Below are 57,671 nucleotides of genomic sequence, written 5' to 3' on the forward strand. Positions count from 1 at the left end.
CCGGCGGGGTCACCCCCGCCTGGCGCTTATGCGTATTTCGCCTGGATCTCTTCCGAGATGTTCGACGGAACCGGATCGTAGTGGTCGAACTGCATCGTGAACTGCGCGCGGCCCGAGGACATGGAGCGCAGGTTGTTGATGTAGCCGAACATGTTCGCCAGCGGCACGAAGGCCTGGATCGCAACGGCGTTGCCGCGCGGTTCCTGGCCGGAGACCTGGCCACGACGGGACGTCAGGTCGCCGATGATCGAACCGGTGTATTCTTCCGGGGTGATCACTTCGACCTTCATCATCGGCTCGAGCAGCTTGGCGCCTGCCTTGCGGAGGCCTTCACGCATGCACATACGAGCAGCGATTTCGAACGCGAGGACCGAGGAGTCGACGTCGTGGAACTTACCGTCCAGCAGCGCGACCTTGAAGTCGATCACCGGGAAGCCTGCCAGCGGACCGGAGTCCATGACCGACTTGATGCCTTTTTCGACACCCGGGATGTATTCCTTCGGAACCGCACCACCGACGATCTTGCTCTCGAACGAGTAGCCTTCGCCCGCTTCGGTCGGGCTGATGACCAGCTTGACCTCTGCGAACTGACCCGAACCACCCGACTGTTTCTTGTGGGTGTAGGAGTGCTCGACCTCGTGACCGATGGTCTCGCGGTAGGCCACCTGCGGCGCACCGATGTTCGCCTCGACCTTGAATTCGCGCTTCAGACGATCAACGAGGATGTCGAGGTGAAGTTCGCCCATGCCCTTCATGATGGTCTGACCGGACTCGAGGTCGGTCTCCACGCGGAAGGAGGGGTCTTCAGCCGCCAGACGCTGCAGGCCTGCAGACATCTTTTCCTGGTCGTTCTTGGTCTTCGGCTCGATCGCGATCTCGATCACCGGATCCGGGAAGGTCATGGTTTCCAGCACGACCGGGGCGTTCTGCGCGCAGAGCGTGTCACCGGTGGTGGTTTCCTTCAGACCTGCCAGGGCGATGATGTCGCCGGCGAATGCCTCTTCGATCTCTTCACGATCGTTCGAGTGCATCATCATCATACGACCAACGCGTTCTTTCTTGCCTTTGGTCGAGTTGAGGATGCTGTCGCCCTTCTTCATCACGCCGGAGTAGATCCGGGTGAAGGTCAGGGAGCCGACGAACGGGTCGTTCATGATCTTGAACGCGAGGCCCGAGAGGGGCTCTTCGTCCGAAGCGTGACGGGCGATGTTGCGCTCTTCGGTCTCGTCGTCCGGGCTGAAGCCCATGTACGGCGGAACGTCGAGCGGACCCGGCAGGAAGTCGATCACGGCGTTCAGGAGGGGCTGGACGCCCTTGTTCTTGAACGCGGAGCCGGCCAGGACGGGAACGAAGGTCAGCGTCAGGCAGCCCTGGCGGATCAGTTTCCGCAGGGTGTCGACGTCGGGCTCGTTGCCTTCCAGGTACGCTTCCATCGCGTCGTCGTCCATTTCGACGGCGTTCTCGATCATGGTCGCGCGCCATTCTTCGGCGAGGTCCTGCAGATCTTCACGGATCGGCTGACGCACCCAGGCAGCGCCCAGGTCTTCACCCTTCCAGACCCACTCTTCCATCATGATCAGGTCGATGATGCCTTCCAGCTGATCCTCGGCACCGATGGGCAGAGCCACGGGAACGGGGGTCGCGCCGGTACGGTCCTTGATCATCTTCACGCAGTTGAAGAAGTCGGCACCGATCTTGTCCATCTTGTTGACGAACACGATCCGCGGAACCTTGTAACGGTCGGCCTGGCGCCAGACGGTTTCCGTCTGGGGCTCAACGCCGGCGTTACCGTCAAGAAGGCAGACCGCGCCGTCGAGAACGGCGAGCGAACGCTCGACTTCGATGGTGAAGTCGACGTGTCCGGGGGTGTCGATGATGTTGAAGCGGAACTTCGTGTCATCGGTACCTTCGAGCGTCGGATCTTCCTGGCGCTGCCAGAAAGTGGTCGTGGCAGCCGAAGTGATCGTGATGCCGCGTTCCTGTTCCTGCTCCATCCAGTCCATGGTGGCGGCGCCGTCGTGGACTTCGCCGATCTTGTGGGACTTGCCGGTGTAGTAGAGGATACGCTCGGTGGTCGTGGTCTTGCCGGCATCGATGTGGGCCATGATGCCGAAGTTACGATACCGGGTCAGCGGATATGCGCGTGCCATGGGGCCTGCCTTCCTGAAAGATTACCAGCGGTAATGGCTGAACGCTTTGTTCGCGTCGGCCATCTTGTGGGTGTCTTCACGCTTCTTGACGGCGGAACCACGGGAGTTCACGGCGTCGAGCAGCTCGCCTGCGAGGCGCTCTTCCATCGTGTTCTCGTTGCGGCCGCGCGAAGCGGTGATCAGCCAGCGGATTGCCAGGGCTTCACGACGCTCGGGACGGACTTCGACCGGCACCTGGTAGGTGGCACCACCGACGCGGCGCGAACGCACTTCGACGGACGGCTTGATGTTGTCCAGCGCCTCGTGGAAGATTTCCACGGGGGCGCGCTTGACCTTGGCTTCGATGCGGTCGAGCGCGTTGTAGACGATCTTTTCTGCGACCGACTTTTTGCCGTCGATCATCAGGTTGTTCATGAACTTGGTCAGCACGCGATCGCCATACTTGGCGTCGGGCAGAACTTCGCGCTTTTCGGCAGCGTGACGGCGAGACATCTGTGTATCCTCTTACTTCGGACGCTTCGCGCCGTATTTGGAGCGGCGCTGCTTACGATCTTTGACGCCATGGGTATCCAGCACACCGCGCAGGATGTGGTAACGGACACCCGGAAGGTCTTTCACACGGCCGCCGCGGATCAGGACAACAGAGTGCTCCTGAAGGTTGTGCGATTCACCGGGGATGTAGGAGATGACCTCGAAGCCGTTGGTCAGGCGAACCTTCGCAACTTTCCGCATTGCGGAGTTCGGTTTCTTCGGGGTCGTCGTGTAAACGCGAGTGCAAACGCCACGCTTCTGGGGGCATTGCTCCAGGTGCATCGACTTCGAGCGTTTCACTTTGGGCTGCCGCGGCTTGCGGATCAGCTGCTGGATCGTAGGCATAGGGTTATATTCCCGTCTCTAACACTAGTGTTGCATGAGGGGCCGTGTCCCCATGCGTTTTCCTTCCAAATGGTCCTCGGCGCGTCCGCCGGGTCCGGTTGCTCCCCGCACCTTGCGGCGCGGATCTCGTGTGGGGACCGAGGTCCCCAAATGGTCCGTCACACTTGCGCGCAACGTAAAAAACCGCATCCGACCCCACGCTCACGGGGATCGACGCGGTGGGTTTTCCAGAGGATCGGGGCGGTGGACCCGGATCTTGACCACTTCATTCTGGAAGGCCAAGGGGCGGCCCCCTCGCCTGATTGGAGGCGCGTATAGGGGGAGTCGGAAGGGTTGTCAACAAGCGCTGAACGCAGCGTCCGCGTCATCGCCCTTCCCTGCTTGCCCCGATACGCCTTTTTCAGCGCATGTCCCGGGCGTTCCAAGCCTTTTCCAGCAGTTGCCGGTCAAGCCCGAAGCGGCGCTGCAACAGGGCAGCGGACGTCTCGTGTCCGGGCGGTTCGCGGGGGATCATCCCCGAGACCCGGCTGTCGTTCGCACCATGGACGCCGCGCAGGTACATCGGAGGGGCGGGCAAGGTCAATGTCGGAATCCGGCTCCAGACGCGACGGTGATTGAAATCCTGCACGCAGCGGCTGCTGCCGGGACGGCAGAACAGCGTCAGCCCGGCCGCCCATTGCGGCGCATGGACCGGATGCAGGCGGATGCCCTGCCCCGCCTCGACGATCAGCCCGGCGTTGTAATCCAGCGCCGCGCGCCCGGCTTCCCGCCAGAGCGGTGCCAGATGGGCGAAATCGGCACGGCTGCGGGCCACGTGATCGCAGGCCAGCCCGTCGTCGTCGTCCAGGGTGAATTCCCCGACCACCCGGGCGCCGGGATCGCGGGCCTGGCACAGGGCAGCCCGGCACAGTGCCCGGTGCCCCTGCCCCTCTGGCGCGGACCAGAGGCGGATCTGCGGCACGCAGGCACAGAGCGTCTCCAGGCGGGCCCTCCAGGGGGCAGGCAGCCCGTCGCCATGCACCAGGACCAGCGTGAAGTCCGGGTCGTCCTGGGCCCTCAGGGAGGGCAGGCAGAGCTGTTCGAAGAACCAGAAGCGCAACGCCAGCCGGGCCGGATCGTACAGCCGCGCCCGATTGGTCTGCAGATCCCGGTCGGCATGGGCGAAGCCATCGCCCAGCGTCGGGTAGGAAAACCGGCAGAGGCCCAGGATCTGGATCCCCGCCCGGCAGGTCACGGACGCATCTCCGGGCCGACCGCGGCTGCCACCGGGCGCCGGCGTCCGGCGCGGGCCTCCCGATAAAGGGTGAACAGCCCCGAGGCGACGATCACCGCCGCCCCGGCCAGGGTCATCAGGCGCGGCCATTCGCCGAACAGCATCAACCCGGCGATCAGCGCCCAGATCAGGCTGGTGTAGCGGAACGGCGACACGAAGGAGATCTCTCCGCGCCGCATCGCCTCGATGATCGCCAGGTAGGACAGCAGCACCAGGCCCGCCGTCAGCGCCACGAGGGTCAGCAGGCCGGGGCTCGCAGGTTGCCAGGGGTCCGCCCCGCTGGTCACCGCGAAGACCGCCATCACCGCCGCCGCCGAGATCGTCGTCACCGTAAGCGAGGACACCCCCGCAGAGAGCCGCCGCGTGCACAGGTCGCGCAGCGCCACGAACAGCACCGAGATCAGCACGTAGATCGCCGAGACGTCGAAGGCATCGGTGCCCGGGCGCACGATCATCAGCACCCCCAGGAACCCCGCCAGGATCGCCAGCAGGCGCCGCCAGCCCACCGCCTCCCCGAGGAAGAGCGCAGCGCCCAGCGTCACCACCAGCGGCGTCGATTGCAGCACCGCCACCACGTTGGCGAAGGGCATCCGCACCAAAGCGTAAAGATAGAACCAGGCGGCGCCGATTTCCCCCACCGCGCGCAGCAGCACCAGCGACCAGTCGCGCCGGCTCATCTGCCAGGCGGCGCGGCGGCGGGCCAGCACGGCCAGCAGCGCCAGCACGATCAGCCCATTGCGCAGGACGATGATCTGGCTCAGCGGCAGGCTGACCGAGATGAGCTTGATGATCGCGTCGCTGATCGTCAGCAGCAGCAGCGCCACCGTCATCATCCCGGCCGCGCGCAGATTGTCCGTCATGAAACCTCCGGCGGGTCCGAAACGGACCCCTGCCCCGTTCATGCCCGCAGGACCGCGGCTTGCCCAGCCCCTTTTCCGGATCCCGGAACGCAAAAGGGGCCCCCGTTGCCGGGAGCCCCCTGTTCTCAGTCCCTTTCGGGAAACGCTCAGTCGCGGTTCTCGGGCGTCTCGACCAGGTTGTCGAAGGCGTCCCCGCCGAAGTCGCTGGCCGAGGGCGCTGCCAGGGCGGCATTGGCCTCGTCGCGGCGGGCTTCCAGCACCACGTTGTCGCGATCGCCGGCGATCCGACGGACGCGGGCGGTCGCGCCACCCGTACCGGCGGGGATCAGGCGACCCACGATGACGTTTTCCTTCAGGCCGATCAGCTTGTCGCGCTTGCCCTGGACCGAAGCCTCGGTGAGCACGCGGGTCGTCTCCTGGAAGGAGGCGGCCGAGATGAACGAACGCGTTTGCAGCGAGGCCTTGGTGATCCCGAGCAGGATCGGCTGGCCGGTTGCCGGACGCTGACCCTTGGATTCCGCCTTCTCGTTGGCCTGGTCGAACTCGATCTTGTCGACATGTTCGCCCTTCAGCAGCGTGGTCTGGCCGCTGTCGAGGATCTCCCACTTCTGCAGCATCTGGCGAACGATCACCTCGATGTGCTTGTCGTTGATCTTCACGCCCTGCAGTCGGTACACGTCCTGGACTTCGTCGATCATGTAGTTCGCCAGCGCTTCGACACCCATGATGGCAAGGATGTCATGCGGCGCGGGGTTGCCGTCCATGATGTAGTCGCCCTTCTGCACGAAGTCGCCTTCCTGCACCGGGATGTGCTTGCCCTTCGGCACCATGTATTCCACGGGCTCCAGGCTCTCGTCCGCCGGCTCGATCGTGATGCGACGCTTGTTCTTGTAGTCGCGACCGAAGCGCACGTAACCGTCGATCTCTGCGATGATCGCGTGGTCCTTCGGACGACGCGCTTCGAAGAGTTCGGCCACACGCGGCAGACCACCGGTGATGTCCTTGGTCTTGGCGCCTTCACGCGGGATACGCGCAACGACGTCACCGGCCTGGATATCCTGGTCGTGGTCGACCGAGAGGATCGCATCCACCGACATCGGGTAGCTGACCGGGTTGCCCGCATCGTTGCGGACCGGCTCACCATCCTCGTCGACGATGAAGATCTCGGGCTTCAGCTCGTTGCCCTTGGGCGCGGTGCGCCAGTCGGACACGATCTTCTGGGTCATGCCGGTGGCATCGTCGGTGTCCTCGCGGACCGAGATCCCGGTGATCAGGTCGGCAAGGCGGGCCTTACCGGCTTTCTCGGCGATGATCGGCAGGGTGTAGGGGTCCCATTCGAACAGCTTGTCGCCACGCTTGATCTGCTGACCTTCCTTGACGAACAGCTTGGTGCCGTAGCCCAGCTTGTGGGAGGCGCGTTCCTCGCCGTGCTCGTCCATGATGCGCAGCTTCATGTTCCGGCCCATGACCAGAATTTCGCCTGCCGCATTTTCCAGCACGTTGGTCGCCTCGAAGACGATGACGCCATCGACCGAAGCTTCCAGGAAGGACTGCTGACCACCCTGGGCCACGCCGCCGATGTGGAAGGTCCGCATCGTCAGCTGGGTGCCGGGTTCACCGATCGACTGGGCCGCGATGATGCCGACGGCCTCGCCGATGTTCACCTGGGTACCGCGCGCCAGGTCACGACCGTAGCAGGCCGCGCAGACGCCGTCGTCGGCTTCACAGGTCAGCGGCGAGCGGATGCGCATCGACTGCACGCTGGCGTCCTGGATGGAATCCGCCATGCGTTCGTCGATGAGCTGGCCGCGTTTGACCAGGATCTCGTCGGTGCCGGGGCGCAGCACGTCATCGGCCGCGACACGGCCCAGGATACGCTCGCCGATGGTGGCAACGACTTCGCCGTCGTTGACGGCGTTGCCGACGGTGATCGCACGTTCGGTGCCGCAATCGGGCTCGCGCACGATGCAGTCCTGGGCGACGTCCACCAGACGACGGGTCAGGTAACCCGAGTTTGCCGTCTTCAGTGCGGTATCCGACAGACCCTTACGGGCGCCGTGGGTCGAGTTGAAGTATTCAAGAACGGTCAGACCTTCCTTGAAGTTCGAGATGATCGGCGTCTCGATGATGTCGCCGTTCGGCTTCGCCATCAGGCCGCGCATCCCGCCCAGCTGCTTCATCTGCGTGACCGAGCCACGGGCACCGGAGTGCGCCATCATGTAGACCGAGTTGATCTCGCCTTCCGAACCGTCCGCGTTGCGCGGCACGGCCGAGATGGTCGACATCATCGCCTCGGTCACCTTGTCGTTGCACTTCGACCAGGCGTCCACGACCTTGTTGTACTTTTCGCCCTGGGTGATCAGGCCGTCCATGTACTGCTGTTCAAAGTCCTTCACCTGCTCCTTGGTCTCGTCGACGATGGTCCACTTGTTATCGGGGATCACCATGTCGTCCTTGCCGAACGAGATGCCTGCCTTGAAAGCTTCCTTGAAGCCCATCGACATGATCTGGTCGCAGAAGATGACGGACTCTTTCTGACCGCAGTAGCGGTAGACGGTGTCGATGACGCGCTGAACGTCCTTCTTCCGCAGCAGGGTGTTCACCAGCTCGAAGGGCGCCTTGGCGTTCATCGGCAGGAGCGAGCCCAGACGGACACGGCCGGGGGTGGTTTCGAAGCGCTTGTAGACTTCGTTGCCTTCCTCGTCGATCTGCAGGATCCGCGCGGTGATCTTGGCGTGCAGGTGCACGATCCCGGCGTCGAGCGCGTACTGGACCTCGTCGATCGAGGCAAAGCTCATGCCCTCGCCCTTCATGCCTTCGCGCTGGATCGAGGTGTAGTAGAGACCCAGAACCATATCCTGCGAAGGAACGATGATCGGCGCGCCGTTGGCGGGCGACAGAACGTTGTTCGTCGACATCATCAGGACGCGCGCTTCCAGCTGTGCCTCAAGGCTCAGCGGGACGTGCACGGCCATCTGGTCACCGTCGAAGTCGGCGTTGAACGCCGAGCAGACCAGCGGGTGCAGCTGGATGGCCTTGCCTTCGACCAGCTGCGGTTCGAACGCCTGGATGCCCAGACGGTGCAGCGTGGGGGCGCGGTTCAGCAGCACGGGGTGTTCGCGGATCACCTCGTCCAGGATGTCCCAGACCTCGGGACGCTCTTTTTCCACCAGCTTCTTCGCCTGCTTCACGGTGCTGGACAGGCCCTTGGCCTCCAGGCGCGAGTAGATGAAGGGCTTGAAGAGTTCGAGCGCCATCTTCTTGGGCAGGCCGCACTGGTGCAGCTTGAGTTCCGGCCCGGTCACGATGACCGAACGGCCCGAGAAGTCGACGCGCTTGCCCAGAAGGTTCTGACGGAAACGACCGTGCTTGCCCTTCAGCATGTCCGAGAGCGACTTCAGCGGACGCTTGTTGGCGCCGGTGATGACGCGGCCGCGACGGCCGTTGTCGAACAGGGCGTCCACGGATTCCTGAAGCATCCGCTTTTCGTTGCGCACGATGATGTCCGGTGCGCGAAGGTCGATCAGACGCTTCAGGCGGTTGTTCCGGTTGATCACGCGGCGATACAGGTCGTTCAGGTCGGAGGTCGCGAAGCGGCCACCGTCCAGCGGCACCAGCGGACGCAGTTCCGGCGGGATGACCGGGATCACGGTCATGATCATCCATTCCGGACGGTTGCCCGATTCCAGGAAGGATTCCACGACCTTCAGGCGCTTGATGATCTTCTTCGGCTTCAGTTCGCCAGTCGCCTCGGCCAGTTCGGCGCGCAGGTTCTCGGCTTCGGATTCCAGATCGATCTGCGCCAGCATCTCGCGGATGGCCTCGGCACCGATGTTCGCCGTGAAGGCGTCCATGCCGTAGGTGTCCTGGGCATCCATGAACTCTTCTTCGGTCATCATCTGGCCGTATTTCAGGTCGGTCAGACCCGGCTCGATGACAACGTAGTTTTCAAAGTACAGGACGCGTTCCAGATCGCGCAGCGTCATGTCCAGCATCAGGCCGATGCGGGAGGGCAGCGATTTCAGGAACCAGATGTGGGCGACGGGCGCCGCCAGTTCGATGTGGCCCATGCGCTCGCGGCGGACCTTCTGCAGCGTGACTTCGACGCCGCATTTCTCGCAGACGACGCCGCGATACTTCATCCGCTTGTACTTGCCGCAAAGGCACTCGTAGTCCTTGATCGGACCGAAGATGCGCGCGCAGAACAGGCCGTCCCGCTCGGGCTTGTAGGTCCGGTAGTTGATCGTCTCGGGCTTCTTGATCTCGCCGTAGGACCAAGACAGGATCCGCTCGGGCGAGGCGAGCGAGACCTTGATCTCGTCGAAGGCCTTCGCCGGGGTCAGCGGGTTGAACGGGTTGTTCGTCAGTTCCTGGTTCATGTCGTTTTCCTAGATAGACAGGTCGGGGAGTGAGGGTGGGGCGACATCACGCCGCCCCGGAGCAAGCGGTGGGGCTTACTCCTCCTCCTCCGCGTCCAGGAGTTCCATGTTCAGGCCGAGGCCGCGGACTTCCTTCACGAGCACGTTGAAGCTCTCGGGAACGCCCGCTTCGAAGTTGTCCTCGCCCTTGACGATGCTTTCGTAGACCTTGGTCCGGCCAGCCACGTCGTCCGACTTCACGGTCAGCATTTCCTGCAGGGTGTAGGCGGCGCCATAGGCTTCGAGGGCCCAGACTTCCATTTCCCCGAAACGCTGGCCGCCGAACTGCGCCTTACCACCCAGCGGCTGCTGCGTGACGAGGGAGTACGGGCCGGTCGAGCGCGCGTGGATCTTGTCGTCCACCAGGTGGTGCAGCTTCAGCATGTACTTGAAGCCAACCGTGACCTTGCGCGAGAACTGCTCGCCGGTGCGACCGTCGAAGAGGACCGACTGACCCGAGGTGTCGAAGCCCGCACGGCTGAGCGCCGCGTTGATGTCTTCTTCCTTGGCGCCGTCGAAGACCGGGGTCGCGATCGGCACGCCACGGGTGACGTTGCCGGCGGCCTCGATCAGGTGCTCTTCGTCCATCTCGGCAAAGCCTTCGTCGTAGACTTCGTCGCCATAGGCGATGCGCAGGGCCTCGCGAACCGGGGTCATGTCGCCGGTGCGGCGGTAGTCCTGAAGCGCCTCGTCGATCTTGAGACCCAGGCCGCGCGATGCCCAGCCCATGTGGGTTTCAAGGATCTGACCGACGTTCATGCGCGAGGGCACGCCCAGCGGGTTGAGGCAGAAGTCGACGGGCGTCCCATCGGCGAGGAACGGCATGTCTTCCATCGGGACGACGCGCGAAACCACACCCTTGTTGCCGTGACGGCCGGCCATCTTGTCGCCCGGCTGAAGCTTGCGCTTCACAGCGATGAAGACCTTGACCATCTTCATCACGCCCGGAGGCAGATCGTCGCCGCGACGGACCTTCTCGACCTTGTCCTCGAAACGGGCATCCAGGGCGCGCTTCTGCGCCTCGTACTGCTCGTTCAGGGCTTCGACGATCTGGGATTCCTTGTCGTCTTCCAGCGCAAGCTGCCACCACTGGCCGCGCGACAGCGTGCCCAGCAGGTCTTCGGTGATTTCCGAACCGGCCTTGATGCCCTTCGGACCCTTCACCGCGGTCTTGCCGAGGATCATGTCCTTCAGACGGGCGTAGATGTTGCGATCCAGGATCGCCAGCTCGTCGTCACGGTCACGCGACAGGCGCTCGACTTCTTCCCGCTCGATCTGGAGGGCACGTTCGTCCTTCTCCACGCCGTGACGGTTGAAGACGCGCACTTCCACGACGGTGCCGTAGTCACCGGGCTTCACACGCAGCGAGGTGTCGCGCACGTCCGAGGCCTTTTCGCCGAAGATGGCGCGCAGAAGCTTTTCTTCCGGCGTCATCGGGCTTTCGCCCTTCGGGGTGATCTTGCCGACCAGGATGTCGCCCGGCTCCACGTCCGCACCGATGTAGACGATGCCCGCTTCGTCGAGGTTGCGCAGGGCTTCCTCGCCGACGTTGGGGATGTCGCGGGTGATTTCTTCCGGGCCCAGCTTGGTGTCACGGGCGGCGACTTCGAATTCCTCGATGTGGATCGAGGTGAAGACGTCGTCACGCGCGATGCGCTCGGAGATCAGGATGGAGTCTTCGTAGTTGTAGCCGTTCCAGGGCATGAACGCGATGACGATGTTCTTGCCGAGCGCCAGTTCCCCCATGTCGGTGGACGGGCCGTCGGCGATCACTTCGCCCTTGCCAACCGTCTGACCCACCTTCACCAGCGGACGCTGGTTGATGCAGGTGTTCTGGTTGGAGCGCTGGAACTTGCGCATCCGGTAGATGTCGACGCCGGCATCGCCCAGCTCCAGATCGCCGGTGGCACGGATCACGATCCGCTGCGCGTCGACCTGGTCGATGATGCCTGCCCGACGGGCCTGGATGGCCGCACCGGAGTCGATGGCGACCTTGCCCTCGATGCCCGTGCCCACGACCGGCGCTTCCGCGCGCAGCAGGGGAACGGCCTGACGCTGCATGTTCGCACCCATCAGGGCGCGGTTTGCGTCGTCGTTTTCAAGGAACGGGATCAGCGAAGCGCCGACCGAAACCAGCTGCTTCGGCGACACGTCGATCAGGTCCACGGCCTCGGTCGGGGTCAGCGTGTATTCGCCGGCCTGACGGGTGTTGACCATCTCGTTGGTGAAGCGCCCCTCTTCGTCCAGCGACGCGTTGGCCTGGGCCACCACGTGACGCTGTTCCTCGGTCGCGGACATGTAGTGGACCTCGTCGGTCACCTGCTTGTCGCGCACCGTGCGGTAGGGGGTCTCGATGAAGCCGTACTTGTTCACGCGGGCGAAGGTCGCCAGCGAGTTGATCAGGCCGATGTTCGGACCTTCCGGCGTTTCAATCGGGCACATGCGGCCGTAGTGCGTGGCGTGAACGTCGCGCACTTCGAAGCCGGCACGTTCGCGGGTCAGACCGCCCGGGCCAAGCGCCGAGAGACGGCGTTTGTGCGTCACTTCGGACAGCGGGTTGGTCTGGTCCATGAACTGCGACAGCTGCGAGGAGCCGAAGAATTCACGCACGGCAGCCGCTGCGGGCTTCGCGTTGATCAGGTCCTGCGGCATGACCGTGTCGATCTCGACGGAGGACATGCGTTCCTTGATCGCGCGCTCCATGCGAAGCAGCCCGACGCGGTACTGGTTTTCCATCAGCTCGCCGACCGAACGCACACGACGGTTGCCGAGGTGGTCGATGTCGTCGATCTCGCCCTTGCCGTCGCGCAGCTCGACCAGGGCCTTGATGCACTTGACGATGTCGTCGCGATCCAGGGTCCGCTGGGTGTCCGGCTTTTCCAGATCCAGACGCATGTTCATCTTCACGCGGCCCACGGCCGAAAGGTCGTAGCGCTCGCTGTCGAAGAACAGGGTGTCGAACAGCGCCGAAGCGGCTTCGACGGTCGGCGGCTCGCCCGGACGCATGACGCGATAGATGTCCATGAGCGCGGTGTCGCGGTTCATGTTCTTGTCCATCGCCATCGTGTTCCGCATGTACGGACCGACGTTGATGTTGTCGATGTCGAGGACCGGGATATCGGTGATGCCGGCTTCCAGCAGCTCCTTCACGGTGCCGCCGATGATCTCGCCGCCCTTGTCGTATTCCAGGGTCAGCTCATCGCCTGCCTCGACGTAGATCGCACCGGTTTCCTCGTTGATGAGGTCGCGGGCGACATACTTGCCGACGATGCGCTCGAACGGCTCCAGCAGGCTTTTCACCGTGCCTTCGTCGATCAGCTTCTTGACGGCGCGCGGGGTCACCTTCTTGCCGGCTTCGGCGATGATCTCGCCGGAATCGGCATCGACCAGGTCGAAGGTTGGACGGGTGCCGCGCACACGCTCGGGGAAGAACTTGGTCACCCAGCCCTGACCACGACGGTAGGAGTAATCCACCGTGTTGTAGTAGGACTCCATGATGGTTTCCTGGTCCAGGCCCAGGGCGTAGAGCAGCGTCGTCACCGGCAGCTTGCGGCGACGGTCGATGCGCGCGAACACGATGTCCTTGGCGTCGAACTCGAAGTCCAGCCAGGAGCCACGGTACGGAATGATGCGGCAGGCGAAGAGCAGCTTGCCCGAGCTGTGCGTCTTGCCCTTGTCATGGTCGAAGAAGACACCCGGAGAGCGGTGCATCTGGGACACGATGACCCGCTCGGTGCCGTTGACGATGAAGGTGCCGTTCGGCGTCATCAGGGGCATGTCGCCCATGAAGACATCCTGCTCCTTGATGTCCTTGACGGACTTCGCGCCGGTATCCTCGTCGATATCGAAGACGATCAGACGCAGGGTGACCTTCAGCGGGGCGCTGTAGGTCATGTCGCGCTGCATGCACTCGTCGACGTCGTATTTCGGGCGTTCCAGCTCGTACTTGACGAACTCGAGAACCGCGGTCTCGTTGAAGTCCTTGATCGGGAAGACCGACTGGAAGACACCTTTGATGCCTTCGCCGTCGGTGGGATCCACCGCATCGCCGGATTTCAGGAACAGTTCGTAGGAGGACTTCTGAACCTCGATGAGGTTCGGCATTTCAAGGACTTCGCGAATCTTGCCGAAGTATTTGCGAAGACGTTTCTGACCAAGGTAGGTCTGAGCCATGACGGGTCTCACCTTTCGTTTCTCTACGGGTCGCGCGCCGTCGGGCCCCGGCGCAACGCCCAATCGAGACAGGGGGTTCGGATCCATGCCTGGCCACCGTCCCAATGGTGACCTCCCGATCCGCGAACCTCGCCTTAGGCAGGACTTTCAGAAAAGCCCTCTCTGAGACAGGTTCGGCTGAACGCGGGTATCCCCGCGTCCAGCCTTGGAAATCCTTGCATCCGGGACAGGCCCGGAAAGCCGGATTACTTGATTTCGATCTCGGCGCCAGCTGCTTCCAGCTTGCCCTTGATGTCTTCGGCTTCTTCTTTCGAAACGCCTTCTTTGACAGCCTTGCCGCCGGCTTCGACCAGCTCTTTGGCTTCTTTGAGGCCCAGGCCGGTGATGCCGCGGACTTCTTTGATGACGTTGATTTTGGAAGCGCCGGCCGACTTCAGGATGACGTCGAACTCGGTTTTCTCTTCTTCGGCTGCGCCAGCGTCGGCTGCCGGACCTGCGACCATGACGGCGCCGCCAGCTGCGGGCTCGATGCCGTACTCGTCCTTCAGGATGGTTTTCAGTTCTTGTGCTTCGAGAAGCGTCAGACCAACGATCTCTTCTGCCAGTTTCTTCAGATCAGCCATTTTGTGACTCTTTCCGTATCTCTAGATGTGTTCCAACGTTGGGGCTTAGGACCCTACGCCAGTCGCAAGGTTGCTTACGCCGCCTTGTCCTCGAACTTTTCTTCGATCGTGGACAGGATGGAGGCGATATTCGAAGCAGGAGCGCCAATGGCACCGGCGATGTTCGAGGCGGGTGCGCCGATGCACGACACGATCTGAGCAATGAGCTCTTCGCGCGAGGGCATCTTCGACACGGCTTCGACACCGGCACGGTCCAGTGCGGTTTCACCCATTGCGCCGCCGAGAATTTCGAACTTCTTGTTCTCTTTGGCGAAATCTTCCGCGACCTTCGCTGCTGCGACAGGGTCTTCGGAGTAGGTGAGCACCGTCATGCCCGTGAGAAGATCGGCCATGCTTGCGCAGGGCTTGCCTTCCAGGGCGATCTTGGCGAGCCTGTTCTTGGCGACACGCACGCTACCACCGGCCTCACGGGCCTTGGCGCGCAGCGACTGCATGTCTGCAACCGTGAGACCGGTGTAGTGGGCAACCACCACAACGCCAGAGCTTTCGAAGATCTGGCCGAGTTCGTCGACCACTTTCTCTTTCTGGGCTCTATCCACAGTTTCACTCCAAGTAGGGAGGTGTGACCCTCCGGCTCATTTCTGCCGGAACGAACGTCCCGGCATGCGGGTCCGTAAACGGGTCCGTCCAAGGTCGCCCCGGGGAGCCGCATGCGCGGGCCCGAAGAAATCTGGTTCTTTCCCGTCTCAGGCAGGAATTATGGCCCACATGCGCGAACCACCCGCCGTCTCGGACGAATCGTCGGGCCAACCGAATCCGGACGACCTGACCAGAGGGCTTCTAAGCCTTCCGGAAGCGGATGTGAAGAGCAAAATAAACGTGAACAGGCCGCACGTCGGAACGGCGGCACTTTTCGGCGGGCCAGTGCCGGTCCGGGGACCCGCTGGCACCATGATCCCGGATCTTATACGCTTGAAGGCGGCCCTGTGCCAGTGATCCCTTCAGATTGGAAGCGAAAGACCCACCCCATGAGCAAATCTGCCCGCGCCGCACTCGATTATCCCGCGCTGCGCCGCAAGCTGACGAAGGCCCGCGCCCGGGGGATGCCCGACTTCCTGGAGGACCGCGGTCGCCGCCTGCTGGATGCCTGGCTGGCCACCAGCGCGTCCGAGGCCCGCCCCCTGCCCCGCACCCTGGCGCGACTCGCCTCGGGCGATGCCGCCCGCGAGATCGGAGAGATCACCGGCGCGCAGATCCGCGCCGAGCAGCCCGAGGTGCTGACAAATGCCGCCTGTGCCGCCGGCTGCGCCTTCTGCTGCATCCTGCTGGAGGGCGACGGCGGCCTGATCGGCGAGGCCGAGGCCACCGCCCTGCACGGCGCCCTGGCGCCCTTCGCAGGGCAACCCGACGGCCGCGCCTGGCACGCCCATGCCTGCGCCGCGCTTGATCCCGAGACGCGCCAGTGCCGCGCCTACGAGGCCCGCCCCACGGTCTGCCGCAGCTTCCTCTCGGTCGATGCCGAGGCCTGCCGCGAGAATGCCGAGGGCGGTGACGAGGACGGATCGGGGATGCTGGGCAACCACCTCGATTACCTGACCGTGCTGGCGCTCTCGCGCGAGGTGATGCGGGGCACGGCGCTGCTGCACACCTACAGCCTGGAGGCGCTGGCGCAGGCGGCCTGCGACGGTGCGCCGCTGGATGCCGCGCTGAAGGCCGCGCGCCATCCGACCTCGGAACTGGAGGAGACCTGCGAGGACATCGGCAACTCGCCCTCCTGACGCCCCTGCCCTGCCCGGGTCCCGAGGGGCCCGGAAACGGGGCCCCGAAATGCGAAAGGGCGGACCGAAGCCCGCCCTTTCAGAATGTCACCGATCGGAACGATCAGTTGCCGGTTGCGCTTTCGACAGCGACCGAGACGCCCGGGCCCATGGTCGAGCTCAGCGAGATGCCCTTCATGTAGGTGCCTTTGGCGCCTGCGGGCTTCGCGCGGGAAACTGCTTCCACGAAAGCGCGGATGTTCTCGACCAGCTTGGCTTCGTCGAAGGAGACCTTGCCGACGCCGGCGTGCACGACGCCTGCTTTTTCGACCTTGAACTGCACTTCGCCGCCCTTGGCTGCTTCCACGGCCGCTTTCACGTCCATGGTCACGGTGCCGACCTTGGGGTTCGGCATCAGGTTGCGCGGGCCGAGGATCTTGCCCAGACGGCCGACGATCGGCATCATGTCCGGGGTCGCGATGCAACGGTCGAAGTCGATGGTGCCGCCCTGGATGGATTCCATCAGGTCTTCTGCACCGACGACGTCCGCACCGGCTTCCTTGGCTTCGTCAGCCTTGGCGCCACGGGCGAAGACGGCAACGCGCACGTCCTTGCCGGTGCCGTTGGGCAGGCCGACGACGCCGCGGACCATCTGGTCTGCGTGACGGGGATCGACGCCGAGGTTCACGGCGATCTCGACGGTCTCGTCGAACTTGGCCTTTGCGTTGGCCTTGATCAGCGTGACCGCTTCTTCGATCGAGATGTTTTCCTTGCCGGCGAAGGCTTCGCGGGCGGCGCGGGTACGTTTACCGAGCTTAGCCATCACTTCACCTCGATGCCCATGGAGCGGGCGGAGCCCAGGATGATCTGCATCGCCGCTTCGATATCGTTGGCATTCAGATCTTTCATCTTCGCTTCAGCGATTTCCTTGACCTGAGCAACGGTCACCGTACCTGCGGTGGCCTTGCCGGGGGTCTTGGAACCGGACTGCAGCTTGGCGGCCTTCTTCAGGTAATAAGACGCGGGGGGCGTCTTGATTTCCATCGTGAAGGACTTGTCCTGGTAGTAGGTGATGACGGTCGGGCAGGGTGCGCCAACTTCCATGTCCTGCGTCTTGGCGTTGAACGCCTTGCAGAATTCCATGATGTTGATGCCGCGCTGACCCAGTGCGGGGCCGACCGGCGGGGACGGGTTGGCTTTGCCAGCCGGGACTTGCAGCTTGAGGCTGCCGATCAGTTTCTTGGCCATTGGCCTTCTCCTTGGTTCACCGGCACATCCTTCGATGTGCCCTGGCGGATCACGACGCGTCGCGCCCGCCTGTCAGCGTGGTCTGGTCCGAAGCGCGCGCGCCCCTCGCCTCCCACGAATGAATGCCGGCCCTGCCCCGGCGGACGCGCCCGAAGGCGCGCGTGACCCGGGTCAGCCCTGCTTGGTGACCTGGGTGAATTCCAGCTCGACCGGGGTTTCCCGACCGAAGATCGAGACCGAGACCTTGAGGCGCTGGTTGTCCTCGTCGACCTCCTCGATCATGCCATCGAAGTCCTCGAACGGACCGTCGTTGACCTTGACCTTCTCGCCCACCTCGAAGTGGATGAGCGTGCGCGGCGCTTCTTCGCCTTCCTGGACGCGGCCCAGGATGCCCTGCACCTCCGCGTCACGCATCGGCATCGGACGGCCCTGCGGACCGAGGAAGCCGGTGACGCGGTTGATCGAGTTCACCAGGTGATAACCCTCGTCCGACATTTCCATGTGGACCAGCACGTAGCCGGGCATGAAACGGCGTTCGGTCGAGACCTTCTTGCCCCGACGGATCTCGATCACTTCCTCGGTCGGCACGAGCACCTCGTCGATCTGGTCCTGAAGACCCTTCTCTTCGACGCTCTGCCGGATCTGCTCGGCGATCTTCTTCTCGAAGTTCGAGAGGACCGAGACCGAGTACCACCGTTTCGCCATGTCGCAACGACCCTTGCTAGTTCCACTCAATGCCGCGGGGTGCCCTCGGGCACACACGACCGAAATTTCCGTCGGACCTTCGCGGCGTTCCCGGGGAACGCGAAAGGCCCTTCCCCCATAGAAAACCGGCGCGGGGCCGAATCGCCACGCGCCAGATCAGGGGGAACGGGGGCTGAGTACAAAACTCGGCCCCGATGTGCAAGTCCCGGGGTGCCCCGGGGCCCGGCTCAGCTGAAGAGGCTGAGGATGCCCTGCAGACCCGAGCGGATGCCGAGGTCGACGAGCGCGAAGAACACGGCGGTCAGGGCGGCCATGACCAGCACCATGACGGTGGTCAGCGCGACTTCGCGACGCGTGGGCCATGCGACCTTGCCGATCTCGGTACGGGTCTGCTGGATGAACTGGAGCGGGTTCGCCATGGCGGGATCCTCACCTGGATGTCTCTGGGCAGGGCCCGACGGGCCCCTGCGGGTGCTCTCCCTTACGCGGATGCGCAGGGATTATCAACCCGTTCGCATCACGCCGGAAGAGCCCGAAATGGGCTGGCGGACCGTGCTGGCGATGTCGTGATGGAAACTGGCAGGGGCAGCAGGACTCGAACCCGCGACCCTCGGTTTTGGAGACCGATGCTCTACCAACTGAGCTATACCCCTATGCCGTAGGGCGGTGATTATGGCAGGGCGCGCAGAAGATCAAGGGAGAGTTTCGGGCCGTGGAGAGATTTCCCGCCTGTCCTTGCGGCAGGGGGCGGGAGGGGGCGCTGCCCCCGTCGCCCCGAGGGGCGACTCCCCCGGGATATTTCCGACCAGATGACGGGGAGCGGCGCCTAGAGCCAGCGGAAACCGCGCAGGATGGCCAGGACGAGAGCCACCAGGGCGATCAGCAGGCCGGTGAAGACCCAGAAGGCATGCGGATCCCCTGCCCCGGGCATGCCGCCCACGTTTATGCCGAAAAGCCCGGTCAGGAAGCCCAGCGGCAGGAAGATGCCCGAGATGATCGCCAGCACGTACATGTGGCTGTTGAGCCGGTCCGCCAGCAGCCCGGCCAGTTCGTCGCGCAGGACGCCGAGATTGTCGCGCAGCTCGTCGAGGTTTTCCGAGACCCGGGTCAGCCGGTCGTGATTCTCCTGCAGCTCGCGCAGGTCATGCTCGGAAAAGAGGGGGGACTTCGAGCCTGCCAGCAGCTTCAGCGCGTCGCGCTGCGGCGGCATGTGGCGGCGCAGCTCCACCACGGAGAGCCGCAGCGCGACGATTCGGCGGCGCAGATCCTTGGAGGGGGACTGGATGATCTCGGTCTCCAGCCCGTCGACATCGCTGTCGAGCTCGGTCACGAAGGGTTCGATGCGGTCGGTCAGCCGGTCCGCCAGCATGGCGATGAATTCCCCGGCGGTGGCCGGTCCCGCGCCGGCGTCGATCTCCGCGGCGATGTCCTCCAGCGCGCGGACCCGCTGGCGCGACAGCGTCACGATGCGGTGGGCATCGGCCCAGAGCCGCACCGCCACCATGTCCTCCCGGTCCTTGCCGGGGTTGAGGTTGACTCCCCTGAGGATCACCAGGAGCCCCTCTCCGATCGCCGTGGCGCGGGGGCGGGTCTCGGTCTGGGTCAGGGCCTCGGTCACCGTGTCGTCGAGATAGGAGAGATGCGCCGCCACCCAGTCCTGGGCATCGTCATGGGTGGCATCGAGATGCGCCCAGGCCAGGGTCGGCGACAGCAGCATGTCCTGCACGTCGTGCCCCGCCAGGCGCTGGCAGCGCGCGGGACCGTCGAGGACATAGGCGAAATGGATCGGATGGGTCATGGCGGCGATGATAGGCGGGCGCCCCGAAAGGTCCAGCGCCGCGACATCGCCCTGCCGCAACGGGAAACGGCGGAGGAGATCCCCCGCCGTTTCGAAGTCTGGCATCAGCGGGTCACCCCGCGGAAGCGTCGATCACTCGATGATTTTCGAGACGACGCCGGAGCCGACGGTGCGGCCGCCTTCACGGATAGCGAAGCGCAGCTTCTCTTCCATTGCGATCGGCGCGATCAGCTCGACGGTGAACTTCAGGTTGTCGCCGGGCATGACCATCTCGGTGCCCTCGGGCAGTTCGACGGTGCCGGTGACGTCCGTGGTCCGGAAGTAGAACTGCGGGCGGTAGTTCGCGAAGAACGGCGTGTGACGGCCACCCTCTTCCTTGGTCAGGATGTAGGCTTCGGCTTCGAACTTGGTGTGCGGCTTGACCGAACCCGGCTTGCAGAGCACCTGGCCACGTTCCACGCCTTCACGGTCGATGCCGCGCAGCAGGGCGCCGATGTTGTCGCCGGCTTCCCCGCGATCCAGCAGCTTGCGGAACATTTCCACGCCGGTGCAGGTGGTTTTCTTGGTGGCCTTGATGCCGACGATTTCGAGTTCGTCGCCAACGTTGACCACACCACGCTCGACGCGGCCGGTGACCACGGTGCCGCGGCCCGAGATCGAGAACACGTCTTCGATCGGCATCAGGAACGGCTGGTCGACAGCGCGTGCCGGCTGCGGGATGTACGCGTCAACGGCGGCCATCAGTTCGCGGATCTTGTTCTCGCCGATCTCGGGATCACGGCCTTCCAGTGCGGCCAGAGCCGAACCTGCGATGACGGGGATGTCGTCGCCGGGGAAGTCGTAGGCGGACAGCAGTTCGCGCACTTCCATCTCGACGAGCTCCAGCAGCTCCTCGTCGTCGACCTGGTCGACCTTGTTCATGAACACGACCATGGCGGGGATACCCACCTGGCGGCCCAGCAGGATGTGCTCGCGGGTCTGCGGCATCGGGCCGTCAGCTGCGTTCACGACCAGGATCGCGCCGTCCATCTGGGCGGCACCGGTGATCATGTTCTTCACGTAGTCGGCGTGGCCGGGGCAGTCGACGTGCGCGTAGTGACGGGCTTCGGTCTCGTATTCCACGTGTGCGGTCGAGATCGTGATGCCACGGGCCTTCTCTTCGGGCGCGCCGTCGATCTGGTCGTAGGCCTTGAAGTCACCGAAGTACTTCGTGATCGCCGCCGTCAGCGTCGTCTTGCCGTGGTCAACGTGACCGATCGTGCCGATGTTGCAGTGCGGTTTGCCGCGCTCAAACTTTTCCTTTGCCATCGTCAGGCGCCTCTGTGGTTTGGGGGCCAACCCGGCCCGATTTCACTGGGGCCGCGATTTATTTTGTCCCGAAGGGAAAATCAAGCGCCACTTCGGCAACAGCGCCCTGCTGTCACATCGGCGAAACGCCCCCGGGATGCGCCCCGTCACGCGCCTGTCGCGAAAGCGTCACGCAGATGCCGCAACCCGCCCGCGACCCGGGGTCGCGGGACAGGGTCCGACGGTGGTCAGGCGGGCTCAGGAACCGGAGGGTTTCGCGGCCGGGGCGGTGCTGTCGTGCTTGGCGAACCAGGCCGGGTTGTCGGCCAGCCAGTCCTCGATCTTCTGGGCGGCGCGGTCGGCCAGCTGGTCGATCTGCTCTTCCCGGGTCATCGTGAACCCGGTGCCGATCAGGCTCTGGGCGCCGAATTTCTCCATCACCACGATCAGCTTCGGCTCCTCGTTGATCTTGCCGCCCTTGGCGTCGTCCCAGACCGTGACCTTGATCATCAGGATCGACTTCGGCGCGAAGATCAGCGGAATGCCGGGCGCGGCCAGCACGTACCCCTCGACCGAGATCCCCAGATGATAGAGCTGGTCGCCGTCATAGGGCCGCAGGCGCTTCTCGACCGAGGCCTTGATGGCATTCTGGAACTCTTCCGGCGAGGCCTCCCGCGACAGCGGGCCCTGGCGCATCTTCGAGGCCACCACGACATCCCAGCCCAGCTTGAAATGGCCGAGGTCGGGATGCTGGTCCGCCTTCTGGCTTGAGGCGCAACCGCCGAGCATCAGCAGCGCCGTCAGGCCCAGGGCGGGCACCAGGCGGCGTGAAAGGATCTGGGCGGTCATGCGGCCTCCTCGGGCAGATCTGGATCCTTTCCCCGATAGCGGATCGGCCCGGGCGTTTCAATTATCGCGGGACCGGGCGGGGTTCCGGCTGCCCGCCATAGTGATATGATCCCCACAATGCGGGCCCGGCACGGGGCCCGCCCGGCGGAGACCCCGATGCCCGACGACCAGAGCCCCCCTCCTGCCCTGCCGGTGCGCGTCCCGCTGGTGACCGCGCCGCTGGGGATGCTCGGCTCGCTGCGCGCGGCGCGGCGCAACGTCCTCGAGATCCTGCCGGAGCTTGCGGTGAAGCAGCCCATCGTCTCGGGCAGGATGGGGATCCGCTGGCACATGCTGATGGATCCCGCCGCGATCCGGCGGGTGCTGCTGGAACGGGTCGAGGATTACCCCAAGAGCGGGGTGACGAAGAACCTGCTGCGCCCGGTGATCGGGCATTCGCTGTTCATCGCCGAGGGGGCGCACTGGCGCTGGCAACGCCGCGCGGTGGCGCCGGTCTTCTCGCACCGCCACGTCACCGGCCTCGGCCCGGTGATGAGCGCAGCCGCAGATCACGCCTGCGCCCGCGTGGCCGCCGCCGGCCCCGGTGCGGTCGACATGGCCGACGAGATGGTCCGCGCCACCTTCGAGGTGATCTCCGAAATCACCTTCTCGGGCGGCAAGAGCTTCGATCGCGACGCGGTGCACCGCGCCATCGACGGCTACATCGCGGCGGCGGCCCGGGTCTCGATCCTCGACATGCTGGGCGCGCCCGACTGGATCCCGCGCCCGGCGCGGGCGCTCTCCGGTCCGGTGGTGAAGCGCATGAAGGCGGTGGCGGACGATGCCATCGCCTCGCGCCGGGCCAGCGGCCAGCGCGGCCCGGCCCCGGATCTGCTCGACCTTCTGCTGGCCGCCGAGGACCCCGAGGAGCACCGCCGCATGAGCGACGCGGAGCTGGCGGACAACCTGCTGACCTTCATCGTCGCCGGCCACGAGACAACGGCGCTGACGCTGGGCTGGGCGCTGTACCTCTGCGCCTTCGACCCCGCGGTCCAGGACCGCGCCCGCGCCGAGGCCCGCGCCGCCCTGGGCGAGCGGACCGCGACCGCCGCGGACCTGCCGCAGCTGCCCTACCTGCGGGCGATCATCGACGAGGCCCTCCGCCTCTACCCGCCCGCCGCGATCATCTCGCGGACCGCGCAGGTGCCCGACAGGCTGTGTGGAAGGGAGGTGCGCGCCGGCGATACGGTGATGCTGCCGATCTACGCGCTGCACCGCAACCGCCTGCTCTGGGACCGGCCCGACGCCTTCGATCCGGACCGTTTCACCGACCGCAAGGCGGTGCCCCGCTATGCCTACCTGCCGTTCGGGGACGGCCCGCGGGTCTGCATCGGCGCCAGCTTCGCCGTGCAGGAGGCGGTGATCATCCTGGCCACGTTACTGGCCCGTTTCCGGTTCACCCCGATCCCTGGCCGCAATCCGCGCCCGGTGATGATCCTGACACTGCGCCCCGAAGGTGGCATCTGGCTGCGGGCCGAAGCACTTTCCTGACCCATTTTCTTGTTCCAAATACCTTCGCCGAAGGCTTCGTTCCGCAGGAACGAAATCGCCCCGGACCTGTGGTCCGGGGCGACGCTCCGCGGGAGGTATTTGAGAACAAGAAAATGAGACAGGTCGCTCTCAGTTGAACTTGTTGTCGCGGGGGAAACCGCGCGGCGCCATGCGGCCCGTGGAGGCGCGCTTCGCGAGCCATTCCGCGAGATTGCTTTCGGTGCGGGTGCGCCCTGCCGGGTCGTGCCAGGACAGGCCATCGGCCAGCACGAAGGTGGTCAGATCCGAAAGACCGCCGTCCTTGAACTTCTGCAGGCGCACGCCCTTGCCTCGGGACATCTCGGGCAGTTCCTCGATCGGGAAGACCAGCACCTTGCGGTTCTCGCCCACCACGGCGACGTGATCGCCCCAGATCGGCTTGACCAGCAGCGCGCGGACATCGTCCTTGACGTTCAGTACCTGCTTGCCGCTTCGGGTCTGGGCCAGCACCTCGTCCTCGGGGACGATGAAACCATCGCCCGCCGTCGAGGCCACGATCAGCTTCTCGCCGGCGCGGTAGATGCGCATGTCGATGATCTCTGCCTCATTGGGCAGGTCGACCATCAGGCGCAGCGGTTCGCCCATGCCGCGCCCGCCGGGCAGGTTCGCCGCCTGCACCGTGTAGAAGCGTCCGTTGGAGCCGAAGATCAGGATCTTGTCCGTCGTCTCGGCATGGAAGGCGAAGCGGCCCTCGTCGCCATCCTTGAACTTCAGCTTGTCGCCCTGGCCGAGGTCGATATGGCCCTTCATCGCCCGGATCCAGCCCATCTTCGAGCAGACCACCGTGATCGGCTCGCGCTCGATCATGGCTTCCAGGGGAACCTCCTCGACCTCGCCCGCGGCCTCGATCAGCGTGCGGCGGGCGCCGCCCGCGTAATCCTTGCCGAAGGTCTTGCGGGTCTCGCGGATCTGGTCGGCGACACGGCTCCACTGCAGTTCGGGATGGGCCAGCAGATCCTCGAGACCGGCGCGCTCCTCCATCAGGGCGTCGCGCTCGCGCAGCAGCTCCATCTCTTCCAGGCGCCGCAAGCTGCGCAGGCGCATGTTCAGGATCGACTCGGCCTGAAGCTCGCTCAGCTCGCCCTCATCGCCCTGCGAAAGCGGCGAGACATAGGCGGCCTCGCTGGCCGCACGGGGACGCTTCTTCGACCAGTCCTCGGCCATCAGGGCGGCCTTGGGATCCTCGTCGTAGCGGATGATGTCGATCACGCGATCAAGGTTCAGGAAGGCGATCACCAGGCCTTCCAGCACTTCCAGCCGGTGGTCGATCTTTTCCAGGCGGAAGACCGAGCGGCGTTCGAGCACCTCGCGGCGGTGGTCGAGGAAGGCGCGCAGCACCTCCTTGAGCGAGCAGACCTTGGGCGTCACGCCGTCGATCAGCACGTTCATGTTCAGCGCGAAGCGCACCTCGAGGTCCGAGTTGCGGAACAGCATGTTCATCAGCACATCGGGATCGACGTTCTTCGAGCGCGGCTCCAGCACCATGCGGATGTCATCGGCGCTTTCGTCGCGGATGTCGGCCAGGATCGGGATCTTCTTGGTCTGGATCAGCTCGGCGATACGCTCGACCAGCTTGGATTTCTGCACCTGGTAGGGGATCTCGGTGACGACGATCTGCCAGGTGCCGCGGCCCAGATCCTCGACCGCCCACTTGGCGCGCAGGCGGAAGCCGCCGCGCCCGGTGGCATAGGCGCGGGCGATGTTTTCCGGGCTTTCCACCAGCACACCGCCGGTGGGGAAATCGGGCCCCGGGATGTATTTCAGCAGCGTGTCGTCATGGGCGTCGGGCGACTTGATCAGATGCAGGCAGGCATTGCACAGCTCGACGATGTTGTGCGGCGCGATATTGGTCGCCATGCCCACCGCGATCCCCGAAGAGCCATTGGCCAGCAGGTTGGGGAAGGCCGCCGGCAACACCACCGGTTCCTGCAGCGTGCCATCGTAGTTGTCGCGGAAATCGACGGCGTTCTCGTTCAGGCCTTCCATCATGGCCTCGGCCACGGCGGTCAGGCGCGCCTCGGTGTAGCGCGAGGCCGCCGGGTTGTCGCCGTCGATATTGCCGAAGTTGCCCTGGCCGTCGACCAGCGGGTAGCGGACGTTGAAGTCCTGCGCCAGGCGCGCCATGGCGTCGTAGATCGCCGTGTCGCCGTGCGGGTGGTAGTTGCCCATCACGTCGCCCGAGATCTTCGAGGACTTGCGGAACCGCGATGCCGGGCCCAGGCGCAGTTCGCGCATCGCGTAAAGGATGCGGCGGTGCACCGGCTTCAGCCCGTCGCGGGCATCCGGCAGGGCGCGGTTCATGATCGTGGAAAGCGCGTAGGTCAGGTATCGCTCACCTATCGCGCGGCGCAGCGGCTCGGCCAGCATGGTGCCGCCGGCCGGGAGATCTGGGGTATCTTCGGGCGTATCCGTCATGGATCAGGTGATAGCCGTCCCCCGCGTCCCGGTAAAGCGGCAGCTTGCGCGCCTCGCATCGGTTTTCGGCGGAAATCCGGGAACCCGGGCGGGGGTTCGCCTGTTCCATTGACAAGCCATCTGCCAGCGCCAGCACCGGGGGAAAGCACCATGTTCCGATTCCTGTTCATCGCCACGACCAGCTTCCTGCTGTTCCTCACCTTCTTCCAGATGAGCGGCGGCTTCGACTTCCAGCCCCTGAGCCCTCGCAAGGCGGACCAGGAGATTGCCCGGAATTCGGGCGCCCGGCTGGCCGAGATCGACCCCGACCTGGCGCCCGCCGACCAGACGCAGCGCCAGGCCGACCGCTCCGCGCAAGCCTCGGGCGGCACGGTGCAGCTGGCCTCGGCGGAGACCGAGAGCGACGCCGTGGACCCTGCCGCCGCCGATCTGTCGATCGCCACGATCAGCAAGGCCGCGCTGCCCGCCCCCGCCCCGACCGGCGCGCCGAAGACACCGGGCAGCCGCGCCTCGGCCAGCTCCGACCAGGTCGACGGGGTGCGCCAGGACGAGGCCCGCGCCATCGCGGCCGCCATGGCACCGCAGGGCACCACGCCCGGCGCCGACATCCGCGAGGTCTCGGGCAATGTCGTCAACATGCGCAGCGGCCCCGGCACCGGTTACGGCGTGGTCGACCAGCTGAACGAAGGCACCCGGGTCGAGGTGCTGGATCAGAAGGGCGGCTGGCTGAAGCTGCGCGCCACCAGCGGCAACAGCGCCACGGGCTGGATGTATTCGGGCCTGCTGACCGCCTCGAACTGAGGCCGCCCTGAAGCCGGGGCGCCCGATGCCGGCCACCGAAGCATGGCACCGGGGCTTGCGGCCCCGCCCGCGCTTCGCCACAGTCCCGGCATGATCCGAAACATCCTCATCACCGGCTGTTCCTCCGGCATCGGCTACGATGCCGCCCACGGGCTGAAGGCCCGGGGCTGGCGCGTCTTCGCCTCGGCCCGCAAGCCCGATGACGTGGCCCGCCTGCGCGACGAGGGGCTGGAGGCGCTGCATCTCGACTATGCCGACCAGGCCAGCATCGAGGCTGCGGTCGCCGCCATGCAGGCCGCCACCGGCGGACGGATCGACGCGATCTTCAACAACGGCGCCTTCGCCGTGCCCGGCCCCGTCGAGGACATTCCCCGCGACGCCCTGCGCGCCAATTTCGAGGCTAACCTCTTCGGCCCCCATGCCCTGACCCGCGCCGTGCTGCCGCAGATGCGCGCCCAGGGATTCGGGCGCATCGTCAACTGCTCCTCGGTGCTGGGGCTGGTCGCGGCGCCCTGGCGGGGCAGCTACAATGCCACGAAATTCGCTCTCGAAGGGCTGACCGACACCCTGCGCCTTGAGCTGAGGGGCAGCGGCATCGACGCCATCCTGATCGAACCCGGCCCGATCCGCACCGACTTCCGAAAGAACGCCATCAAGGCCTTCGAGACCTGGGTTGACTGGGAAAGCTCGGCTCGGATCGAGGAATACCGCAACGGGCTGCTCGACAAGCTCTACAAGCGCGGCACCCGCTCTGCCACCGAAGCCAGGTTCGAGCTGGGCCCGGAGGCGGTGACCGCCAGGCTGATCCGCGCGCTGGAGGATCCCCGCCCGAAACCGCGCTACTACGTGACAACCCCCACCTACATGGCGGCGGCGATGCGGCGGCTGCTGCCGTCCCGGGCCATCGACCGACTGATGCGCGACGCCTGACAGGGCAATCCGCAATGGCTTTTTTTGCGCCAGGGGCGTATCCAGAGCAAAAGCACATGGAGGAGAGATCATGGCCGGCAACCCGATGTTCTTCATCGCCACGGTGGCGGTGCTGATCGTGGCGGTGATCCTGGTGAAGGGCATCGCCAACTTCGCCCGCGCGGGCGATGCGCGCAAATCCAACAAGCTGATGCAATGGCGCATCATGGCCCAGCTGGTGGCCGTGCTGCTGATCGCGCTGGCTGCGATGATCACCAGGGGACACTGAGATGGTCGTGCTTTCGAAGATCTACACCCGCACAGGAGACGCGGGCGAAACCGCCCTGGGCGACGGAACGCGGGTGCCCAAACCCTCCCTCCGGGTCGAGGCCTACGGCACGGTGGACGAGACCAATGCCACCATCGGTCTCGCGCGCCTCTCTTCCGAGGGCGAGATGGACGCGGCCCTGGCCCGGATCCAGAACGATCTCTTCGATCTTGGGGCCGACCTGTGCCGCCCTCACATGGAGCGCGACGAAGAGGCCCCCTACGTGCCGCTGCGCATCCTCGCCGCGCAGGTGACGCGGCTGGAAACCGAAATCGATGCGATGAACGCGGACCTGGCGCCGCTGCGCAGCTTCGTGCTGCCCGGCGGCACGCCACTCGCCGCACATCTGCACCTCTGCCGCACCGTCTCGCGCCGGGCCGAACGCCTTGCCGTCGCGCTGATGGCCGAAGAAGGCTGCAATCCGGATGCCGTGCGCTACCTGAACCGGTTGTCGGACTGGTTCTTCGTGGCCTCCCGCACCGCCAACCGCAACGGCGCCGGAGACGTGCTCTGGGTCCCCGGAGCCACGCGCAACGACTGAGCGCGCAAGGGGGGCTCTGCCCCCGGCGGCTGCGCCGCCTCCCCCGGGATATTTCCAGCCAGATGATAAAAAGAGCCACCCAGGCTCTCTCATCTGGCCCCAAATATCCCCGCCGGAGGCCTGCGCCGCGGGCGCAGTTTCTAGAGCATGCCCGGGAGCACCAGATCCGGCGGGCGATGTCCATCAGCATAGGTCTTGATGTTGATGATCACCTTCTCGCCCATCTCGAGGCGCGCCTCGTAGGTGGCCGAGGCCATGTGCGGCAGCAGGATCACGTTGTCGAGTTCGCGCAGGCGGGGATTGCCCTCGGCCTCGGGCGTCACGACATCGAGGGCCGCACCGGCGATATCCCCGGCACGCAACAGGCGGGTCAGGGCGTTCTGGTCCACGACCTCGCCGCGCGAAGTGTTCACAATCACCGCCTCGGGCTTCATCAGTTTGAGGCGACGGGCATTCATCAGGTGGAAGGTCGCCGGCGTATGCGGACAGGTGACCGCCAGAACGTCGGAGCGCGCCACCATCTGGTCCAGGCTTTCCCAGTAGCGCGCCTTCAGATCCTCTTCGGTCTCGCTGCGCAGGCGGCGTCGGTTATGGTAGTTGATCTGCATGCCGAAGGCCGCCGCCCGGCGCGCCAGGGCCTGGCCGATCCGCCCCATGCCCAACACCCCCAGCCGCTTGCCGGCAATACGCGAGCCGCACATGCCGGTGGGGCTCCAGCCTTCCCAGGCCGCATCGCCCTTCATCAGTGCCATGCCCTCGGGCATGCGGCGCAGCAGCGCCAGGATCAGCGCCATGGTCATGTCGGCGGTGTCCTCGGTCAGCACGTCGGGCGTGTTGCTCACCAGGATGCCGCGATGGCGCGCGGTCGCCACGTCGATATGGTCCACCCCCATGCCGTAATTCGCGATCAGCCCCAGCCGATCCCCGGCCCGGGCCAAAAGCGCCTGGTCGATCCGGTCGCGCAGGTTCGGCACCAGCACATCCGCGCCCGGTAACAAGGACGCGATCTCATCGGCGGACATCGGCGCATCGGCGGGGCCGAAATGGCAGTCGAAAAGCTCTGCCATGCGGGCTTCGACCCGCTCCGGCAGCCGTCGCGTGACAACAACACTCAGACGACGTGGTGGCATGCGGATCCTCCTGCGGCTTCCCTTTCCGGGCGAACGGCGTCAGGGTGACGCAAAGCGATCTCCGGCACAAGAACCGGGGCGCTTTCCCGAGGCAGTATGAGGCACGAGCAGATGAGACTCCTGCATTGGCGCACGGGTGCCATTCTCCTTTTCCTGAGCGGTGTCGGCGGTGTCGCTGCCCAGGAGGCCGGCACCGCCGTCCAGTTCGACCTGGGCGGAGATGTCGCAGCCGCGACCCTGGCCGCGACCGGCACCGACACCAGCACGCTTCCGCCCCCGGCCCCGCCGGCGGCCACCCCGACCGAGCTTCCCGACACCGCGCCGGCCCATACGGTGGGGCCGGTGACCGGGCTGCCCCTGCCCCGCTTCGTCTCGATGAAATCGAGCCGGGCGAATGTCCGGCGCGGCCCCTCGACCACCAACAAGATCGACTGGGAATTCCTGCGCCGCGGCATGCCGGTGGAGGTGATTGCGGAATATGGTCACTGGCGGCAGATCCGCGACCATGACGGCGCCGGCGGCTGGGTGCACTACGCGCTGATCTCGGGCAACCGGACGGCGCTGATCGAACAGGACATGCTGGAGCTGCACGCCCGCGCCGACAGCGAGTCGCGCGTGGTCGCCAAGCTGCAGCAGGGCGTGATCGCGGACCTGGGTGACTGCACCCAGGACTGGTGCGAACTCTCGGTCAGCGGCTACAGCGGCTGGGCCCCGAAAACCACCTTCTGGGGCGCCGGCCCGGACGAAATCCGCAACTGATCCGCGCCGTCGGCGGGTGCCGTAGGGTTCCCTCCGGCGGACCGGTGCAGAGGTCGAAAATTCTCTTCGAAAGGGCTTGCGCCCCCCGAAGCATACCATTAGAGAACGCCTCACGGATGGGGCGTAGCCAAGTGGTAAGGCACCGGTTTTTGGTACCGCGCACCGTAGGTTCGAATCCTACCGCCCCAGCCATTCCCCCTTTCTTCCGATGTCAGAATGTGCTCTCGCCCTGCGGGTCACATTCCAGTCTGCCCGTTCGGCAGGGTTTTCCCAAGCCCTTCCTTTGGCCCCCCGCAGATCGTTGCAATGGAACACCAATGCCTTCAGCGCGCCAGCAAAGGGCGCGAAGACCCCGGAAGACAACGGAGGGGCCAGAAAATAAGGCTCTGAGGGGATCGGCGATGGCGTCGCGCAATGTCCTGCCTTGCCGCGAGAGTTGCCAGAGGATGCGGGAGGACCGCCCCGGACATGCCAGCTGGTCGACGCTTGTTCAGATCAGGAAAGACAATGGGTTAAGCCGTATCCGGGCCCTCAGCGCCTCCGACTGAGGGGATCGGAACATGCAACTTGGTGCGCACCTTGCCGGACCGGCCTGCATGTTGGGTAACTCTTTTATTTCCAAATACATGTCTCTCATCATGGCGCCGTGCCATCGCCTCCGGACATGCCCGCGTTTCCGTGACGGTGCGTTGTTCGACCCGTCCAGGTTCAGGGGCATGGCTTTCTTCAACCGGGGTCGTCCGGGGGCCGCCAGGCAGCCGGACCTGCGTTTCCAGGAACGAGCCCATTGCCGTGGATCCTCCCGGAGCCGTTGGGTGCCAGCGCTTCCTCATTGGCGAAGGGGCAGGTTTTGCCCGGGTGTCAGACCGGGAGCCCTCTGCCGCCCCCGGGGGGTCTTCCCCATTGATCGTCAGTCAATGCGGATTGCCGAACCTCCCTGTCGCCCGGCGCGCCCGGTGTCCGACGCACCCGATATGGCCGCAATCGCCAACACCGTGGCGCTCGGCCATGGGCGCGATGACCTTCCACCGCGGCGACGCCGGCGGCAGGGTTGATGCCCGCAGGATCGCCCCCCTTCCTGCACCTCGCCGACGGATAACCCTGCGCGGCGTGATCCCCGCTAAGGCCCGCGACCCCGGCACCTGCCTTGGCAACCCGGGCTGCGTGCATTCCGGCGCCACGGGCACCGGCTGGCGCGATCTGTCCTGATATCAGGACAGCCCCCCCCGGCGGCGGCGCAGCTGGCGGCGCTGGTGCAGCGGCTGAAGCGGCACGCGCGGGTCCAGAAGGGGCTGATCTGCCTGCTGGGGCGGCCCGAGGCGACCTCGAAGCTCGCGCACTGCGGCGTCCGGTGTCGCGCACCGACGCAATCGCCGCCCATGCCGCCGGAGGCCCGGTTTCGTGCCTGCCCCGGGACGGCCCGGCACCGGGTGCCTGCAGCGCAGCCTCCCCAATGTTGCCAGCTTCAGAGGCCGCCGGACGCCGGCGGGACCGGCGGCGCGGATACCGCGATGGCCGAGAAATCGAGCCGCGCCGTGGCCAGCCCTGCGGCGACATCGAACCCGGTCACGATGCCGTTCTGCCCGGCAATCGCCTCGACGATGCTGAGGCCCAGCCCGGTGCCGGAAGAGCCCGCGCCCTTCTCGAACCGGCCCGGGTGGAAGGCCGCCCCCCGCGCCACGGGATTGCGGATGCAGACCCGGGGGCCCGGGGCCAGGCCGATCTCGACCCGGCCGGTGCCATGGGTGCGCGCATTGCCGATCAGGTTGCCCAGCAGGATGCCCAGCAGGTCGCCATCCATTGCCACCCAGGCGCCCTCGATGTCGCCGTCGTCGAAGACCACCTGCCCCGCCCCGACCTCTGAAACCAGCAGCCGCAGCACGGTGACCAGATCGGCCCGCGCCCGGTCATCGCCAAGGCCCGCCTCGGCCCGGGCCAGCTGCAGCAGCCGTTCGACCGTGGCAGCCAGCCGCCCCAGAACCGGCTCCAGCCGCGCGGCCATTTCCGGCTGGCCGCTTTCCAGAGCCACCGCCTGCACCTCGGCGCGGGCGGCGGCAATCGGGGTGCGCAGCTCGTGGGCGGCATGGCCCACGAAGGCGCGTTCGGCGGCGATCAGCACCTCGATCCGGGCCAGGTACTGATTCAGCGCCTGCGGGATCGGCTGCAGCTCCCGCGGGAGGTCGGTATCCTCGATCCGCGACAGGTCACGGGCATCGCGCCCCGCCAGCCGGTCGGCAAAGCGGGTCGCCGGGGCCGCGCCCCGGGTCAGCGTCAGCCAGGAGACCAGCAGGACCAGCGCCAGGAAGGGCAGCATCAGCAGCGCGAAGGCGCGCGCGCTCTCGAACATCTCATTCCGGCGCATGGCGCTTGGCTGGCCGATCTCGATGCTGCGCTCGCCCTGGCTCAGCCGCAGCACGTGCCAGCCCTCGGCCTCGCGGTAGCCATCGGCGGCCAGCGGCGACCAGGGCGCATCGGTCAGGACCCTGTCGCCCAGCACGATCCGCGTCCGCTCGCCCTGTGCCAGCGGCAGGGAGGGCGCGTCCTCTCGGGTGGCCAGCAGCTCAAGCACCAGCTTGGCCTCGCCCTTCATTGCCGCGTTCAGCAGTTCGTTCATGTCATGGGCGATCACCAGCGCCCCGATGAAGACCACCGCCAGCCAGCCGCCGGTGATGCTCAGTGCCAGCCGCCGGGTCAGGCGACCGGTCAGCGACCAGCCCCGGCTCATGGCACCAGGTATCCAAGGCCGCGGCGGGTCTCGATCACGCCGGGGCCCAGCTTGGAGCGCAGCCGAGAGATGTAGACCTCGACCGCGTTGCCGGCGATCTCGGCGTTGAAATCGTAAAGCCGCTCCTCGAGCTGGGCACGAGAGAGCACGCGGCCGCGCGCCGCCAGCAGCGCATCGAACACCGCCCATTCGCGCGAGGTCAGCTGGATCTCGGCGCCGTCGCGGCGCACCCGGGCGCGGGCGCGGTCGATGCCCAGCCCTGCCAGCGCGATCTCGGAGGCGGGATCGCCGCCGGCGCGGCGGGCATGGGCGCGCAGCCTTGCCGCCAGTTCCAGCGTGTCGAAGGGCTTGACCACGTAATCGTCCGCCCCGGCATCCAGCCCTGCGATCCGGTCGCTGATCTGGTCCTGGGCCGTAGCCACCAGGACCGGCGTGCGATCACCACGCCGGCGCATCCCGCGCAGCAGGTCCAGCCCCGATCCGTCCGGCAGCCCGAGGTCCAGCACGATGGCGTCGTAACGGGCCACGGCCAGCGCGGTCTCGGCCAGCGCGCAGGTGGCGGCGGTATCGACGGCATGCCCCTCGGCACGCAGGGCCCGGGCCACGGCATCGGCAAGTTCGGCGGTATCTTCGATCAGCAGAAGGCGCATGTAGCGATCCTATAGGCGCTCTGCCGGGGCATCGCGACAAAAGTTTCCGGCATGCGGGGCGATCGTAAGCTTTTTGCAAGCTTGGTGCGCGAGGCCGGGGAAACCCCTGACCGTCCGAGGTGCCCATGCCCATCGACATGCCGATTCCCTATGTCCCGCAAAGCCGTCCGCGCGTGGTGCTGCGCGGCCTGGCCCGGCTGGCTGCCGCCGGCGGGATCGTCGTCTTCCTGCTGGCCGCCTGGGCCGGCTGGCTGCAACTGACCGGCAACGTCCACACCACCCTGCCCGGAGAGCTGTATCGTTCGGCCCAGCCCGACCGCGCCGCCCTGACCCGTGCGGTGGAAACCCACGGCATCCGCAGCGTGCTGAACCTGCGCGGCCCGAATCCCGGCAAGGACTGGTACGACAGAGAGATCGACGCCTCGAACGACCTTGGCCTTGTCCATGCCGATTTCGCCCTTTCGGCCCGGAGAGAGCCCGACGCCCAGAGGATGGCCGATCTGATCGCGCTGATGAAAAGCCTGCCGAAGCCGCTGCTGATCCATTGCCGCAGCGGCGCCGACCGCACCGGACTGGCCGCCGCGCTCTACCTCGCCGCGCTGAAGGACGTCCCCGAGGCGCAGGCGGCGGGGCAGCTGTCCTTCGCCTTCGGCCATGTCTCGGCCGCCTGGCTGTCGAAGGCCGCGGCCATGGACCGCGCCTTCGCCGACTGGACCGCAGAACGCCCGAGCTGACCGCCCGCGACGCTACAGCCAGCCCAGGGCCCGGGCCGACTGGATGGCATCGCTGCGCCGGCGCACGCCCAGCTTGGCGTAAAGCCTTGAAAGGTGGAACTTCACCGTCGGCTCGGCAATGTGCAGCGTCTGGGCGATCCGCTTGTTCGGATAGCCCCCCGCGATCAGCTGCAACAGCTGGGCCTCGCGCTCGGTCAAGCCGCCGGCCCGCGCCTTCGCCCGCGGAGACGAGATCGAGCCGGCATAGATCGACAGCGTGGCGCGAATGTCGGGCGCCGTTTCCAGGTACTGGCGCATCCGCTTTTCACGCAGCAGCGGCGCCAGGAACAGGCGCTGTTCCGACAGCACCCCGAAACAGCCCAGCCTTGAGACCGAGGTCAGCGCGGCCTCAAGGTGGCGCCGCGTCGCGCCGCTGTCGCGGCGCCGGTGCGCCAGATGGGCCCGCCAGATCTTCAGGGCGACCATCTCGCGCAGGGTGGTCCTGGCATTGCCTTCCAGCGCGGTGATCAGCCGGTCGATCGCGGGCCCCGGCGCGGGGTCCTCGACCATGCAGCGCAGCCGCGCCAGGGACAGCGCGATATCGTCGCGCAGCCGCAGCTGCGCCAGATGCTCCGGCGTCATCGCCAGGGCGGCGCCCTCCAGCCCCTGAAGCATCAGCTCCGCCTCGGAAATCCGCCCCTCGTTCTGGTAGGCGGTGGCGGTGCGGATCTGCACCGTTGCCAGCAGGTTCATCCGTTCCGCCAGATGCAGCCACAGCCCGTCGAGGAACCCGGGCCGAATGCTGGCGGGGTAGTGATCCATCACCGCCTGGGAACTGTACTGGATCGCGAAGTGGAACAGGCTGGGCCAGATCTCGGCGCGGGCGAAGGCATCGAACTCCTGTTGCACGAAGGTCACCAGCTTCTGAGGCTGGCCGTTTTCATAGGCCAGCGCGGCCTCGACCAGATGCAGCATCCGGTATTCCTGCACCACGGGATGGGTGACGCAGCCCAGCTTGTCGCGGGCGGTCTGCGCGGCGGTGCGAGCCAGGCGCGCATCGCCATTGGTCAGGTGCAGCACGGTCAGGTGCAGGTGGATGAAGAATTCCAGCAGGGGATGGCCGCCGATCTTGCGGAAATAGAGCAGCGCCCGGGCAGCGGCCGCCTCGGCCTCGCGGAAATTGCGGCGGCGGATCTCGAACTCCAGCAGGGCGTTGTAGAAGGCCGCCCATTTCTGCCCGTCGCCGACCGGGTAATCGGCCATGAACTCGCCCAGCCGCTGCAACATCGCATCCGAGGGGGTCATGTCCTCGCTGATCATCATGTTCAGCCGGAACCGCCGCGCCGCGAAGGAGAACCGCGTGCCCCGCGCCAGCACCTTCAGCGGATCGAGGTAGTCGGACCCCAGGTGCTTGGCGGTCAGCTGGCGCACCCTTTGCAGCTCTCCCTGCTTCATCAGCGTGCGGGTGATGGCGAACAGCACCGTCTCGTTGGTGGCGATGATGTCCTGGGAAAAGCGCAGGATGGTGCGGCTGAAATCCTCAAGGTCGGAATCGTAGATCAGCTCCAGCCCGCGCGACTGGCTGAGGACCTGGGCGGCATGGGCCTCGTGGCCGTGATCCAGCAGCAGCTCCATCGCCGCAAGGGGCCGGTGCGCGGCCTCAAGCGCCTGGGCGACCTCGGTCACGGCGCCGGTGTCGGAAAAGCCCCGCAGCCGCGCGCGCACCGCCTGATGCAGCGCCGAAAGCAGCGCCGTGGGCGCGCCGGGTTCGGTGCACAGGCAAGGCGGCAGGGCATCGCACCAGTCTTCCTGCGGATCGGGCACCGGCGCCTCCAGCCAGAGCGAGAGCCGCGTCGTCGGCCCCGGCGACATCTGGCTGAGGAAGGTTTCCCCGATATAGGCCGCCAGCAGATCGGGATCGGGGTCCCGGGCCATCGGCAGGAAGGCCGGCCAGCCGGCATAGTCCTGCAACAGGCGCCGTTTCACCGCCGCCGGCAGGGCCGTGCCGATCTCTTCGGCGTCAAAGGCGAGGGCCGCGGCATCGAAGGTGTGCGCCCCGCCATGCAGAAGGCGCCGGGCCAGCCCGGTGATCTTCTGCCCGGGCCGCTGGGCGATCACCAGATGGGTGACCGTCTCGGCCACATGGGCGGACAGCCGGGCGCTGCGCGCCGATCCCGGCACGTTCCAGAACAGCCAGCCCGCCTGCACATCGCTGAGCCGGGGATGCTGGAGATCGCAGACGCTCACCCCCATCCGGGCGGCGGCGGCACGCATCAGGCAGGTCTTTCCGGCCCCGGCGGGGGCGCGCAGGAACACCGTGCCGCCCGGCGCGCCAAGCAGGCGGTCAAGCAGCGCGGGACGGGGCAGAAGGGTCTGGGCAGAGGGCGGCAGGGACATCAAAAACCTATACCATTTTTTTCAAAACCCATACCATCCGGAAATTGTTTGGCGCCCGGCGCTGCAGAATAGTCTCCGGAACGTGACCAACCCGGAGGTTTCCGGCTGATGCAGCAAAATCCGTTCCTCGCGATTCTCACCCGGCTCGGCACCTTCGTGCTGGTCATGATCGTGCTTTCGATCATGATCTTCGTGCTGGCCCGGGTCGTGCCCGGCGACCCCGCGCGCATGGCGCTTGGCCCCACCGCCACCCCCGAGCAGGTCAGTGCCCTGCGCACCGAAATGGGCCTCGATCTGCCGCTGCCGGTGCAATACCTCAGCTACATGGGCCGCGCCCTGCACGGGGATCTGGGCATGTCGCTGCTCTCGCAGCGCCCGGTGACCGCCGATCTGGCCCAGACCGTGCCTGCCACGGTCGAGCTGGTGCTGGCCGCCGTCATCATCATGTTCGCCATCGCCATTCCGCTGGGCGTGATGACCGCGCATTTCCGCGACCTCTGGATCGACCACGTCGGCCGGCTGGTGTCGTTGGTGGGCGTGACCATCCCCAGCTTCCTCTTCGCGATCTCGCTTCAGCTGATCGCGGCGCGCTATTTCGGCGACTGGCCGATCATCGGGCGGATGGATCACGGGCTGGGCTTTACCGGCGGACCCACCGGGCTGATGCTGGTCGACAGCCTGCTGGCCGGGCGCCTTGATGTCTTCCTGAGCGCGCTTCAGCACCTCGCGCTGCCGGCGATCGCGCTGTCGATGGCGGGCATCGGCCAGATCACCCGCATCACCCGCTCTGCCATGCTGGAAAACCGCCGCAAGGACCATGTGCTGACCCTGCAAAGCTTCGGCGTGCCCGAGCGCGTGATCATCTTCCGCTACCTGCTCAAGCTGTCCTCCATTGCGCCGCTGACCATCATGGGGCTCGAGTTCGCCTCGCTGATCGGCAATGCCTTCGTGATCGAAATGGTCTTCTCCTGGGGCGGCTTCGCCTCCTACGGCCTGAACGCGATCCTCCAGAAGGACCTGAACGCGGTGACCGCCGTGGTGCTGGTCTCGGGGCTGTTCTTCATCGTCGCCAACCTGATCGTCGACATCCTGATCTCGATCATCGACCCCCGCATGCGCCGAAAGGAGGCCCGCTGATGGCCCAGATCAAGATGGCCCTGGACGGCGCCGACAAGGACCTGAGCGCGGGCTACATGATGTGGTACCGCTTCAGCCGGAACCCGGCGGCGGTGATTGGCACGCTGATCGTGCTGTCTGCGGTGATCTGCGCCCTGCTGGCGCCCTGGATCACGCCGCGCCCGCAGGACGTGGGCGCCGTGGTGAACTTCCGCGCCCGTCACCTGCCCCCCGATGCCCAGCACTGGTTCGGCACCGACAAGGTGGGCCGCGACATCTTCTCGCGCGCGATCTTCGGGCTGCGGATCTCACTGCTGCTGGTGATCGGCGTGCTGGGGATCTCCGTGCCGATCGGCACGGTGCTGGGGCTGGTCGCGGGCTATGCCGGCGGCTGGACCGAGCGGCTGATCACCGGGCTGACCAATGTCATGCTGGCCATGCCGCCGCTGGTGATGGCACTTGCCGTGTCGAACCTGCTGCAACCCACGCTGATGAACGCGATGATCGCGATCACCCTGCTGTGGTGGACCTGGCATGCCCGGCTGATCTACGCGGTGTCGAAATCCGTGGCCTCCGAGGATTACATCGAGGCCGCCCGCATCGCCGGCGCCGGGCCGCTGCACATCCTGTTCCGGGAAATCCTGCCGAACTGCATCTCGGTCATCTCGGTCAAGACGACGCTGGATGCGGCCTTCGTGATCCTGTTCGGCGCAACGCTCAGCTTCCTCGGCTTCGGCGTGAAGCCCCCGACCCCGGACCTGGGCTCCATGGTGGCCGACGGGCGCCAGTTCATGCCCGATTTCTGGTGGGAGGTCCTCTGCCCCGGCGCGGTGATCCTCTACGTCACCCTCGGCTTCAACCTGCTGGGCGACGGCCTGCGCGACATGTTCGATATGGAGGGCTGAGATGAGCGATCCGCTTCTGAAGGTCGAAGGCCTCGACGTTCTCTTCACCGCCTACGGCCAGACCCGCCAGGTGCTGCGCGACATCTCCTTCACGGTCGGTGCCGGTGAACGTGTCGCCCTGATCGGAGAGACCGGCTCTGGCAAGTCGGTCACCGCCAAGGCGATCCTGGGCACCCTGCCCCGCAACGCCACCGTCAGCGCCGGCCGGATCGAGGTCGAGGGCCGCAACGTGCTGGATCTGCCGCGCAGCGCCCGCGACGCGCTGAAGGGCCAGGCGTTTTCGCTGATCATGCAGGACCCGCTGTCGTCCTTCAATCCGGTCTTCAAGATCGGCAGCCACCTGGATGACGTGCTGCGCTATGCCGACCGTCGCGCCGGGGTCCGCGCCAGCACGTCAGAGCGTCGCGCCCGCATCGCCGCCGTGCTGCGCCGCGTCCAGCTGGCCGATCCCGAGCGGGTGATGAACGCCTATCCCTCCGAACTGTCGGGGGGCATGCGCCAGCGCGTGCTGATCGGTCTGGCGCTGCTGCACCAGCCGAAACTGCTGATCGCGGACGAGCCGGGCACCGCGCTCGACGTCACCACCCAGGACGAGATCCTGAACCTGATCAACACCCTGGTCGCCGAAGAGGGCATGGCGCTGCTGATGATCACCCACAACCTTGGGGTCGTGCGCAAGGTCGCCGACCGCGTGGTGGTGATGCGCCACGGCGATATCGTCGAAACCGGCCCCTGCACCCAGATCCTCCATGCCCCCGCGCATGATTATACCAAGGGCCTGCTGGACGCCGTGCCACCGCTTTATGGCGCGCGCGTGCAGACCCAGGAGCTGAGCGAGAAGCCTGCCATCGTCAGCGCCAATGCGCTGTACAAGGAATTCGGCCGCGGAGCGCGCCGCTTCCAGGCGGTCAGGGACGTCACAGTCACCCTGCGAGAGGGCGAGATCTTCGGCCTTGCGGGGGAATCCGGGTCCGGCAAGACGACGGTGGCGCGGATGATGATGGGCCTCGCGCGGCCCACCACCGGCACCGTCACGGTCGAGGGCACGCCCAACCCGGGCCGCCCGCTGGCGCAGATCGTCTACCAGAACCCCGGCACCTCTCTGAACCCGAAACGGACGGTGAAGCAGAGCCTGTCGCTGCCGCTGAAACGTGCAGGCCTTGCGGGCGCTGCCCGCGACGCCCGCCTGGCCGAGCTGATGGGCCTTGTCCGCCTGCCGGTCTCCTATCTGGCGAAATACCCGCACGAGCTGTCGGGCGGGCAGAAGCAGCGCGTCGCCATCGCCCGCGCCCTGGCCGCCGATCCCAAGGTGCTGATCCTGGACGAGCCCACCGCCGCTCTGGACGTGTCGGTGCAGAAGACGGTGATCGAGCTGCTGCTGCAACTGCGCGCAGAGCTGGGCCTGACCTATTTCATGATCTCCCACGACCTGTCGCTGATGCGCAACTTCTGCTCGCGCCTCGCTATCATGCTGCGCGGAGAGATCGTCGAGGAAGGCCCCACGCCGCAGGTCTTCGCCGCCCCCCAACACCCCTATACCCGCGCGCTGATCGCCGCGATCCCGGTCGTCACCGATGCCGAGGAACGCCTGAAGCCCGCGGTCACCCCGGAAGAGCGTCAGGCCTTCCTGGTGACAACCACTGACTGAAAGGACCCGCAGGTGTATCGCGTAGGAATTGACGTAGGCGGCACGAATACCGACGCCGTGGTGCTGCAGGGCAAGACCGTCCTGGCAGGGATCAAGGCTTCGACCACCGAGGACGTGACCTCGGGCGTGTTCGACGCGCTGGAACAGGTCATCGCGGCCTCGGGCATCGACCGGGCCCGCATCGGCGCCGTGATGATCGGCACCACCCATTTCACCAATGCGGTGATCGAACGGCGCCACCTGGACCCGGTTGCGGCGATCCGGCTGGGCCTGCCCGCCGGCGCCGGCCTGCCGCCGATGGTCGACTGGCCCGAGGACATCCGTGCCATCGTCGGCAACCACGGCTATCAGGTGAAGGGCGGCTACGAATTCGACGGCCGCATCCTGTCGCCCCTCGACGAAGACGAAATCCGCCGCATCGCCGCCGAGATCCGCGCGAAGGGCATCCGTGCCGCCGCCGTCACCTGCATCTTCTCGGGCGTCAACGACGCGATGGAGCTGCGCACCCGCGAGATCCTGCAGGAGGAATGCCCGGAGCTGTCCGTCGTGCTGTCGCGCGACATCGGTCGCCATGGCCTGCTGGCGCGCGAAAGTGCCGCGATCATGAACGCCTCGCTGCTGCGGCTGGCCGACAAGACCGTGCAGGCCTTTGGCCATGCGCTGCAACAGGCGGGCGTCACCGCGCCCTTCTACATCACCCAGAACGACGGCACGCTGATGGCCGCCGACACGGTGCGCGCCTTCCCGGTGCTGACCTTTGCCTCCGGCCCCACCAACTCCATGCGCGGCGCCGCCTTCCTGACGGGCCTGGCCGAGGCCATCGTGGTCGATGTGGGCGGCACCACCTCGGATGTGGGCGCGCTCTCGCACGGGTTCCCGCGCCAGGCCTCGACCTCGGTCGACATTGGCGGCGTTCGCACCAACTTCCGCATGCCCGATGTCTTCTCGATCGGGCTGGGCGGCGGATCGCTGGTGCAGGGCAGCCCCGAGGCGCTGACCATCGGCCCGCAATCCGTGGGCTACCGTGTCCGCCAGGAGGCGCTGGTCTTTGGCGGCCAGACCCTGACCACCACCGATATCGCGGTCGCGACCGGCAAGGCCGAGATCGGCGACAAGGCCCTGCTGGCCGGGCTTTCGCCCGAGCTGGTGAGCGCCGCCGCCGCCAAGATCGAACAGATGTTCGAAGCCTGCGTCGAGCGCGCCCGCATCTCGGCCGAGCCGGTGCCGGTGATCGCGGTCGGCGGCGGCTCGGTGCTGATGCCCGACCGGATCGGTGACCTGCAGGTCATCCGCCCCGAGAACTTTGCCGTCGCCAATGCCGTCGGCGCCGCCATCGCCCAGGTCTCGGGCGAGACGGACCGGATCTTCAGCCTGACCGACGGGGTGACCCGCGACAGCGCCCTGGCCGAAGCCGAGGCCGAGGCCCGCGCCCAGGCCATCGCCGCCGGCGCGCTGGAAGAGACGCTCGAGGTGATCGAACGCGAAGACATGCCGCTGGCGTATCTGCCCGGCAACGCCACCCGCATCCACGTCAAGGTCGTGGGCGAAATGGGGGCCCTTGCAGAAATGGAAGTCCAGAATGCCTGAAGCCCGTGAACTGAGCTACGATCCCGCCGACCTGTGGGAACTGACGCCGGAGGATCTGGAGGCGCTGGAAGTGGGCGCCGGGATCCTCGGCACCGGGGGCGGCGGCAACCCCTACCAGGGCAAGCTCTTGACCCGCGAGGTGATGCGGGCCGGTCACAAGATGACGATCCTTGCGACCGACAAGATCGCCGACGAGGCGCTGTGCATGTCGATCGGCGGCATCGGCGCGCCGGTGGTGGGCACCGAACGCATCCGCGAGGGCCGCGAGGGCTATCGCTGCCTTCAGGGCATGGAAGAGCTGACGGGCCGCAAGATGGACGCCATCGTCTGCGAGGAGATCGGCGGCGCCAACTCCATGAACCCGCTGGTGACGGCGGCGCTTGGCGGGCTGCCGGTGCTGGATTGCGACGGCATGGGCCGCGCCTTCCCCGAGATGCAGATGACCACCTTCTCGATCTACGGTCACAGCTCCACCCCCTCGGTGATGTGCGACCTGCATGGCAACCGCGTGGTGTTCCAGCACGCCGTGTCGGAAGTGTTCCACGAACGCATGGCGCGGGCCTGCGTGGTCAGCCAGGGCGGGGCCGCGATGCTGGCCACCGCGCCGATGCAGGCCAGCTTCGTGCGCCAGAACGCGATCCCCTCCAGCTACACCCAGGCGATCCGTCTGGGCCGTGCGGTGCTGGATGCGCGCCGCAACGGTGACGATCCGGTCGCCACGGTCTGCGCGCTGGAAAACGGGCGTCATGTCTTCACCGGCAAGGTCACCGACCTCAAGCGGCACCTGCGCGGCGGCTTCGCCGTGGGCGAGCTGGAGCTGGCGGGCTTCGATGCCTTCCAGGGCGAGACCGCCGGCATCGACATCCAGAACGAATTCCTGATCTTCCGCCGCGACGGCCAGGTCGAGGTGACGGTGCCCGACCTGATCATCGTGCTCGATGTCGACACCGGCTACCCGATCACCACCGAGATGCTGCGCTACGGCCAGCGCATCGCGGTGCTGGCGGTGCCCTGCCACGACCTGCTGCGCAGCGCCCGGGCGCTCGCCGTCGTCGGCCCCGCCGCCTTCGGCTATGCCGAGATCCCCTTCACGCCCCTGCCCCGCCCGGGTCAGGCCGCCTGAGCATAAAAGACCAACAGGAGAAAACAGATGACCTTCCCCTCCAAGACGTTCGGGCTTTCCGCCCTTGCCCTTGCGGCGGCCTTCGGGCTGGCCGCGCCGGCCGCCCAGGCCCAGGACCCGGTGTCGACCGTCGTCAACACCATGCAGATCTTCAGCTCGCTCGATCCGGCGAAGGTCACCGACTACACCGGCTACATGGCCGTGGTGAACATGTATGACGGCCTGACCACCGTCGCCCCCTCCGGCCAGATCGTGCCGCACCTCGCCAAGTCCTGGGAAATCTCGGACGACGGGCTGACCTATACCTTCCACCTGCGCGATGACGTGAAGTTCCAGGACGGCACGCCGCTGACCTCGGCCGATGCCGTCTGGTCGATCCAGCGCCTGATCAAGATCAACAAGGGCCCGTCGAACCTGCTTGTCGGCCTGATCAAGCCCGAGAACGTCACCGCCCCCGACGCCACCACCGTCGTCATCAAGCTGGACCGCCCGTTCTCGCCCTTCCTGGCCTCCACCCCGATCCTGATGGTGCTGAACAAGTCCCTGATCGAGGCCAACGCGACCACCGACGATCCCCTGGGCGAAGCCTATGTGGGCGAGCATTCCTCGGGCTCGGGCCCCTATGCGCTGGTCAGCTACAACCGCTCTGCCGACATGGTGATCAAGCGCAACCCGGACTACTTCCTGGGCTGGGACAAGGGCACGCCGATCGACGAAGTGCGCTTCGTGCAGACCTCGGATGACGCGACCGTGCGCGCGCTGGCCGAAAAGGGCGAACTGGGCCTGTCGTCCCACGGCCTGGGCAACGACACCTTCGAGGCGATCTCGAAGATGCCGGGCTACAAGCTGATCCAGACCCGCACCGCCGGCGGTTTCCAGATCAAGCTGAACACCAAGGTCTATCCGACCGACGACATCCATGTCCGCCGCGCCATCGCCTATGCGACCGACTACGACACGATCCAGCAGATCATCTACCCGGGCGTCGCCATGCACGGGCCGCTGTCGGACACCTTCAAGGATGCCTTCAACACCGACATCCCGGCAGGCGAATACAACCTCGAGAAAGCCAAGGAAGAGCTGGCGAAATCCAAATACGCCGGCCAGAAGATCACGCTGGTCAACAGCTACGTCGCCTCGCTGGCCTTCGAGCAGGAAGTGGCGCTGCTGATGCAGGCCAACCTGGAGCAGATCGGCATCACGCTGGACATCCGCCCCGAGCCCTGGAACCGCATCGTCGAGCTGTCCTCCAAGCCCGACACCACCCCGGCCTCGACCCAGGTGAACGTCAGCCCCAGCTATCCTTCGCCGGATTCGATGTTCTTCAACCAGTACCACTCCAAGGCCTCCGGGACCTGGTGGTCGATGGAATGGCTGCAGGACCCCGAGATCGACGCCCTGATCGACAAGTCGCGCGCCCAGACGGACCCGACCGAGATCAACGCGACCTACAAGGACCTGCAACAGAAGCTCTATGACCTGCAGCCCGATGTCTGGGCCGTGGCCCCGATGCGTCGCTACGCGGCCAACGCCTGCCTACAGGGCTATGAGTTCATCCCGATGCAGAGCTGGGATCTGAACTTCTGGAACTTCACCTGGGACTGCCCGGCCAAGTGATCGGCGCCCGCTTCTGAAACAGGCCGGTCCCGCGTCGCGGGGCCGGCACCGAAAGACCCAAGGTGGACAGATGCTCCAGGAATTTCCGGAAGAGAATATCGAATCCCTCGCAACCGGCGCGTGGATTCTGGGAACGGGCGGCGGTGGCAACCCCTACCTGTCAACGCTGAACCTGCGCCGGCTTTATGCCGATGGCGCAAGGGTGCAGGTGATGCAGCCCGAGGACCTGGCCGATGACGACATGGTCGCCGTGGTCTCCGGCATGGGCGCGCCGCTGGTCGGGCAGGAACGCCTGAAGGACCCGGCCCACATGGCCCGCGCGGTCGAGCTGATGGAAGATTACCTGGGCCGTCCGTTCCGCGCCATCATGGCGCTGGAAATCGGCGGGGCCAATGCGCTCTCGCCCTTCCTGGCCGCCGCGCTGCTGGGCCGCCCGGTGGTCAATGCCGATTGCATGGGCCGCGCCTACCCGGAGGCGCAGATGACCTCCTTCGCGATCGGCGGGCTGTCGATGTTCCCGCTCTCTCTGGTGGATGTGCGCGACAACGAGGTGATCGTTGCCCGCGCCGAAAGCTGGAAATGGATGGAGAAGATCTCGCGTTCGGTCTGCACCGCCGTGGGGTCCACCGCCGCGACCTGCAAGGCGCCGCGCACGGGGCGCGAGGTGAAGGACTGGGGCATTCACAACACCATCACCCAGGCGACCGACCTGGGCCGCGTGGTGCTGGAAGCCCGTGCCCGCCACGCCGATCCCGTTGCCGCCGTGCTGGCGCACGCGAAGGGTCAGCAGGTCTTCCGTGGCAAGGTCGTGGACGTCGACCGCACCACGACGGGCGGCTTCCTGCGGGGCCGCACCGTGATCGAGGGCATCGACGCCGACCGTGGCGCGACGCTGGAACTGGCGTTCCAGAACGAATGGGCCGTCGCCTTCCGCAACGGCGAACCCGTCGCCATGACCCCGGACCTGATCTGCCTGCTCGACAGCGTGTCGGGCAGCGCCATCGGCACCGAGGCCGTGCGCTATGGCCAGCGCGTCAGCGTCATCGCCCTGCCCGCCCCCGAGATCCTGACCACGCCCGCGGGCGTGGCCGCCGTGGGCCCGCGCGCTTTCGGCTATGACATTGACTTCAAATCGGTATTCCAATGAAGCGTATTGGCATTGACGTTGGCGGCACCAATACGGATGCCGTGCTGATCGACGGCGACAGCATCATCGCCTCGATCAAGGTTCCCACCACCCAGGACGTGATGTCGGGCGTGAAGGCCGCGCTGGCCCATGTCGCCGCCCATATCGGCGACAGCCCGCGCCGCCTTGATGCGGTGATGATCGGCACCACCCATTTCACCAATGCGGTGGTCGAACGCGCCCGGCTGGAGCGCGTCGCCGCGATCCGCATCGCCCTGCCCACCGGCGCCTCGCTGCCGCCGATGTGCGACTGGCCCGAGGATCTGTATCGCGCCGTCGATCCGATGATCTTCATGGTCCATGGCGGCCATGAATACGATGGCAGCCCGCTGGTGCCGCTGCGCGAGGACGAGATCCGCGAAGCCGCGATGAAGATCCGCGATGCCGGCATCACCTCGGTCGCGATCTCGGCCACCTTCTCTCCGCTGACCACCGAATGCGAGGACCGCGCCGCCGAGATCGTCCGCCAGATCCTGCCCGAGGCGCGCATCACCCTGTCGCATACCCTGGGCCGTATCGGCCTGCTGGAGCGTGAGAACGTCGCCCTGCTGAACGCCGCGCTGCAATCGCTGGGGCGCACCACCGTGCAGGCCTTCAAGACCGCCCTCGCCGAGGTCGGCCTGAACGTGCCCTTCTTCCTGACCCAGAACGACGGCACCGTGGCGCTGGCCGATGTGGCCGCCGCCAATCCGGTGTTCAGCTTTGCCTCCGGCCCCACCAATTCGATGCGCGGCGCGGCCTTCCTGACCGGGCTGACAGACGCCATGGTCGTCGATGTGGGCGGCACCACCTCGGATATCGGCTGTCTGGTGGGGGGCTTCCCGCGCGAGGCGAACAACGTCGTCCATATCGGCGGCGTGCGCACCCTGTTCCGGATGCCCGACCTGCTGCCCATCGCCCTTGGCGGCGGCACCGTGGTCGATCCTGAAACCGGCGCCATCGGGCCGCGCTCGGTCGGCTACCGCATCCTTCAGGAGGCCCGCGTTTTCGGCGGCCAGACCCTGACCACCTCCGACATCGCGGTCGCCGCCGGGATGATCGAGATGGGCGATCCCGAGAAGGTCCGCGATCTGGATCCGGCCTTCGTGCAGGCGACGCTGGCGACGATGCGCGCCATGGTGGCCGAGAACTTCGACCAGATGAAGACCTCGGCCGAGGACGTGCCGCTGATCGCGGTGGGCGGCGGGGCCTTCCTGATCCCTGACCAGGTACCCGGCGCCTCCGAGGTGCTGCGGGTGGAAAACGCGGGCGTCGCCAATGCGCTTGGCGCGGCCATGGCACAGGTCTCGGGCGAGGTCGATCAGGTCTTCTCGGACATGTCGCGCGAGGCCGCGCTGGCCGAGGCCGAGGCGCAGGCGCGTGCCGCTGCTATTGCCTCGGGGGCCGCGTCGGATAGCCTGAAGGTGCTGGAGGTCGAGGACATTCCCATCGCCTACCTGCCCGGCGGCGCGCGTCGCGTGCGTGTCCGGGTGATCGGTGATATCCATTTTGACTGAAGACAGAAACGTCCCGACCCCCGGGGCGTTTCCGCGTGACGACAGGAAACCAAGATGACGATTGCACTTGCGATTCACGGTGGTTGCGGCGTTCTGCCCCTCGACAGCATGAGCGCCGAAGACTGGGCCGAAGCCCGGCAGGATCTGGGCCGTTCCCTTGCGGCGGGCTGGGCGGTTCTAAAGGCGGGCGGCAGCGCCGTCGATGCGGTCGAGGCCGCCGTCGTCGTCATGGAGGACAGCGCGCATTTCAACGCCGGTCACGGCGCCGCGCTGAACGAGAACGGCGAGCACGAGCTTGACGCCTCGATCATGGACGGCGCCACGCTTGAGGCCGGTGCGGTCAGCGCCGCGCGCGGCATCCGCAACCCGGTGCGCGCCGCCCATGCGCTGATGAAGGACGGTCGCGCGGTCTTCCTGACCGGCGCCGCCGCCGATGCCTTTGCCGAAAGCGCCGGTCTGCCGGTGATGGAACAGGGCTATTTCACCACCGCCAAGCGGATCGAGGCGCTGGCCGCGATGAAGGCCCATGCCGCCGCCGGGACCGAGGCGACCGAGAACGAAAAGCACGGCACCGTCGGCGCCGTGGCGCTGGATCAGGCCGGGCACCTGGCCGCCGCGACCTCGACCGGGGGCTATACCAACAAGCCCGCGGGCCGCGTCGGTGACAGCCCGGTGATCGGGGCGGGCACCTATGCCCGCGATGGCGTCTGCGCGGTCTCGGGCACCGGCAAGGGCGAATTCTTCATCCGCCACGTGGTTGGTCACGAGATCGCCGCCCGCATCGCCTATCTGGGCGAAACTCTGCCCCAGGCCGCCGAACATGTCGTGCATGTCGATTTGGCGGGCTCTTCACAGACCACCGGGATCATCGGCGCCGGGCTGGTGGCGATCGATGCCACGGGTCAGGTCAGCGCCCCCTTCAACACCGCCGGCATGTTCCGCGGCTGGGTCACGCCCGAGGGCCGCGCCTTCGTCGCCACCCATGCCGAGATCCACGAGGTGGCGCTGTGAGCCCGCAGATCCCCGTCTTCGACGGCCACAACGACGTCCTGTCGAAACTCCTGCACCAGCGCGACGGCGCCGAGCACCGCTTCCTGACCGGCGCGCCGGGAATGCAGATCGACCTGCCGCGCGCCCAGGCCGCAGGCTTTGCCGGGGGGCTTTGCGCGATCTGGGTCAGCACCGAGGACACGACGCTGGATGCCAATGGCGACCTGCCGCCGGTGCCGCAGGCTTCGGCGCTGGAGCAGACCATCGCGCAAGCCGCGCTGCTGCAACGTATCGTGCGCCGCTCTGATGGCGCCGTCGCGCTGTGCCGCAGCGCCGCCGAGATCCGCGCCGCCATGGCCGAGGGACGCTTTGCCGCCGTCTTCCACATCGAGGGGATCGAGGCCGCGACCCGCGATCTGGATCTGCTGCACGTACTGCACGCAGCCGGTCTGCGCACCCTCGGCCCGGTCTGGAGCCGCCCGAACCAATTCGCTCATGGCGTGCCCTTCGTGATGAACCATGGCCCCGATTTCGGCCCCGGCCTTTCCGATGCGGGCCGCGATCTGGTCCGGCTCTGCAACGAGCTGCGCATCATGATCGACCTGTCGCACATGAACGAGGCCGGCTTCTGGGACATCGCCAAGCTCTCGGATGCGCCGCTGGTCGCCTCGCATTCCAATGCCTTCGCGATCTGCCCGCACAGCCGCAATGCCACCGACCGCCAGCTGGATGCGATCCGCGACACCGGCGGTCTGATCGGGCTGAACTTCGGCGTCCGCTTCCTGCACCCCGAGGGGATCCGCGATCCCGACATGGGGATGGAGGTCATGGTGCGCCATATCGACTATCTGGTCGAACGGGTCGGCATCGACCACGTCGCGCTCGGCTCGGATTTCGACGGCACCTTCATGTCGCGACAAATGCAGGACGTCTCGGGCGTGCAGCTGCTGCTGGAGGCGCTGCGTCAGGCCGGCTACGACGAGGCCGAGCTGACCAAGATCGCCCATGGCAACTGGATCGCCACGCTGGAGCGCAGCTGGGGCGGCTGAGCCGTCCCCGGTCCCGGACCGCAGCGCTGGCGCTCCGGGATCTCGCAATCGTGTAGCCGTCCCGTCTTTGATCTGCGCCGGGGCTGTCTAAATGCTCTGGACGACCGGCTTTTCCGCCCTGCGGGGCCGGTCCGAAGGAGAGTGACATGGACACCAACGACAAGACCGCCATCCAGACCCTGTTCGACAAGCTTGCCGAGGTGGAGCGCCGCTTCCCCGCCCGTGACGGCGAGGCAGAGCGTTTCATTTCAGAGCAGGCCGCGCGCCATCCCGGTGCGCTTTATTACCTGGCCCAGACCGTGATCACCCAGGAACATGCGCTGAAGCTGGCCGAAGAAAAGCTGCGCCAGGCCGAGGCCGACCTGGCCGCCGCCCGCCAGTCCGACAATCGCGGCACCGGCTCCTTCCTGTCCGGCCTGTTCGGGGCCGGCCCGCGCGAAGAGCCCGCGCCGCGCAGCTACGGCGCCGTGCCTTCGGTGCCGCGCGGCGGGGCCGCACCGGCTGCCGCCCCCGCGGCCACCGGTTGGCAGCAGCAACCCCAGCAGGCCCCGCAGCAGCGCAGCTTCCTGGGCGGCGCCGCGCAGACCGCGCTTGGCGTCGCCGGCGGCGTGATGCTGGGCGAGGTCGTCGGCAGCATGTTCGGCCACCATGGCGGGCTGGGCGGCTTCGGCGGACCCGAGGAAGTCATCGTCGAACGCGAGGAGATCCTTCAGGATCCCACGGGCGCAGCCGCCAACCAGGCTCCGCAATTCGACAATACCGGTTTCGACAGCACCGGCTTCGATGACGCCGGCGGCTTCGACGACAGCGACGACTGGACCTGATCCGGCAGGCCCGGGGTCAGGCCCGGGCCGCCGCGCGGGGCGACGGACAGGCCACCGGACCGCTCGCGCCGCCCTCTTCCTCTACCAGAAGGCTCAGCTGCGCGGCGTCGTGCTGCGCGCAGATGCGCAGGGCGCTGCCCGGCACCACCGGCATCGGGCGGCGCAGCAGGAAGGCCGTGCGGCCCCAGTGGCCGCCGTCTTCCAGGCCATTGCCCAGCACGATCCCCTCGGCCAGCTGCAGGGTGAAGGACACCAGAACCGCGTGGGCCAGGCCGGCCTGCGTGCAGGTCAGCGCGGTGTCGCAGCGCCCGGCGGCCAGGTCGGGCCGGGTGAAATCGAAGGTGAACAGCGCCTGCGGCGGGGCCAGAGGCCTGAGCGCCGTCGCCGCAAGATCGTTCGGGGTCAGCCGGGCCAGCCCGGCAAAGCCGTGAAAGGCGGATAGGTCGAACCCCTCGGCCCGGGCGGGCCGCCACAGGTCCCACAATGCGCCCCCCTGCACCGGCTGCGCGGTCAGCCCGCCCCAGTCCGGCACCGTGCGCGCGCCCGGACGGGCCAGCGCCCTCATGGCATGGACCAGCGTCGCCAGCGCCCCCTCGCCCAGCAGCACGGTATCGACGATCTCAGAGATCACCACGTCGGCGGGTTCGGGCAGGTCCTCACCGAGGATCAGCGCATGGGACATCTTCGGGATCACCGTGATGCGGTCCGACAGCCCGTTGGCCGCGATCACCGCCTCGGCCGCCCGGGCGATCAGCGGCGTCTGTTCGCAGCTGTAGACATGGCGCGCCCCCGCCCGCGCCGCCAGCATCGCCGTCAGCCCGGCCCCACAGCCGATGTCCAGAACGATGTCCCCGGGCCGCACCCTGGCGGCGATCGCCTCTGCATAGGCCCGGTTGCGCACCGCATCGGCCAGCATCGGGAAATGCCAGCGCGGCACGGTCATCTGGTGCAGACGCTCCCTCAGGATCTGCGCCTCATGATGGCGGGGATCGCGCTCCAGCGCCTGCTCCAGCAGGTCCGCGGTGCGCAGGCCGCCATCGGTCATCGGGGTCAGCCGGGCGCGCCGGACCAGCGTGTCGGGATCGCAGGGCGGCGGGGCGTCGATACGGGGCGCATGGGCATTTGCCATCAAGGGTCCTCTTTCTAAGGCAGTGCGCCCCCGGCTTAGCCGCAGTCCCTGTAGATCGGGTAAAGGCGCACCGCCCCGCGCAAGCGCCCGTTTTCCGGGCCCCGGAACCGGGTTTGCCGGACGCGCCCCCCGCCCCGCAGGCCCTGCCGGGCACGGACGGGCTTTCCCTGCGCCTCACAACCCCTAGTCTGGCCCCGGACAGCCGGCGCGCCCGGCCCCCCAGACCGACAGGACAGACCCGATGACCCAGACTGCCCCGCTGCCGCCCCGCGACAGCCTGAAGATCCTCTTTGCCCACAACGCCTACGACATGAAACCGGTCTTCGATGCCCGGGGCCTCGGCATCACCAGCCGGCAGGTCACCACCCGCGAGGCCCTGGCCGAGGCCCTGCCGGAAGCCGATGTGCTGGTCGCCTCGGGCTTCTGGAAAAACGAGCTGCTGGCGCTGGCGCCGAGGCTGCGCTTCATCCAGTCGGTCAGCTCGGGCACCAACCAGTACGACCGCGATGCGCTGGCGGCGCGCGGCATCCGGCTGGCCTCGGGTCAGGGGGTGAATGTCAACGCGGTCTCAGAACATGCGCTCGGGCTGCTGCTGTCGCTGACCCGGCAGCTGGCGCTGGCGCGCGACAACCAGACCCGGGGCTACTGGCGCCCCGAGATCCCCGATGCCGCGATCCGCGAGGACGAGCTGCCCGGCAAGACCATGGTCATCGTCGGGACCGGCGGCATCGGCGACCGCATCGCCCGGCTGGCCCGGGCCTTCGACATGCGGGTGATCGGGGTGCGCCGCGATCCCACGAAGGGGGCAGGCCATGCCGATGCGGTGCATGGGCTGGCCGACCTGCCCCAGCTTTTGCCCGAGGCCGACGTGGTGGTCCTCAGCTGCCCGCTGACCGAGGAGACCGCCGGGCTGATCGGCCCCGCCGCCCTTGCGGCGATGAAGCCCACCGCGCTGCTGGTCAACGTGGCGCGCGGCGGCTGCGTCGATGAACCGGCGCTGATCGCGGCACTGAACGAAGGCCGGATCGCCGGCGCCGGGCTGGACGTCACCGCGACCGAGCCGCTGCCCGCCGACAGCCCGCTCTGGTCCATGAAGAACGTCGTTCTGACCTCTCATGCGGCGGGGGAAACCCGGCGCTACGAGGCCAATGTGGTCGATCTTCTGGTGCGCAACCTCGACCGGCTCTGGGCCGGAGAGACGGCGCTGGTCAACCAGATCGTCTGATCCGCCGCCCCTGCCCCAAGGTCCGGCCCCGGCGCCATGAAACTTTCATGTCCCTGTCGCCGGACCTTTACCATCGGGCGCCAAAGCCCTGCGGGTGAAGACATCCGCAGGAGGCCCCATGGCCCGTTCCCTTACCCTGACCGGGCTCGACAAGAGCTTTGGCGCCACGCCCGTCCTCCGGGGCATCGACCTGAGCGTGAACCCCGGCGAGTTCGTCTCGCTCGTGGGCATGTCGGGCTGCGGGAAATCGACCCTGCTGCGGATGATCGCCGGGCTGGAAAGCCCCGACCGCGGCCGCGTCGCCATCGACGGGCAGGACGTGACCGAAGCCGACCCGAGCGATCGCAACCTGGCGATGGTGTTCCAGAGCTACGCGCTCTATCCGCACATGAGCGTGCGCCAGAACATCGCGACGCCGCTGCGGATGCGCCAGATGACGCTGGCGCAGCGCCTGCCGCTGATCGGGCGCCTGCTGACCCCCGCCGCCCTGCGGAGCGAGATCGCCCGCGCGGTGGAAGACGCCGCAGAGACGCTTCAGATCACCGCCCTGCTGGATCGCAAGCCCGCGCAGCTGTCGGGTGGCCAGCGGCAGCGGGTGGCGCTGGCCCGCGCGCTGGTGCGCAACCCGGCCGCCTTCCTGATGGACGAGCCGCTTTCCAACCTCGATGCCAAGCTGCGCGCCCATATGCGAGAGGAGCTGGCGGCGCTGCACAAGCGGCTGGGCGCGACCTTCATCTACGTGACCCACGACCAGATCGAGGCGATGACCATGTCCGACCGCATCGCGCTGATGTCGGAGGGCCGGATCGAACAGCTGGGCACCCCGGATGAGCTGTATCACAGCCCCGCCACCCTGACGGTGGCGCGCTTCATCGGGTCGCCCACCATCAACCTGCTGCCCGCCGAGGCCGATGCCGAGGGCCGCGTGCATCTTTTCGGCACCGATACCGGGCTGTCGACCCCGGCACGCGGGCCGCTGACCCTGGGCCTGCGCTCCGAGGATCTGCGGATCGCCGAACAGGGCCTGCCGGTGCAGGTGCTGCGCTGCGAAACCCACGGCGCCGATCGCTACATCGGGGCCCGGGTCGAGGGCGGCGAGGATCTGCGCCTGACCCTGCGCCAGCCGACCCTGCACCCCGCCCCCGCCGAAGGCCAGCGCCTGCACCTGGCGATGAACGGCGAGGCCGCGCATCTTTTCGACGCCGAGGGCCGCCGCGCCAGCGTCACCCGGCGCGAACGGGTCGCCGCATGAGCGTGACCGACATGGCCGACATGGCCCCCGCCGCCCGTCCCCGCAGCCTTGAGGACCGCCGCCTGCGCAAGGGGATCCTCTTTGCCCTGCCCGCCGGCCTGCTGCTGCTGGCGATCTACATCGTCCCGCTGCTGGTGCTGGGGGGCTTCTCGCTGACCGATTACCGGCTGGGCGCGCTGAACTGGCACTTCATCGGGCTGGAAAACTTTGCCCATGCCTTCGCCGATCCGGTCTTCCTGCGGGCGCTGCGCAACACGGTCCTTTATGCCGCGATCGTCATCCCCTGCGGGATCTTCCTCGGGCTTGGCGTGGCGCTTCTGGTGCATGGGCGCAAGCGCACGCGGGGGTTCTGGGAATTCGCCTATTTCCTGCCCGTGACCGCCACGCTGGTCGCCATGGCGACCGTCTGGCAGTTCCTGCTGCACCCGACGCTGGGCCCGGTCAATGCCGCGATCACCTTCCTGGGCTTCGATCCGGTTTCCTTCCTCGGGAACCCGAAGCTGCTGATCCCGACGCTGGCGCTGATCGGCACCTGGCAGGTGGTGGGCTTCAACATGGTGCTGTTCCTCGCGGGGCTGACCGCGATCCCGAAGGACCTGCTGGAGGCCGCCCGGCTGGACGGCGCGAAATCCCCCATCGACCGCTTCCTGACCGTGACCTGGCCGATGCTGGGGCCGACGACGATGTTCGTCACCGTCACCACCTCGATCACCGCCTTCAAGGTCTTCGAGACCGTCGCCGTGCTGACCAAGGGCCGCGCCGGATCGGAAACGCTGCTCTATGCGCTCTACCTCGAAGGGTTCGACTATTCCAACACCGGCTATGCGGCGGCGCTGACGCTGATCTTCCTCGCCATCGTGCTGGTGCTGTCCATCGGGCAGACGCTGAAGCTTGAAAAGAAGGTGCATTACTGATGCTGCGCCGATACCTGCCCCATCTTGTGCTGGCGCTTGGCGCCGTGGTGATGCTGCTGCCCTTCTACTGGATGGGCCTGACCGCGATCCGCCCCCCGGCCGAGGTCTTCGACATCTCGCTCTGGCCGATCCCGAAGCATTTCGCCGGGGTCGAGAACTTCACCCAGGCTGCGACCTCCGTGCCCATGGCGCGCTTCATGCTGAACGGGGTGATCGTCTGCGGCGGCATCCTGATCGTGCAGGTCGCAACCGCCGTGCCCTGCGCCTATGCGCTGGCCAAGCTGCGCTTTCCGGGCCGCCGGATCCTGCTGTCGATGGTCATTGCCGCGCTTTGCGTGCCGATGCAGGCCCTCGCGCTGCCGCTTTTCGTGGGGCTGGCCAAGACGCATATGCTCAACACCTATTTCGCGATGATGGCGCCGTTCTTCCTGTCGGTCTTCGCGATCTTCCTGTTCTACCAGTCCTTCCGCTCCTACCCCGACGAGATCCTGGAAGCCGCCCGCATGGATGGCTTCTCCGAGATGGAGATCTGCTGGGGCCTGGTGCTGCGCGCCTCGCTGCCCGCACTGGCCGCCTTCGCGGTCTTCTCGATCGTGGCGCACTGGAACGACCTCTACTGGCCGATGATCGTCGTCACCAAGACCGAGCTCGCGCCGCCGCCGCTGGGGATGCTGTTCTTCTCAGACGCGGAAACCGGCGCCAACTACGGCGCGCTGATGGCGGGCGCCACGCTGATCACGGCGCCCATCGTCATCTGCTTCCTCCTGGCCCGCAAGCAATTCATCGCGGGCATCACCATGACCGGCGTCAAGTGACGCCGCCTTTCGCAACCTCCCTGCAAACCCCGGAGATCACGATGAAACCGAACCGTCGTTCCCTGCTGCGCGGCCTGAGCGCGGGCGTCGCCCTGATGGGCCTTGCCGTTCCCGCCATGGCCAAGGACGTCACCCTGAACGTCCTCTACAACATGCCCGGCTTCACCAAGTTCCATCAGCCGCTGGCGGAAGAGTTCGAAAAGAACAATCCCGGCGTGAAGATCAACTTCCTGGCGCCCGCCGCCAACTACACCGACGGCCAGGCGCAGGTGCTGCGCTCGGCCGTGACGGGCGAGCTGCCGGATGTCTACTTCTCGGGCTACAACCTGACGGCCGAGCTGGTGCACACGCTGGCACCGCGCGGCCAGATCACCGATCTGGGGCCGTTCATTCAGGCCGATGGTGGCCAGGCTTTCCTGGATGCCAACTACACGCCCAACATGGCGGCGCTTGGCCAGATCGACGGCAAGCAGTACGGCCTGCCGGTCAATGCCTCCTCGCCGATCCTCTACATCAACGCCGATCTGGTGAAGGAAGCGGGCGCCGATCCCGCCCATATGCCCGACACGATGCCGGGCCTCATCGCCCTCGGCAAGAAGATCCACGAGATGCACCCCGATGTCGCCGGCATGGCCTATGACATCGCCGGCTGGCCCGATGACTGGCTGTGGCAGGCGCTGATCTTCGAACAGGGCGGTAAGCTGGTCGACGAAAAGACCGGCAAGGTCGCCTTCGACAACGAGATCGGCCTGAACGCGCTGAAGATGATCCGCCAGATGGTGACCGAGGCCGGCGCCCCGACGCTGGACTGGGATCAGGCGCGTCAGCAGTTCGGCGCCGGCAAGACCGGCTTCATGGTCTCGACCCCCGCCCATGTGCAGACCATCGAAGGGCTGGTCGGCGATCGGTTCCAGCTGACCACCGCGACCTTCCCGCTGGATGACAAGGCCAAGGGCGGCGTGCCGACGGGTGGCAACTCTGCCGTGATCCTGACCCAGGACAAGGACAAGCAGGCCGCCGCCTGGAAGTACCTGAAATGGATCACCGGCCCCGAGGCGCAGAACGTCATCGTGCGCATCACCGGCTACCTGCCGACCAACAAGAACGCCACCGGCGCCGACTACCTCGCGCCCTACTACGCCGAGCATCCGAACGTGAAGACCGCCTCCCTTCAGGCCGACAAGTCCCTGCCCTGGGCGGGCTATCCGGGCGGTGACTCGGTCCGGATCTGGCGCACGCAGCGCGACATCATCGGCACCGTCATGCGCGGCGAGGTCTCTCCCGAAGACGGGCTCGCGCAGATGGTCGAAGCGACCAACGGCCTGATGAACTGAGCCCGGGGCCAAGGCCCTGACCGGGATGCGGGAGGGGGCCCTTCCGCATCCCTTGCCGTTTCGAGGACACCATGAAGATCATCCAGCTGACCGACACCCACCTGATGCCCCCGGGCAGCCCCGCCTACCACATGGACCCGGAGGCGCAGCTGCGCGCCGCCCTGGCCGACATCACCGCAAGGCACGGCGATGCCGACCTGCTGGTGATCACCGGGGACCTGTGCAACCACGGCGACCCCGAGGCCTATGCCCTGCTGCGCGACCTGCTTGCGGACCTGCCCTTCCCGGTGCAGCTGCTGCTGGGCAACCACGACGACCGGCCGAATTTCATCGCCGCCTTCCCCAAGCATCCGCTGGATGCCAACGGCTATGTCCAGGACTGGCGCGACACGCCCTTCGGGCGGCTGATCTTCCTTGATACCCACGGCGCGGGCGTCATCGGCGGGATCTTCGACGCCGACCGGATGGAGTTCCTCGACGATGCGCTGCGCGGCGCCGGAGCGCTGC

The 57,671-nt window shown here is 66.7% G+C and carries 47 protein-coding genes and 2 tRNA genes (1 of these 49 running past the window's edge); 26 read left to right on the forward strand and 23 right to left on the reverse strand.

Annotated features, from left to right (window positions below):
• Positions 1–26: 26 nt before the first annotated feature.
• From fusA to rplJ, 9 genes are all read right to left on the reverse strand, one after another.
• Positions 27–2,150, reverse strand: a complete 2,124-nt coding sequence (gene fusA, locus KM176_RS02885; protein WP_160897197.1) for an elongation factor G — start codon at positions 2,148–2,150, stop codon at positions 27–29.
• A gap of 21 nt (positions 2,151–2,171) precedes the next feature.
• Positions 2,172–2,642 carry a 30S ribosomal protein S7 gene (rpsG, locus tag KM176_RS02890; protein ID WP_160897198.1) on the reverse strand — a complete coding sequence of 157 codons (471 nt, stop codon included), beginning with the start codon at positions 2,640–2,642 and terminating at the stop codon, positions 2,172–2,174.
• 12 nt (positions 2,643–2,654) lie between these two features.
• Positions 2,655–3,026, reverse strand: a complete 372-nt coding sequence (rpsL, locus tag KM176_RS02895; protein WP_160897199.1) for a 30S ribosomal protein S12 — start codon at positions 3,024–3,026, stop codon at positions 2,655–2,657.
• A 400-nt stretch (positions 3,027–3,426) separates the two neighbouring features.
• Complete coding sequence (locus KM176_RS02900; protein ID WP_160897200.1) at positions 3,427–4,260, reverse strand: glycosyltransferase; 834 nt, start codon at positions 4,258–4,260, stop codon at positions 3,427–3,429.
• Entirely contained in the window at positions 4,257–5,159 is a 903-nt protein-coding gene (locus KM176_RS02905) for a DMT family transporter (RefSeq protein WP_160897201.1), read from the reverse strand. The genes KM176_RS02900 and KM176_RS02905 overlap by 4 nt, the downstream gene beginning before the upstream one ends.
• Before the next feature lie 146 nt (positions 5,160–5,305).
• A complete protein-coding gene (gene rpoC / locus KM176_RS02910) occupies positions 5,306–9,538 on the reverse strand; it encodes a DNA-directed RNA polymerase subunit beta' (protein ID WP_160897202.1) in 4,233 nt (1,410 codons plus the stop codon).
• Between the two features lie 75 nt (positions 9,539–9,613).
• Entirely contained in the window at positions 9,614–13,750 is a 4,137-nt protein-coding gene (gene rpoB / locus KM176_RS02915; protein ID WP_160897203.1) for a DNA-directed RNA polymerase subunit beta, read from the reverse strand.
• A 245-nt stretch (positions 13,751–13,995) separates the two neighbouring features.
• Positions 13,996–14,373 carry a 50S ribosomal protein L7/L12 gene (gene rplL / locus KM176_RS02920; protein ID WP_160897204.1) on the reverse strand — a complete coding sequence of 126 codons (378 nt, stop codon included), beginning with the start codon at positions 14,371–14,373 and terminating at the stop codon, positions 13,996–13,998.
• Positions 14,374–14,447: 74 nt separating this feature from the next.
• On the reverse strand, positions 14,448–14,972 hold the full coding sequence (gene rplJ / locus KM176_RS02925; protein WP_160897205.1) for a 50S ribosomal protein L10: 525 nt from the start codon (positions 14,970–14,972) through the stop codon (positions 14,448–14,450).
• Positions 14,973–15,401: 429 nt separating this feature from the next.
• Here rplJ and KM176_RS02930 point away from each other — a divergent pair, with 429 nt between their 5' ends.
• Positions 15,402–16,151 carry a YkgJ family cysteine cluster protein gene (locus KM176_RS02930; RefSeq protein WP_160897206.1) on the forward strand — a complete coding sequence of 250 codons (750 nt, stop codon included), beginning with the start codon at positions 15,402–15,404 and terminating at the stop codon, positions 16,149–16,151.
• A 103-nt stretch (positions 16,152–16,254) separates the two neighbouring features.
• On the opposite strand, the gene rplA is transcribed toward KM176_RS02930, so the two are convergent.
• The 8 genes from rplA to KM176_RS02970 form a co-directional block, all read right to left on the reverse strand.
• Entirely contained in the window at positions 16,255–16,953 is a 699-nt protein-coding gene (gene rplA, locus KM176_RS02935) for a 50S ribosomal protein L1 (RefSeq protein WP_160897207.1), read from the reverse strand.
• Positions 16,953–17,378 carry a 50S ribosomal protein L11 gene (gene rplK, locus KM176_RS02940; protein ID WP_160897208.1) on the reverse strand — a complete coding sequence of 142 codons (426 nt, stop codon included), beginning with the start codon at positions 17,376–17,378 and terminating at the stop codon, positions 16,953–16,955. Before rplK ends, rplA begins: the two co-directional genes overlap by 1 nt.
• Positions 17,379–17,549: 171 nt before the next feature.
• The gene (nusG, locus tag KM176_RS02945; protein ID WP_160897209.1) at positions 17,550–18,083 is read right to left on the reverse strand and encodes a transcription termination/antitermination protein NusG; all 534 of its coding nucleotides are present in this window, start codon (positions 18,081–18,083) and stop codon (positions 17,550–17,552) included.
• A gap of 227 nt (positions 18,084–18,310) precedes the next feature.
• Complete coding sequence (secE, locus tag KM176_RS02950; RefSeq protein WP_160897210.1) at positions 18,311–18,502, reverse strand: preprotein translocase subunit SecE; 192 nt, start codon at positions 18,500–18,502, stop codon at positions 18,311–18,313.
• 158 nt (positions 18,503–18,660) lie between these two features.
• Positions 18,661–18,736 (reverse strand) — tRNA-Trp (locus KM176_RS02955).
• Between the two features lie 173 nt (positions 18,737–18,909).
• Positions 18,910–19,986 carry a zinc transporter ZntB gene (locus tag KM176_RS02960; RefSeq protein ID WP_236045137.1) on the reverse strand — a complete coding sequence of 359 codons (1,077 nt, stop codon included), beginning with the start codon at positions 19,984–19,986 and terminating at the stop codon, positions 18,910–18,912.
• A 27-nt stretch (positions 19,987–20,013) separates the two neighbouring features.
• Positions 20,014–21,189 carry an elongation factor Tu gene (tuf, locus tag KM176_RS02965; RefSeq protein ID WP_160892481.1) on the reverse strand — a complete coding sequence of 392 codons (1,176 nt, stop codon included), beginning with the start codon at positions 21,187–21,189 and terminating at the stop codon, positions 20,014–20,016.
• Positions 21,190–21,426: 237 nt separating this feature from the next.
• Positions 21,427–22,017, reverse strand: coding sequence for a hypothetical protein (locus KM176_RS02970; protein WP_160896391.1), 591 nt, complete (start codon positions 22,015–22,017; stop codon positions 21,427–21,429).
• A 156-nt stretch (positions 22,018–22,173) separates the two neighbouring features.
• On the opposite strand from KM176_RS02970, the gene KM176_RS02975 reads away from it, so the two are divergent.
• Positions 22,174–23,547: a cytochrome P450 gene (locus tag KM176_RS02975; RefSeq protein ID WP_160896390.1), complete on the forward strand. Its 1,374-nt coding sequence runs from the start codon at positions 22,174–22,176 to the stop codon at positions 23,545–23,547.
• Between the two features lie 129 nt (positions 23,548–23,676).
• Here KM176_RS02975 and KM176_RS02980 read toward each other — a convergent pair whose 3' ends face one another.
• Positions 23,677–26,001: a DNA topoisomerase IV subunit A gene (locus KM176_RS02980; RefSeq protein ID WP_160896381.1), complete on the reverse strand. Its 2,325-nt coding sequence runs from the start codon at positions 25,999–26,001 to the stop codon at positions 23,677–23,679.
• A 150-nt stretch (positions 26,002–26,151) separates the two neighbouring features.
• Between KM176_RS02980 and KM176_RS02985 the strand changes: the two genes are divergently transcribed.
• The 4 genes from KM176_RS02985 (at position 26,152) to KM176_RS03000 (ending at position 28,580) form a co-directional block, all read left to right on the forward strand.
• A complete protein-coding gene (locus tag KM176_RS02985) occupies positions 26,152–26,802 on the forward strand; it encodes an SH3 domain-containing protein (protein ID WP_160896380.1) in 651 nt (216 codons plus the stop codon).
• A gap of 90 nt (positions 26,803–26,892) precedes the next feature.
• Complete coding sequence (locus KM176_RS02990; protein ID WP_160896379.1) at positions 26,893–27,732, forward strand: SDR family NAD(P)-dependent oxidoreductase; 840 nt, start codon at positions 26,893–26,895, stop codon at positions 27,730–27,732.
• A gap of 70 nt (positions 27,733–27,802) precedes the next feature.
• Positions 27,803–28,000 (forward strand): twin transmembrane helix small protein, encoded by a 198-nt coding sequence (locus tag KM176_RS02995; protein WP_160896378.1) that lies wholly within the window; start codon positions 27,803–27,805, stop codon positions 27,998–28,000.
• Position 28,001: 1 nt separating this feature from the next.
• On the forward strand, positions 28,002–28,580 hold the full coding sequence (locus tag KM176_RS03000; RefSeq protein WP_160896377.1) for a cob(I)yrinic acid a,c-diamide adenosyltransferase: 579 nt from the start codon (positions 28,002–28,004) through the stop codon (positions 28,578–28,580).
• Positions 28,581–28,720: 140 nt separating this feature from the next.
• Here KM176_RS03000 and KM176_RS03005 read toward each other — a convergent pair whose 3' ends face one another.
• Complete coding sequence (locus tag KM176_RS03005) at positions 28,721–29,710, reverse strand: 2-hydroxyacid dehydrogenase (RefSeq protein ID WP_160896376.1); 990 nt, start codon at positions 29,708–29,710, stop codon at positions 28,721–28,723.
• Between the two features lie 333 nt (positions 29,711–30,043).
• On the opposite strand from KM176_RS03005, the gene KM176_RS24795 reads away from it, so the two are divergent.
• Both KM176_RS24795 and KM176_RS03015 read left to right on the forward strand, forming a co-directional pair.
• The gene (locus KM176_RS24795; RefSeq protein ID WP_311136187.1) at positions 30,044–30,469 is read left to right on the forward strand and encodes an SH3 domain-containing protein; all 426 of its coding nucleotides are present in this window, start codon (positions 30,044–30,046) and stop codon (positions 30,467–30,469) included.
• Positions 30,470–30,586: 117 nt separating this feature from the next.
• Positions 30,587–30,661 (forward strand) — tRNA-Gln (locus KM176_RS03015).
• Between the two features lie 1,273 nt (positions 30,662–31,934).
• Here the strand turns inward: KM176_RS03015 and KM176_RS03020 are convergent.
• Together KM176_RS03020 and KM176_RS03025 are read right to left on the reverse strand one after the other, a co-directional pair.
• Positions 31,935–33,194: a histidine kinase dimerization/phospho-acceptor domain-containing protein gene (locus KM176_RS03020; protein ID WP_160896374.1), complete on the reverse strand. Its 1,260-nt coding sequence runs from the start codon at positions 33,192–33,194 to the stop codon at positions 31,935–31,937.
• The gene (locus tag KM176_RS03025) at positions 33,191–33,844 is read right to left on the reverse strand and encodes a response regulator transcription factor (protein WP_160896373.1); all 654 of its coding nucleotides are present in this window, start codon (positions 33,842–33,844) and stop codon (positions 33,191–33,193) included. The genes KM176_RS03020 and KM176_RS03025 overlap by 4 nt, the downstream gene beginning before the upstream one ends.
• A gap of 125 nt (positions 33,845–33,969) precedes the next feature.
• Between KM176_RS03025 and KM176_RS03030 the strand changes: the two genes are divergently transcribed.
• Positions 33,970–34,578: a tyrosine-protein phosphatase gene (locus tag KM176_RS03030; RefSeq protein ID WP_236045138.1), complete on the forward strand. Its 609-nt coding sequence runs from the start codon at positions 33,970–33,972 to the stop codon at positions 34,576–34,578.
• Between the two features lie 12 nt (positions 34,579–34,590).
• Here the strand turns inward: KM176_RS03030 and KM176_RS03035 are convergent, their stop codons facing one another.
• The gene (locus tag KM176_RS03035; protein ID WP_160896372.1) at positions 34,591–36,954 is read right to left on the reverse strand and encodes a helix-turn-helix transcriptional regulator; all 2,364 of its coding nucleotides are present in this window, start codon (positions 36,952–36,954) and stop codon (positions 34,591–34,593) included.
• A 108-nt stretch (positions 36,955–37,062) separates the two neighbouring features.
• Here KM176_RS03035 and KM176_RS03040 point away from each other — a divergent pair, with 108 nt between their 5' ends.
• From KM176_RS03040 to KM176_RS03090, 11 genes are all read left to right on the forward strand, one after another.
• On the forward strand, positions 37,063–38,091 hold the full coding sequence (locus tag KM176_RS03040) for an ABC transporter permease (RefSeq protein WP_160896371.1): 1,029 nt from the start codon (positions 37,063–37,065) through the stop codon (positions 38,089–38,091).
• On the forward strand, positions 38,091–38,975 hold the full coding sequence (locus tag KM176_RS03045) for an ABC transporter permease (protein ID WP_160896370.1): 885 nt from the start codon (positions 38,091–38,093) through the stop codon (positions 38,973–38,975). The genes KM176_RS03040 and KM176_RS03045 overlap by 1 nt, the downstream gene beginning before the upstream one ends.
• A gap of 1 nt (position 38,976) precedes the next feature.
• Entirely contained in the window at positions 38,977–40,623 is a 1,647-nt protein-coding gene (locus KM176_RS03050; RefSeq protein ID WP_160896369.1) for an ATP-binding cassette domain-containing protein, read from the forward strand.
• Between the two features lie 12 nt (positions 40,624–40,635).
• Complete coding sequence (locus KM176_RS03055; protein WP_160896368.1) at positions 40,636–42,210, forward strand: hydantoinase/oxoprolinase N-terminal domain-containing protein; 1,575 nt, start codon at positions 40,636–40,638, stop codon at positions 42,208–42,210.
• Complete coding sequence (locus KM176_RS03060) at positions 42,203–43,333, forward strand: DUF917 domain-containing protein (RefSeq protein WP_160896367.1); 1,131 nt, start codon at positions 42,203–42,205, stop codon at positions 43,331–43,333. The genes KM176_RS03055 and KM176_RS03060 overlap by 8 nt, the downstream gene beginning before the upstream one ends.
• A 27-nt stretch (positions 43,334–43,360) precedes the next feature.
• A complete protein-coding gene (locus tag KM176_RS03065; RefSeq protein WP_160896366.1) occupies positions 43,361–44,950 on the forward strand; it encodes an ABC transporter substrate-binding protein in 1,590 nt (529 codons plus the stop codon).
• Positions 44,951–45,020: 70 nt separating this feature from the next.
• Entirely contained in the window at positions 45,021–46,097 is a 1,077-nt protein-coding gene (locus KM176_RS03070; RefSeq protein ID WP_160896365.1) for a DUF917 domain-containing protein, read from the forward strand.
• Positions 46,094–47,632 (forward strand): hydantoinase/oxoprolinase N-terminal domain-containing protein, encoded by a 1,539-nt coding sequence (locus KM176_RS03075; RefSeq protein WP_160896364.1) that lies wholly within the window; start codon positions 46,094–46,096, stop codon positions 47,630–47,632. Before KM176_RS03070 ends, KM176_RS03075 begins: the two co-directional genes overlap by 4 nt.
• Positions 47,633–47,686: 54 nt before the next feature.
• Positions 47,687–48,643, forward strand: a complete 957-nt coding sequence (locus tag KM176_RS03080; RefSeq protein ID WP_160896363.1) for an isoaspartyl peptidase/L-asparaginase family protein — start codon at positions 47,687–47,689, stop codon at positions 48,641–48,643.
• Positions 48,640–49,671 (forward strand): dipeptidase, encoded by a 1,032-nt coding sequence (locus KM176_RS03085; RefSeq protein WP_160896362.1) that lies wholly within the window; start codon positions 48,640–48,642, stop codon positions 49,669–49,671. The genes KM176_RS03080 and KM176_RS03085 overlap by 4 nt, the downstream gene beginning before the upstream one ends.
• 146 nt (positions 49,672–49,817) lie before the next feature.
• Entirely contained in the window at positions 49,818–50,495 is a 678-nt protein-coding gene (locus tag KM176_RS03090) for a DUF2076 domain-containing protein (protein WP_160896361.1), read from the forward strand.
• A 16-nt stretch (positions 50,496–50,511) separates the two neighbouring features.
• On the opposite strand, the gene KM176_RS03095 is transcribed toward KM176_RS03090, so the two are convergent.
• Positions 50,512–51,624, reverse strand: a complete 1,113-nt coding sequence (locus KM176_RS03095) for a 50S ribosomal protein L11 methyltransferase (RefSeq protein WP_160896360.1) — start codon at positions 51,622–51,624, stop codon at positions 50,512–50,514.
• 241 nt (positions 51,625–51,865) lie between these two features.
• Here KM176_RS03095 and KM176_RS03100 point away from each other — a divergent pair, with 241 nt between their 5' ends.
• The 6 genes from KM176_RS03100 to KM176_RS03125 all read left to right on the forward strand — a co-directional run.
• Positions 51,866–52,849: a D-2-hydroxyacid dehydrogenase gene (locus KM176_RS03100; RefSeq protein ID WP_202398012.1), complete on the forward strand. Its 984-nt coding sequence runs from the start codon at positions 51,866–51,868 to the stop codon at positions 52,847–52,849.
• Between the two features lie 118 nt (positions 52,850–52,967).
• Positions 52,968–54,101, forward strand: coding sequence for an ABC transporter ATP-binding protein (locus tag KM176_RS03105; RefSeq protein ID WP_160896359.1), 1,134 nt, complete (start codon positions 52,968–52,970; stop codon positions 54,099–54,101).
• Positions 54,098–55,015: a carbohydrate ABC transporter permease gene (locus KM176_RS03110; protein WP_160896358.1), complete on the forward strand. Its 918-nt coding sequence runs from the start codon at positions 54,098–54,100 to the stop codon at positions 55,013–55,015. The genes KM176_RS03105 and KM176_RS03110 overlap by 4 nt, the downstream gene beginning before the upstream one ends.
• Entirely contained in the window at positions 55,015–55,830 is an 816-nt protein-coding gene (locus tag KM176_RS03115) for a carbohydrate ABC transporter permease (protein WP_160896357.1), read from the forward strand. The genes KM176_RS03110 and KM176_RS03115 overlap by 1 nt, the downstream gene beginning before the upstream one ends.
• 41 nt (positions 55,831–55,871) lie before the next feature.
• The gene (locus KM176_RS03120) at positions 55,872–57,164 is read left to right on the forward strand and encodes an ABC transporter substrate-binding protein (RefSeq protein ID WP_160896356.1); all 1,293 of its coding nucleotides are present in this window, start codon (positions 55,872–55,874) and stop codon (positions 57,162–57,164) included.
• Between the two features lie 71 nt (positions 57,165–57,235).
• Positions 57,236–57,671 carry the 5' portion of a phosphodiesterase gene (locus KM176_RS03125; protein ID WP_160896355.1) on the forward strand. It continues 365 nt past the right edge of the window, so 436 of the gene's 801 nt are visible here — the first part of the coding sequence; its start codon is at positions 57,236–57,238; its stop codon lies beyond the right edge, outside the window.

It is taken from the genome of Pseudooceanicola endophyticus (assembly GCF_018760365.1).
Classification (GTDB): domain Bacteria; phylum Pseudomonadota; class Alphaproteobacteria; order Rhodobacterales; family Rhodobacteraceae; genus Pseudooceanicola; species Pseudooceanicola endophyticus.

Coding starts and splice junctions, on each gene's coding strand:
- KM176_RS03000 (WP_160896377.1), top strand. CDS start 28,002: ATGGTCGTGCTTTCGAAGATCTACACCCGCACAGGAGACGCGGGCGAA.
- tuf (WP_160892481.1), bottom strand. CDS start 21,189: ATGGCAAAGGAAAAGTTTGAGCGCGGCAAACCGCACTGCAACATCGGC.
- secE (WP_160897210.1), bottom strand. CDS start 18,502: ATGGCGAACCCGCTCCAGTTCATCCAGCAGACCCGTACCGAGATCGGC.
- KM176_RS03070 (WP_160896365.1), top strand. CDS start 45,021: ATGCTCCAGGAATTTCCGGAAGAGAATATCGAATCCCTCGCAACCGGC.
- KM176_RS03105 (WP_160896359.1), top strand. CDS start 52,968: ATGGCCCGTTCCCTTACCCTGACCGGGCTCGACAAGAGCTTTGGCGCC.
- KM176_RS03120 (WP_160896356.1), top strand. CDS start 55,872: ATGAAACCGAACCGTCGTTCCCTGCTGCGCGGCCTGAGCGCGGGCGTC.
- rpoB (WP_160897203.1), bottom strand. CDS start 13,750: ATGGCTCAGACCTACCTTGGTCAGAAACGTCTTCGCAAATACTTCGGC.
- KM176_RS03060 (WP_160896367.1), top strand. CDS start 42,203: ATGCCTGAAGCCCGTGAACTGAGCTACGATCCCGCCGACCTGTGGGAA.
- KM176_RS02970 (WP_160896391.1), bottom strand. CDS start 22,017: ATGACCGCCCAGATCCTTTCACGCCGCCTGGTGCCCGCCCTGGGCCTG.
- KM176_RS03065 (WP_160896366.1), top strand. CDS start 43,361: ATGACCTTCCCCTCCAAGACGTTCGGGCTTTCCGCCCTTGCCCTTGCG.
- KM176_RS03045 (WP_160896370.1), top strand. CDS start 38,091: ATGGCCCAGATCAAGATGGCCCTGGACGGCGCCGACAAGGACCTGAGC.
- KM176_RS03030 (WP_236045138.1), top strand. CDS start 33,970: ATGCCCATCGACATGCCGATTCCCTATGTCCCGCAAAGCCGTCCGCGC.
- KM176_RS02980 (WP_160896381.1), bottom strand. CDS start 26,001: ATGACGGATACGCCCGAAGATACCCCAGATCTCCCGGCCGGCGGCACC.
- KM176_RS02990 (WP_160896379.1), top strand. CDS start 26,893: ATGATCCGAAACATCCTCATCACCGGCTGTTCCTCCGGCATCGGCTAC.
- KM176_RS02995 (WP_160896378.1), top strand. CDS start 27,803: ATGGCCGGCAACCCGATGTTCTTCATCGCCACGGTGGCGGTGCTGATC.
- KM176_RS03005 (WP_160896376.1), bottom strand. CDS start 29,710: ATGCCACCACGTCGTCTGAGTGTTGTTGTCACGCGACGGCTGCCGGAG.
- rplK (WP_160897208.1), bottom strand. CDS start 17,378: ATGGCCAAGAAACTGATCGGCAGCCTCAAGCTGCAAGTCCCGGCTGGC.
- KM176_RS03020 (WP_160896374.1), bottom strand. CDS start 33,194: ATGAGCCGGGGCTGGTCGCTGACCGGTCGCCTGACCCGGCGGCTGGCA.
- fusA (WP_160897197.1), bottom strand. CDS start 2,150: ATGGCACGCGCATATCCGCTGACCCGGTATCGTAACTTCGGCATCATG.
- KM176_RS03100 (WP_202398012.1), top strand. CDS start 51,866: ATGACCCAGACTGCCCCGCTGCCGCCCCGCGACAGCCTGAAGATCCTC.
- rpsL (WP_160897199.1), bottom strand. CDS start 3,026: ATGCCTACGATCCAGCAGCTGATCCGCAAGCCGCGGCAGCCCAAAGTG.
- rpsG (WP_160897198.1), bottom strand. CDS start 2,642: ATGTCTCGCCGTCACGCTGCCGAAAAGCGCGAAGTTCTGCCCGACGCC.
- KM176_RS03035 (WP_160896372.1), bottom strand. CDS start 36,954: ATGTCCCTGCCGCCCTCTGCCCAGACCCTTCTGCCCCGTCCCGCGCTG.
- KM176_RS02930 (WP_160897206.1), top strand. CDS start 15,402: ATGAGCAAATCTGCCCGCGCCGCACTCGATTATCCCGCGCTGCGCCGC.
- KM176_RS03050 (WP_160896369.1), top strand. CDS start 38,977: ATGAGCGATCCGCTTCTGAAGGTCGAAGGCCTCGACGTTCTCTTCACC.
- rplA (WP_160897207.1), bottom strand. CDS start 16,953: ATGGCTAAGCTCGGTAAACGTACCCGCGCCGCCCGCGAAGCCTTCGCC.
- nusG (WP_160897209.1), bottom strand. CDS start 18,083: ATGGCGAAACGGTGGTACTCGGTCTCGGTCCTCTCGAACTTCGAGAAG.
- rpoC (WP_160897202.1), bottom strand. CDS start 9,538: ATGAACCAGGAACTGACGAACAACCCGTTCAACCCGCTGACCCCGGCG.
- KM176_RS02905 (WP_160897201.1), bottom strand. CDS start 5,159: ATGACGGACAATCTGCGCGCGGCCGGGATGATGACGGTGGCGCTGCTG.
- KM176_RS03115 (WP_160896357.1), top strand. CDS start 55,015: ATGCTGCGCCGATACCTGCCCCATCTTGTGCTGGCGCTTGGCGCCGTG.
- KM176_RS03080 (WP_160896363.1), top strand. CDS start 47,687: ATGACGATTGCACTTGCGATTCACGGTGGTTGCGGCGTTCTGCCCCTC.
- KM176_RS03095 (WP_160896360.1), bottom strand. CDS start 51,624: ATGGCAAATGCCCATGCGCCCCGTATCGACGCCCCGCCGCCCTGCGAT.
- KM176_RS03090 (WP_160896361.1), top strand. CDS start 49,818: ATGGACACCAACGACAAGACCGCCATCCAGACCCTGTTCGACAAGCTT.
- KM176_RS02985 (WP_160896380.1), top strand. CDS start 26,152: ATGTTCCGATTCCTGTTCATCGCCACGACCAGCTTCCTGCTGTTCCTC.
- KM176_RS02975 (WP_160896390.1), top strand. CDS start 22,174: ATGCCCGACGACCAGAGCCCCCCTCCTGCCCTGCCGGTGCGCGTCCCG.
- rplL (WP_160897204.1), bottom strand. CDS start 14,373: ATGGCTGATCTGAAGAAACTGGCAGAAGAGATCGTTGGTCTGACGCTT.
- KM176_RS03075 (WP_160896364.1), top strand. CDS start 46,094: ATGAAGCGTATTGGCATTGACGTTGGCGGCACCAATACGGATGCCGTG.
- KM176_RS02960 (WP_236045137.1), bottom strand. CDS start 19,986: ATGCCAGACTTCGAAACGGCGGGGGATCTCCTCCGCCGTTTCCCGTTG.
- KM176_RS03025 (WP_160896373.1), bottom strand. CDS start 33,844: ATGCGCCTTCTGCTGATCGAAGATACCGCCGAACTTGCCGATGCCGTG.
- KM176_RS03110 (WP_160896358.1), top strand. CDS start 54,098: ATGAGCGTGACCGACATGGCCGACATGGCCCCCGCCGCCCGTCCCCGC.
- KM176_RS03040 (WP_160896371.1), top strand. CDS start 37,063: ATGCAGCAAAATCCGTTCCTCGCGATTCTCACCCGGCTCGGCACCTTC.